Here is a 57436-nt window from a genome sequence, read left to right as displayed (position 1 = left end):
CTTCGTCGGTTTCGGCCACGCGGATTTCCGCCATGCCATTCATGTTCGGCTCCGTCACCGCCTTGAGCAGACTGACCACGCGTACGTTCTGACCGTTGTAGGTGGCGTTGTAGAAGCGCGCCAACGCGGGATAACTGTCCGTTCGCGGCGTCCCCGGTGGCGGGCCGGGGAGGTTTTCGTAGCCGGAAATCAGCTTCTGATGGATATCGTTGACCTGATAGTAAATCCGCCCGGCGCTGTCGTAAGCGAAGGTATCGAGTGCGACGTAGGGCACATCGGCGCTCAGTGTGCCGTCACGCTGCGACAGGCCCGCAGCGATGGTCCGCGCCGAGGCCAGCAACGTGCGGTCATACGCGGTGTCGGCGGCTTCGCGACCATTCCAGTACGCGCTCAAACCGCTGGCGAGCATCAGCACCACCAGCAGCAATGCGAGGTTCCACAGCAAACGCCAGCGCAGGCTGCTGGGCTTATGCATCGCGGCTTTCCAGCAGATAACCCAGACCACGGAACGTCACGATCGCCACCGGTTGGCCGTCGAGTTTCTTGCGCAAGCGGTGCACGTAGATTTCGATAGCATCGGGGCTGGCCTCTTCGTCGAGGCCGAACACCTGGGACGCCAGTTGCTCCTTGCTCATCACCCGCCCCGGCCGGGCGATCAGCGCTTCGAGCACCGCTTGTTCGCGGGACGTCAGCGTCAGCAACTCTTCGCCGAGGGTGAAGCGCCGGGTGTCGAGGTCGTAGGCCAGCACACCGCAGCGCTGCTGGCGTTCACCACCGAGGACACTGCGGCGCAGCAAAGCTTTGACGCGTGCTTCCAGTTCAGTCAGCTCGAACGGTTTGGCGAGGTAATCGTCGGCGCCCAGATTGAGGCCATGGACGCGATCCTTCACATCGCTGCGCGCCGTCAGCATCAACACTGGCAGATTCTTGCCGCGTGCGCGCAAACGCGCGAGCACCTCGAAACCGTCCATGCGCGGCAGGCCGACATCGAGGATCGCTACGGCGTATTCCTCGCTGCCCAGCGCCAGATCGGCAGCCACGCCATCGTGCAACACATCCACGGTCAGACCGGTGCTTTTGAGCGCCTGTGCAACGCTTTCGGCCAGTTGCAGATGGTCTTCGACGAGCAGAACACGCATGGATTTTTACCTCGTTCAGGAATGGCCAACGCCACGCTTTGCCGCGGAGTTTACAGCCGCAACCGCCGCTGTGAAGCCCGAAAACCTTGAAAGTCAGCTGAAAGGTTAGTGAAAGGTTAGCCGGTTAGAGTCGGCCCACGGACAGTCCGAACTGCCGTCGCTGATGCCACACAGCGTAAAGAAAAACGCCTTGAAGCGTTTTCGACCAATAAGAACAATAAACGGAGTACACCCGCATGCCGTCCATGCAGCCTCAGGCCTCCACGCCTGTTCGCCCTTCCCGTTTCAGCCACACCGCCCTCGCCAGTGCCGCCGCCCTTGCCGGTTTTTCGCCGTTGAGTTTTGCCGACTTCATTGACGACAGCAGCGCCACGTTCGAAACCCGCAACATGTATTTCAATCGCGACTTTCGCGATGGCACCAGTGCTCAACAGTCCAAGCGTGACGAATGGGCTCAGGGATTCATGCTCAATCTGCAATCGGGTTACACCGACGGCACCGTCGGGTTCGGTGTCGATGCGCTGGGCATGCTCGGGGTAAAACTTGATTCAAGCCCGGACCGCACCGGTACCGGCCTGCTGCCGACCCATGATGACGGACGCGCGGCGGATGAATACTCCAAAGTCGGCCTGACCGGCAAAGTGAAAATTTCCGCCACCGAGCTGAAAATCGGCAGCCTGATTCCTGAACTGCCGATCCTCAAACCGAACGACGGGCGCATCCTGCCGCAGACCTTTGAAGGCGGCTTGCTGACCTCCAAAGAGATCAAGAACCTGACCTTCACCGGCGGCCGCCTGGAGAAAGCCAAGGATCGCGACAGCACCGATTTCGAGGACATCGCCCTCAACAACAAGAACAGCCGTTTTGCCGGCACCGCTGCCGGCAAGCACTTCGATTTTGGCGGCGTCGACTACAAGTTCACCGACAAGATCACCGGCAGTTACCACTTCGCCCAACTCGACGAAGTCTACAACCAGCACTTCTTCGGCCTCGTTGCCTCGCGACCTATGGGTCCCGGCACGTTTGCCACTGACCTGCGTTTCGCCGTCAGTGATGATCAGGGCGCAGCCCGTGGCGGCGAGATCGACAACCGCTCGCTCAACGGTCTGGTCAGCTATGCGCTGAGCGGCCACAAGTTCAGCGCCGGTTATCAGCACATGTCTGGCGACAGCGCCTTCCCTTATGTCGATGGCAGCGACCCGTACCTGGTCAACTTCGTGCAGATCAACGACTTCGCCGGAGCTGAAGAACGCTCCTGGCAGGCTCGCTACGACTTCGACTTCGCCAAACTCGGCATTCCAGGCCTGAGCTTCATGAGCCGCTACTTGAGCGGTGACAACATCAAGCTCAAGAACGGTGAAAAAGGCAAAGAGTGGGAACGCAACACCGAGATCAAATATGTAGTACAAAGCGGCGCCTTGAAGGATGTCGCCGTGCGTTTGCGTAATGCCACTTACCGCTCCAACTACTCGGCTCGCGATGCAGACGAAGTGCGTTTGCTGGTGAGCTATAGCGTTGCACTTTGGTAAATGCCCGTAAGTGAAAAACACGTCGAATAACAACAATGCCCGTGGAGAATCGAATGAACCTGTCACTGCGTAAAGTTGCACTGGCCGCCAGTTGCATCCTGTTTGCCGGCCAACTGATGGCCGAACCGAAACGTCCGGAATGTATCGCCCCGGCCTCCCCCGGCGGTGGTTTCGACCTGACCTGCAAACTGGCGCAGAGCGCCTTGGTCAACCAGAAACTGCTGACCAAACCGATGCGCGTGACCTACATGCCCGGCGGTGTCGGCGCGGTGGCGTACAACGCCGTGGTCGCGCAACGTCCGGCGGATGCCGGCACGCTGGTGGCGTGGTCGAGCGGTTCGCTGTTGAACCTGGCTCAGGGCAAGTTCGGTCGCTTCGATGAGACCAACGTGCGCTGGCTGGCAGCGGTTGGCACCAGCTACGGCGCCATCGCGGTGAAGAGCGATTCGCCCTACAAGACCCTCGACGATCTCGTTCAGGCACTGAAGAAAGATCCAAGCTCCGTGGTGATCGGCTCCGGCGGCACCGTCGGCAGCCAGGACTGGATGCAAACTGCACTGATCGCCAAGGCTGCCGGGATCAACCCGCGTGACCTGCGTTATGTTGCGCTTGAAGGTGGCGGCGAAATCGCTACCGCCCTGCTCGGTGGTCACATTCAGGTCGGCAGTACCGACATCTCCGACTCCATGCCGCACATCCAGAGCGGTGACATGCGCCTGCTCGCGGTGTTCGCCGACAAACGTCTCGACGAGCCGGAGATGAAAGACATCCCGACCGCTCGCGAGCAAGGCTATGACATTGTCTGGCCAGTGGTACGCGGCTTCTACCTCGGGCCAAAAGTCAGCGATGAAGACTACGCCTGGTGGAAAGACGCGTTCGACAAACTGCTGGCCTCCGAGGATTTCGCCAAGCTGCGCGATCAGCGTGAACTGTTCCCGTTCGCCATGACCGGCCCGGAACTGGACACCTACGTGAAGAAGCAGGTGGCGGACTACAAAGTGCTGGCCAAAGAGTTCGGCCTGATCCAGTGATCGCCTCTGTCTAGCGGCTGCGTTCCCGATGACGGGGACGCGGCACAGGAGCTCCCATGCTTATTCAACGCATTTTCGCCTCAGTGCTGTTGCTGGTCTGTGCCGGCCTGGCACTGATGGCGTGGCCGTACCAAGCGGCTTTTTCCTACGAACCGGTGGGCCCGCGCGCCTTCCCTCTGCTGATGCTCGGCCTGATGGGCGCGGCGCTGCTGTACATGGTGTTCCGCCCGGCACCGATCAAACACAGCGATGACGAGCCGCCACTGGATCGCGAAACCCTGATCAAGATCGCCGCTTGCGTCGTCCTGCTGCTGGTATTCGCCGGCACGTTCGAACCACTGGGTTTCATCATCGCCAGCATCATCACCGGCGTTCCGATGGCTCGCCTGTACGGCGGCCGCTGGCTACCGAGTGTGGTGATCATCAGCCTGATGGCGATCGGTCTTTACCTGCTGTTCGACCGTGTGATGGACGTTCCGCTGCCTCTCGGCCTGCTCAGCGTTCTGGAGAACTGATATGGATACTCTTGGCTATTTGGGTCAGGGTTTCGGCGTCGCGCTGAGCCCGTACAACCTGGTGACCGCGCTGTGCGGCACACTGATCGGCACCGTCGTCGGCCTGTTGCCGGGCCTGGGCCCGATCAACGGCGTAGCATTGCTGATCCCGATCGCATTTGCCCTCGGCCTGCCACCGGAGTCGGCGTTGATCCTGCTGGCAGCGGTGTATCTGGGCTGCGAATACGGCGGCCGGATCAGTTCGATCCTGCTGAACATTCCAGGCGAAGCCTCCACCGTGATGACCACCCTCGACGGTTACCCGATGGCCCGCAAAGGCCTGGCCGGTGTGGCGCTGTCGCTGTCGGCGTGGAGTTCGTTCATAGGCGCGTTCATTGCCACCTGCGGCATGGTCCTCTTCGCACCGTTGCTGGCGAAATGGGCGATTGCTTTTGGCCCCGCGGAATATTTTGTGCTGATGGTGTTTGCGATCGTCTGTCTCGGCGGCATGGCCGGTGACCGTCCGCTGAAAACATTCATTGCCGCGTTGATCGGTCTGTTCCTGTCAACGGTCGGCATCGATGCCAACAGCGGTGTGTACCGCTTCACCGGCGACAACATTCACCTGACCGACGGCATTCAGTTCGTCGTGTTGGTGCTGGGTCTGTTCTCGATCAGCGAAATTCTCCTGCTGCTGGAAAAAACCCACCATGGCCAGGAAGCGGTGAAAGCCACCGGCCGGATGATGTTCAACTTCAAGGAAGCGGCCTCGGTATTCGTGGTCAACGTCCGTTGCGGCGTGCTGGGTTTCATCATGGGCGTGTTGCCGGGTGCCGGCGCGACCCTCGCCAGTGCCGTGGCCTATATGACCGAAAAACGTCTGGCCGGCGCCAGCGGCAAGTTCGGTGAAGGTGACCCCCGTGGCCTCGCCGCGCCGGAAACCGCGATCGGCGGCGCAGCCTGCGGTGCGCTGGTGCCGATGCTGACCCTCGGCGTTCCCGGCTCGGGCACCACGGCGGTGATGATCGGCGCCCTGTCGCTGTACAACATCACCCCGGGTCCGCTGCTGTTCCAGCAGCAACCGGACATCGTCTGGGGCCTGATCGCCTCGTTGTTCATCGCCAACATCATGCTGGTGATCCTCAACATCCCCATGATCCGCATCTTCACCCGCATCCTTGCCGTGCCGAACTGGGCACTGGTGCCAGTGATCGCGATCATCACCGGGATCGGCGTCTACGCGGTGCACGCCACTACGTTCGACCTGTTCCTGATGATCGGTATCGGCATCTTCGGTTACATCCTGCGCAAGCTGGACTTCCCGCTGTCGCCGCTGCTGTTGGGCTTCATCCTCGGCGAGTTGATGGAGCAGAACCTGCGTCGCGCCCTGTCGATTTCCAACGGTGCGCTGGAAATCCTCTGGTCGAGCCCGATCACTCTCGGTGTCTGGGTGCTGACGGCGATCATGCTGCTGATGCCGATCATCCGCATCTGGCGCAAACGTTCGGTCGCGCGCCGCGCCATTGCCGATGTTTGATCGTGCTTCACTGAAATCCTGGTGGGGAACCCCGCTGGTCGGTCTGCTTGGCGGTTACCTCGCCAGCCAGATCGGCTGGCCACTGCCGTGGATGGTCGGCTCGTTGCTGGCGATCATCCTCGTGCGCTGCCTGACCCCGTGGCAACTGACGGAAATCCCTGGCGGCCGCAAGTGCGGTCAGTGGATCGTCGGCATCGGGATTGGCCTGCACTTCACCCCGGTGGTGATGGAGCAGGTGCTCAGTCATTTCGGATTGATCTTCTTCGGTGCGCTGGTCACCAGTTTGTCGGCGGTGGTCGGCGTCTGGCTGATGCGCCGCACCGGCGAGGATCGCGCCACAGCATTTTTTTCCAGCATGCCCGGCGGTTCCGGGGAGATGGTCAACCTCGGCGCCCGTAACGGCGCGATGCTCAGCCACGTCGCGGCGGGGCAAAGTTTGCGGGTGCTGGTGGTGGTGCTGTGTGTGCCGGCGGCGTTCAAATATTTGCTCGGCGACGGCACACCGATTTCCCACGCTGGCAGCGTCGATTGGCGCTGGCTGGCGATTCTGTTTCCGGCGGGCGGTTTGCTTGCGTGGCTCTGGCAGCGTCTGCGCCAACCCAATCCGTGGCTGTTCGGGCCGTTGCTGGTGAGTGCGGCGGTGAGCATTGGCTGGGATTTACACATTGGTTTGCCCAATGGCGGCAGTCAGATTGGTCAGTGGTTGATTGGCAGCGGTCTGGGTTGTCACTTCAATCGGCAGTTTTTCCGCCGTGCACCTTCATTCATGGGGCGGACGTTGATCGGCACAGCGTTGACCATGTTGATTGCGACACTGGCGGCGTTGGGGTTGAGTGCTTTGACCCATCTGGATCTGCGTTCGCTGACGCTGGGCATGATGCCCGGCGGGATTGCCGAGATGAGTCTGACGGCAGAGACGCTGCAATTGTCGGTGCCGTTGGTGACGGCGATGCAGGTGATGCGGTTGCTGTTTGTGCTGTTTCTGGCGGAGCCGTTGTTCAAGTACTGGAATCGTAATCCCGAGTAAGTCTGCAAGACCGAGTTGCCTTCTTCGCGAGCAAGCTCGCTCCCACATTGGTCATGTGAACGCCGCAAAACCAATGTGGGAGCGAGCTTGCTCGCGAAGGGGCCCGCTCAGCCAACCGATCAAATCGGCGGCAAACGCCACTCGATCGGCGTCTCGCCATTCTGCTCGAGAAACTTGTTGGTCCGGCTGAAGTGTCCACAACCCAAGAACCCGCGATATGCCGACAATGGTGACGGATGCACCGACGTCAGCACCAGATGCTTGGTCGCATCGATCAGCTTCTGCTTGCTCTGCGCATGGGCGCCCCAAAGCATGAACACCAGATGCGGCTGGCGCTCGCTGACCAGTTCAATGATCCGGTCGGTGAAAAACTGCCAGCCCTTGTCTTTATGCGCATTGGCGTTGGCGCGCTCGACGGTCATGGTGGTGTTGATCATCAACACACCCTGATCGGCCCAGCTCTGCAGGTAGCCGTGATTGGGAATATCGATGTTCAGGTCGCGCTTCAACTCTTTATAGATGTTGACCAGCGACGGCGGCGCCGGCACGCCCGGTTGCACCGAGAAGCATAAGCCGTGGGCCTGGCCCGGGCCGTGATACGGGTCCTGGCCGAGGATCACCACCTTCACTTTATCCAGCGGCGTCGAGTTCAGCGCGTTGAAAATCATCGGTCCCGGCGGATAGATTTCCTTGCCGGCCGCCCGCTCCTGCTGCAGAAACTGGCGCAACTCTGCCATGTAAGGCTGGTCGAACTCAGCACGCAGTGCCTCCTTCCAGCTCGGTTCGAGTTTGATACGGTCGTCAGCAGTCATGGTCATACCCGGCAAAAACAATGGGGCGAACCCTAGGAAAGCCGACCACGCTTGTCAATTGATCTGATGCAGATCCGGCACTTTCCCACACAACGATCATACTGATCGTTCAAATTCCCGATCGAGGTCACGATGAATCTGCACGTCGAAGAACTCACCGGCACCGACGGCGCCCGCATCGGTATCGCCAGCCTGGATGCTGAAAAATCGCTGAATGCGCTGTCCCTGCCAATGATCAACGCCCTCAGCGACAAGCTAAACGCCTGGGCCAAGGATCCACAAATCGTCTGCGTCCTGCTGCGCGGTAACGGCGCCAAGGCCTTCTGCGCCGGCGGCGATGTGCGCAGCCTGGTCGAGGCCTGTCGCGCCCATCCCGGCGAAGTCCCGCCGCTGGCTGCGCAGTTTTTCAGCGCGGAATATCGCCTGGATTACAGCCTGCACACCTATCCGAAACCGTTGATCTGTTGGGGCCATGGCTATGTGCTCGGCGGCGGCATGGGCCTGTTGCAAGGCGCGAGTACGCGGATCGTCACACCGAGCAGCCGTTTGGCCATGCCGGAAATCACCATTGGTCTGTATCCGGACGTCGGCGCCAGTTGGTTTCTCGCGCGGCTGCCGGGCAAACTCGGTTTGTTTCTGGGCCTGACCGGTGCGCACATGAACAGTCGTGATGCGATCGATCTGGATCTGGCTGATCGCTTCCTGCTTGACGAACAACAACCGCAACTGATCGAAGGCCTGCTGCAACTGAATTGGCAGGAACAGACCGACATGCAGCTCAACAGTCTGCTCAAGGCCCTGCAGCAGGAAGCCGTGGCGCAGATGCCCGAGGCACAGTGGTTGCCACGTCGTCAGCAGATCGACGAACTGCTCGACGTCAGCGACGTGACCTGCGCCTGGAAAGCCATCAGCCTGCAACGCGACAGCATCGATCCGTTGATTGCCCGGGCAGCGAAAACCATGAGCGAAGGCTCACCACTGACCGCGCATCTGGTCTGGGAACAGATCATCCGCGCCCGCCATATGTCGCTGGCCGAAGTCTTTCAGATGGAATACACCCTGAGTCTCAATTGCTGCCGGCATCCGGAATTCAGCGAAGGGGTTCGCGCGCGGTTGATCGACAAGGATCAGAAGCCGCACTGGCATTGGCCGGACGTCAATCACGTGCCGGATGCAGTGGTCGAGGCGCACTTTCACAAGGTTTGGGAGGGCCGACATCCGTTGGCGGATCTGACGCAGTATTGAACTGACGCGATGCTCGCGATGACGACTGGATCCCCATCGCGAGCTGCCTCAATCGGTCGCCATAAGACTCAGACATTCAGCTCGTAAAACTGAATGATCTCCGTCATCGCCCGCTGCGCTTCTTCGTCGCCCTTTATCAAAATGTCTTCGACATCCCTCAATGGCGGAAGAGGATGCAGACGTTCAGCAATCTGCATCGCGCTGTAGTCTTGAGTCGCTGTTCCTTCGCTGACTCTTATGAAGCCGATAGCGCTTTCGCCTGCGGCAAAATGATTGGAAACCCGGATTTTCGGTGCCATGCCGTAATCCACCACGATCACCAGATCATCGCGCTCACGGTGAAACTTCAAGTTGTCGATCGTCAGCCTGCGTTCGGAAAAGTCGATCCCGTCAAGGCCGTCTCCGCGATTGATGATCACGTCCCTGCCGAGGCCATCGTATCGGTAGATATCATTTCCGGCGCCGCCGGTTAGCGTGTCATTGCCCGGTCCACCCAACAGCAGATCATCACCGGGGCTGCCCGTGAGCACGTCATCCCCTTCCATGCCTCGGATTTCCCCCGCGCCGCTTATCGTGTCGTTGCCTCGACCACCGACTAACGGCAGCGCCCGTCCGTCTCGCAGAGACGTAAAACGCGTTGAATTGTTAACGGTTACACCCGTATGAAAAGTCTCGGGCGCAGGGCCTAGCTGACTTGACTCCAAGAGTTGTTTCAAACTCACGACCGACCCATCGGCGAAATTCAAGAGCTCAATCCCGGCCCCCTCGAGTTCACCATTGAGGGGCAAGACGATGCGAACTTTCTGTATCCCACCCCAATTGATATCGAGTGTCGGATGGAGCATTTTCGCTCTTGGCGGATTGCGGTGTGCCCCGCGACCTGGGTTGGGTTCCAGTTCGACATGTGTGGTTTCTATCAGCGCAGCACCCCAGCTCAATTGCAGTGCATCGCACTGCGCATCTGCTGGAAGGACGACAGTGTCCTGATCGATCAATCCGTACTCGTCTTTCCACCCCGCTGCGCCAACTTCTGCTCGGTGGAAAACAGGGTTCGGTACATCCGCAATCGTGGTAGTTGCTCCGGCGTGCGCTTGCACGATGTAGGTATCGGCACCGTCTTCACCGTAAAGCCAATCATCCCCTGCCCCGCTGACCAGATAGTCGGCGCCCTCGGAGCCCAGCAAGGTATCGTCACCTGCACCTGCGGATAAAAACGCGCCCGGTGTTCTGTCGCCGACAGTGCCGTAGTCAAGTGGGGAGCCTGCATAGGCGACAATCAGATCGTCTCCCGCGCCGCCGTGGAAAACGTTTTCCACTTCGACGTTGACTCGCCCGCCGGCATCGTCGCCTGGGACGATTTTGCGTTTGATCGTTTCAGTTGTGACATCCCAGCGAAACGCCTTGGGCACCGTTTCCCCCGAACCGAAGCTTGCTGCCGGATAGATGTACCAGCCCTCAAGCGCGCCGGATTCCTTACGGTCTTCAACCAATACATCTCCCGTATTGAATGAAAAGCCGGTGGCCGAGCCGGATCGATAATAGCGAGGCGCTTGACGTGAAGAGGCTATCGTCCCATCGGCTTTCACCTGTTTATGTTCGACACGAGTTGTGGTTTTCGACTGCCTTTCACTGACCACGGCATGCCCTGCATCAACCTTCATCCATGACGGCGTTTCAGACAGTGTTCCCGCTTCTACGCTGTCATCGCTCAGCTCGGTGTGAGTGATGTAACCGGTGTCGCTAGTCGTGATATGACTGCGAACCCAGACGCCTTGATCACTCAAGGTGAAACCTGTGGCGTGTTTGCGGGCGGAGCGTCTGGATTTGATTTGCGCGAGGAATTTTTCAGTCCAGTCAACGGAGTGATCAGATGCCACAGGGCGTTGCGCCGCGATGGTTACATCGTCTGGCAGAACCGGGTCATCAACTTTGCTTTGCTGGATTCCTGTGGCGGTTACAACTTCCGGTACAGGTGACTCGGGCACCTTTATCGGCGGCAATGTTTTGCGCAGGACATCCTCATAACCAAGTACAACGCCATCGCTGAAACTGAATGTGGAATCCTTCCACTGCTCGTGACTCTTGATGAGTATCGCGTCGCCCGCGCCATTGAACAGCCGCAATACCCGGCCTACGGAAACATCAATGATGTCGGCTTTCAAACTTTCCGCAGAGAACCCGGCACCGAACTTGATGACATTGCTGCCACCTGAATCGGTAATAACGTCAAGACCATCACCCACCCCGAAATAGTAAACATCAGCGCCGTCATGGCCCTCCATCACGTCGTTACCGGCTCCGCCATCAAAAACGTTATTGCCGGAATCGCCACGAAGGTGGTCTACACCCTCCCCGCCCAACAACGTGTCGTTGCCACCACCGCCCAGCAAGGTATCGTTGCCTGAACCACCGTCCAGATAATCTGCGCCATGTTCGGCTTCGGCTGTCTGCGCGTAGTCGCCGGATAAAATGTCATCATCAGCGCCGCCATAAAGCGTGTCGGCGCCCAAGCCGCCCAAAAGGGTATCGTTTCCTTCATCGCCTTGAAGGTAATCATTGTTGATTCCACCTGGCTGCAGGTTGGACACATCGCCATCCAGCGCGTCAGCTCCTGCCCCACCGATCAGGGTATCGGAACCACCCATTCCATGAAGTGTGTCATCGCCCGCTCCACCATCAAGTAAATCATTGCCGTGGTACCGAATTGGATGCTCAGCATAATCCCCGGCCAGCGCGTCGTTACCCTCACCTCCGAACAGCAGATCATCCGCCCCGCCCCCCAAAAGTGTGTCGTCTCCCGCACCACCGTCCAGCAGGTCATTTCCAAAAAAATGGGCGGCGTCACCGGCAACGCCGCTCAGTACATCGTCATCCCCGTGGAGAGTGTCATTACCTGAGCCACCATAAATCGCATCGGCTCCACCGTTACCAGCGAGCCAATCATCGCCAATGCCACCGTCCAATACATCGTTGCCATGGTGTTTGCTTTGCAGTCCACCTCCCCAGTCGAGGTTATCTCCCATCATTGTGTCGTTACCGCTTCCTCCGGCCAGCGTGTCATTCCCGCCATCCCCTCCAAGAAGATCATCTTCAGTTCCGCCATCAAGCAGATCCTCGCCCCATCCGCCATTGAGAACATCGCGACCGCCCTGGCCGTAGAGAACATCGTTATCGCCCTCCGTCGAACTATTAAAGGAGGCCTTTGAAAAGACAGTTCGGTGACTGGTGACACCACCGTCTATAAGAACGTCGACGCGTTTGAATCCCCATTTCTGCTCCAGCGCGCCCGTCGTTTCATCCCCTGATAAAACGTCATCTCCCGCACCTCCAATCAGCGTATCCCGATCGTTACCACCCAGAAGCACGTCCTGGGATGCCGTACCGATGAGCAAATCGTGACCTGCCCCGCCATCAAGCCAATCGCCTCGAGCGGCTTTCCCTTTAGAGTCGCCAGCGGCCATGGCTTTTTCGAGCGTCGTCTGTTTATCCCCAAACAACTGATCGTTTCCGTCCTTGCCGAACAATCGGTCTGATCCACCAAGTCCGAGAATGACGTCGTCTTTTGCAGAGCCGTAGAGCACATCGGCCTTGTTTCTCTGTTTTACGTTGGGCAATAGCAAGGCGTTGCCCAGCTCATCGTATGAGAACTGATCACCGGGAACATTGGGGTCGATATCTTTCGCTTTCCAGTCGCCCTGGAGAACCAGATCGGGAGCAGAGACCGTATGGTTTTGGTGTTCAGGAAGTCGGATGCCAAGCATCCCGGGGCGGAAGTTCTTGATAACGACGAGGTCGTTCAGGCCATATTTGATGTTGAGGGTGGGTTCAGTGAGTTCTTCGATGAGGGTCAGGGTGATGGCCTGATCCTCGGTCGACCAGATATTGCTCAAAGGGGCTCGGCGTTTGAGTGAAGGAATCGGCGAACCGTTGATCCATAGCTGCCCATTGGCGTTGGCGTCGAAGATCTCATCGATGCCATCACCGCTGGAAAACTCATAGCGGTCGCTGCCTTCGCCACCGCTCAAAGAGTCGTTACCCTTTCCTCCGACCAGAACATCATCACCGGCCATTCCGTGCAACGCATCATTGCCGTCGCCTCCGCCAAGCAAGTCGTTGCCGCGTCCACCCTCGATGACATCGTGACCTGCCAGTCCGTTGATCGTGTCATTGCCCGCGCCGCCATACAGATGATCAGTGTTCGCATCGCCCGCGAAAGACCGCGCACCGTCATCGCCGAACATGACCAGCGGATTCAACACACCGGTGGTCATCGGCGCCTGTTTGGCTGAGGCGAGATCGGAGTAGGAAAACTTCTGCAGCGAGTGTTCTCCAAACGAGCCCTGGGTTCGGGCAATCAACCGGGCCAACATCTGCGCACGATCGACAAGCCATTGCGCGGTGATGAAACCTTCGCCGGTCAGCGGATCGTAGAGTTCCAGTCCGCGTGCGGGGTAACCGTCATCGCGTTCGATGACGATTTCACTGAGTTGCTTCAGGGAATTGCGCAACGCCAGGCCGATGGGTGTCGACTCGCCAGCCAGTTTTGCCCATGAATTGGCGTTTCCGTATTCACCTATTGATCGGGTGACGATGCTTTGGGACTGCTCCGGTGAAAATGCCGAGAAGAATGCGTAAGCGTTGGTGGCGAAGGTCTCATCGGTGGTAGCTGGCGCTGCTGAATCGCCGTCGTAGGTGCGCTTGAACATGTCGAGGAATTCGTTCTGGCCATAGCGCAGTATCAGGTCGACCACGACGGAAACCGGCGTGCCTTTAACGACATGCTGAATCAGCGGATTGAGGCTGCCACTGGCGAGCGCGATATTGATTTGCTCTGGCACGACGGAAAGCAGACTTTGCAATGGATTGACGCCGAAATTGCTGATCGCCGCTCGCAGGCCGACACTGTAGGAATCGATGGCGAACAGAATATTTTTATAGTCATCGAGCCTGTTGGCTTTTGTTTGAGTCGGCGGGCCGCCATCTTCCCCTTGCGCATCACCCGCAGAGATCAATCTCCAGGTTTCATAGGGCGGCGCTCCACCCAACAGGCTGAATCCGACTGTCCCTGACCAGCCGGCGTTATGGCTCACGGCGGTATCCTTCTCTCCGCAAGCCTCACTAAACAGTGCCTTGCCGATCGCACTGGCATCAATCTCTGCAATCTGGCTGATGGATGGAACCGTCCAGGGTGCCAGCCGACCCGCGAGGGATCCGTCGATCAAGGTATTGATGAAATTGGCGGCGACCTGATTCGATGACAGCTGCATCAGGTTTTCACTGAAGATTTTATTCAATCTCAGTTCACCTTGCCGCGAGGTGTAGCCGCGAATCAGGGCGGAGTAGGCACCGTTTCCACCGTTGGCATCAATGGCCACGGCAAGCCAGAGCCTGGCGCTTTTCAGAATTTTTCCCGCTTCATTATCGACAACGATAACCTCAGAAACTCTTCCGCCAATAATATCGAATAGTTTTTGATACAGGGGAGCGCAGCTAGCCCCTGCTATTCCCAGTGCCTCGTACTCAATTTTTTTTGAGAGAAGCCTCATACCTTTGCAAATATTGGCTGCGTTAAAGATCGCTGTTTTTTCAATATCGCTAAAAACATAAGTCATCGTTACTTCCTTGTAATAACTGAGCGTGAAAGATAATCACTGAGAAACTTGAGCATCTCAGGTGTTTCGCGTAATGACGATAGACCTAGGTCTACGCTGCCGTGCCCCCCAGCAAAGTCAAAGCTATCCAGATTGACAGTGCAGAAAAAGTTCAACTTGCCAAAATCCAGATTTTCCAATTCTGATCTGCTGAACCTTGCCAATTTCTCGTCAGTCAGTTGTTCCTCGGAAGCCGGGCGAATCAAACCGTCACAGCCTATCAACCGAGGGGTGCCATCACGCCGCGGCCAGCCAGTAATGACAAACGTTCTGACGGAATCCACATTCTTGAAATGCGGCGGCGGAGCATCCAGCCAAATCTCTAACCCCGGATAATTAGTCAACTTCACAATCAACTCATCGGGCCAGTTGACGTGTCGATAGCCCCGCTCATGGGGCTCGGTAGTCTCTTTTTTTGTATAAAGCCCGGCGGTCAATTTATAAAGACGCCAACTTTCAGGAATCGGCTTTACACTCTGATCGTGGTACGACCGTATCTCCGTCCCGGTCCACCAGAAATGCCCCTTGAGTGTATTGGCCAGACACGCTTTCTTATTTGCCAGTTCAGGCATGCCCACATAAAACTCCGGGACCAGAGTCTTATCCACATAGCTACCGCCCAGTATGGGCACCTGCTTCATGCTCGCCAGCTTCTTTTGACAGGCCTCCTGATCCGCGTAATAGATTGCCATCGCCTCGGCGACTTGTTCTTCACGGATATAAAAATCCACCACGCAATAACAGGCATAAATAAACAAGCCGTATTTCAACAACTTCTTAAACCATTTAACCCATGCCTTACGCGACATCCGGAGCATTTCAAATCTCCCTGTCAAACTGACGAGCAGGCTGTTTCTTGAGATGCCCGAACATCGCGCTTTCAAATACGTCAAAGTAGTGTTTCGTGCCGTACGCCACATCAAATCTGCTCGCCGTCAACTTCGCAGCGCTACGAAGGCAGTCGTACTCATCAACGGAATCAAGAACCTTGGCAATACGTTTGGCGATACCGTGATGATCGAAGAAATCCACCAGCATTCCATTGTGACCATCGATGATCACCTCCCTTACCGGAGCCGTATCCGACGCTACTACCACACACCCAGCCGCCATCGCCTCCAGTAACGACCACGACATAACAAACGGATACGTCAAATAAACATGAACCTTTGAACAGTCCAGAACTGCCCGATAAGTCTGGTAAGGAAGCTTCCCTGTGAAATGAACGGTGGAATGATCGAAACTTACCTCTGCCTCCATCCTGCTGCGCCAGTTTGCATAGCCAACCGGCTTACCCCCATAACTGACGTCATCACCGCCCACTATGATTATCTGCGCACCGGGACACTCAGCCTGAATATGCGGGATCGCTCGCATAAAACTGTGAAACCCGCGATAAGGCTCAAGATTCCTCGCGACATAAGTAACGATCGGCTGCCCGGTTCTCAGTTCGACGCCATTGGGCAACCTGACGGCCCCCGCTTTCGCCAAGCAAGAACTTTGAATGACGCCCTCGTGAATAACCCGAATGGCCGGCTGATAAGCTGCAGGAAACAGACTGCGCTGCCACCGCGTGGGCGCAATGGCAATGTCACATTGCTCAAGATTCAAAAGATGCAGCGAATTGAGCACTCGCAGCCTTGATGACTCTCTTGTTGCTCGCGGGAATTCAGGGTCGAACCCGGAATCTGCGCCCTGCGCCCGATAGTAATATTCGCAATAGTGAATAAGCGGCGCGTCAGGATAGACATCCTTGACGAAGAGCGTTTCCCCCCATCCGGGATGAGCGAGAATTACGTCCGGCCGATAACCCGAATGTTTCAGCCGGCTCAGAATTTCAAAAACCTTCTGTCCATCAGTCACCGCTTGTTCGTAACGGGTCAGGTAGGGGTGAATACCGCCCGGTGCTCGGCTGGCAGCGCGGTATCGATATATTTTCACCCCTGCGATACCCGGCGCCGTATCCCGACCTATCGCTAAAACCTCATAACGCCTGTCAATCGCCGCCAGCACCACATGACGGAACTGGCCCGGAAAGTTTTGGTGAATCACAAGAAGCTTCATAGCGGCATCGTCCTTTTATTCGCCGCTGTTGAACTGAGTTTTGCTCACCTCGATCGGCACGAACAGACGCTAACAAATGCAAGGAAATGAAACTGTAGGAAGCGTCTGGGAATGCCCTAGGAGATGGCTAACGGGGCGACTTTTTCGACGGGCATAAAAAGCGGCGCTGGGCTCATCTGACCTGTACGCAAAGACTCATACTTGGTTTATGGCGTTTATTCACGGAGTGTTTTTACACTCGTGAACGCTGGAAGCGCCAACCTGCGCGCTTCCAAGGATGACTCTTTGACTATGGACAGTCTCATGATGGCCAACACCCTCGTACTCACACCTTCGCAGACTCGACGGCTCTCCCCTGACGATCAATCCACGCCAGGACCTGATGACATCGACTCCCCGGCTACTCCCCTGGCTAACTTGGGTGGGGCGTTGTCCTGGCCCATTCCCCTGAGTGCGGACGAACAACGCCGCTTGCGTCTGATCACCATGAGCCATGCACACCATTTGGGCGACCAGCCGCTGGTGATGCAGATCAAGGGCGGTGTGCTGGAGTTCTTGCGTTATGACCACCCTATTCCCGAGAACGTGACAGACGACCCTGCAAAGATGCTCGACGCGCTGCTCCGCTCCCCGCAAGGGCAACTGATGGGCAAAACGCTGCAACAGAGAATGCAAGGCATCGACAGCGATAGCAGCGTTATGGATTACCTGCTGGCGGGGATCGCACTGCAGATGGATCCTGAGTCGATCACCGCCCCCCTTCGCAACAAGACAGCTGGCTTCGATCTGGCCAGCAATCGACATTGCGGCCGGCATGCATCTGCAGTCATCGATGACCTCGCCGAACACTTAAGCCGTGAAGGCAGAACCAGCGCTGCCCTGGCGAAAACCGGCGCATACCTTTTGCTAGGCAGGTCGGCACCGCAGTTTCTGATCGCAGACATTCCCCGAAATGTGAAAGTTGGCAGTCTGGCCTGGGCCAACCTGACCATGGCGGCAATGGCCATCGAGGCACAAACACCTGGCAAAGTCCCCGGCCTGACGTTTGCCCAAGTCATGAGCAAGGCTGAAAGTGCTCGCCGGGCTGACCCGGCATCGACTCAACGCATTCAGACAGCCGTATTACGCGATTGGGCTGTCACCAACGAAATCATCCTGAAAAGAAACGATGACGCCTACACCGACGGACAACTTGAAACGATAAGAGCGACATTTAACCAAGAGCTTGAAGAGCGGCTTGCTGCCGCCAGGATTCTGGACAAAGCATTACCGACACGAAAAGACATTGCCCTGGCCCTGCTGATAGAGCGGTTTAGCGATCTGGGCACGCTTTTCGAAGTCAAGGCTCTCCACACGGATACGTATCGTGGCGAGAGTGGACAGACGGGTTTCAGTGGCATCCATTCGCTTCTGGATTACGCAATGATGGACTTGCCGAATCCGCGTCCACTTGCATCAAGTGATACCCGCCTCCCACTCGAGGCATTGAATAACAACCCGACGTTCGGTGTGCAGGAAGCCTTCGACCGGCAGTTCGCCCGCTCAATTCTGGATAAAAAGGCCGCCGTCAATACAACGATCAGGCACATGATCTCCCTGCTCCCACTAGAAGACAAAAAGAATTTCGAGTTTGGAAAAGTCAGCTTTTTCCAACAAGGTTCATTTGTCTCGGATGGATTTTTCAATCATACCCCTTGCCCCAACGAACCCGGGCTGCTCATCAGGACGGAGCTGAGCGGCACGTTCCAGGCGTACGAAATCAACATCAATAAAGACACGATCGAACGGGCGGCCCTGCACAAGGCAAAGCAACAGGAATCAAGGGAGGCCAACAAATACTTCACGACCAAAGAGCTTGTCCCCCGTGAAGCGGCAAATGAACTGGGTCGTGAACTCGCTTTAAGCGAATCACTGGTGAGCAGTTTCAGCAGCGCGCGGTCCCGTGCGATTGCCGACACCTTTGTGCAACATCTGGATCTGGATGACCCCGCAATCAAAGAGCTCGCACGCGGGCAAACCCCAATGGACGAATATTACCGGCCCAAACCGCTGGGTGAGTTTTTGTTGAACCTGATCCCCTTCAGATCCGCCATTGTCAATTTTCAGAAGGGCAACTACGGCGAGGCGGTGTTTGATCTCACTGTGGATGTATTCGGTTTTCTCACGGCGGGCGTCGCCACGGCAGGAAAACTGATCAGAATCGGCAGGACTGCTCTGTCCACCGGCGCCAAGGCATTGAAGACCGCCCATGTCATCGGTGTCGCCACCATTGATGTGCTCAACCCGGTGGGTGGCTTGAGTGATCTGGCCAGACTCGTGGGCACCGGTGGCCTTTATCTGCTGTCCAGAGGCGCCAAAGCCGTCAACCGGCTCAGGGGGACCGCCGACAGTTACGATGTCTTGAAAGCGCTCAGCAAACAGTACGACGCGGCGGCAACGGGCACCGTAAAAGTAACCGGCCAGACTGTGGAAGGTGCGGCCGTGCTGAAGAGCGGTCAATGGTATTCATTTGATGCCGACACGATGCGACCTTACGGCAGCCCGCTCGAGGAATTCGCTGTCGCCACCCAGGCGGTCGCCGGAGAAGTGCTCGCTGCACACATCGATGATTGGGACGAACTGAGCCATACCTTGTTCAGCCGCTACAGTGTGCCCGATTCCAGAATCGCCGGGCTCTCTCGCAACAGCCAAGGGGTGTATGTTGCCGCCGACGGACACCTCTCCCACATACGCCATACCGATGGCAGCGGAACCACGGCGGTGTACGAGGTCAGGCAAGTCACTCGCACGGAAGACGGCGTCGTGCGTGCGCGGGTGTATCACGACAACCGGCAAACCAGTCTGCTGGTCCAGCATCTCCAGGGTGATCAGTGGCAACGACTGGGATTGTTTGGTGGGGGGCAGATCACGGCGGATCACTTGCGGGCCTGGGAGGCGTTGCCGCAAGCGGAACAGAAGAGGCTGACCATTCGGGGCTTTGCGCTACAGAACGGAGTGTCGGCCAAAACCTTTGCGTACTACGTAGAACCCGAGGGTCAGTTGAGCGCTGCCGGCTTGCTCATGCGTAACCGACCTGCCAACACCCCTTTCAACAAGGTGACTCATGTACATGTCCGTGACTGGCAAACCATGACACAGCCGGCGCGTGACGCAATGACCATGGAAGGATTTGCCGGCCACCACCACCTTAATCCGATCTCGTTCAAAACTTATGTGCGAGCCGACGGGCTCGGGCCCGCGGGTGAAACGCTGCTGAACAGGGCGGCCGGCAGCTCTTACAACGCGCTTACCGATGACCATTTACGCACGTGGAAAGGATTGTTCGAGAAACCGGACAACTCGGTCACACCGCAAGAGTTCATACGTGAACACGGGCTCAGCCCGAACTCTTGGAGACTTCACGTTAAAGTTGATGGCACCCTGAAAGATGAGACTGTGCAGCGTTTTGATCAAGCTCGGCAGACGTCCGCCGTGCCGCTCGCTGCGACGCCAGCCCGTTTACCGACGCGGGTTCCGGGGGGACCGGAGGAGAAGATCACTGCCGAGCATCTACTGAATTGGGAGGCGGTGTCGCGTAACGAACAGGGGAACACGAGTCGTGCAGACTTTGCCCGGCAACATAACCTGTCCCAGACAACTTTTGAATACTACGTGCAACCTGACGGCCAACTGAGTGCTACGGGCGCCATTGTGCGCAACCGCCCCGCCAATATGCCCTTCGACAAGGTGACCCAAACGCATATCGATCATTGGCAAAACATGACGCAACGAGCGCGTGACGCAATGACCATGGAGGGATTTGCCGGTCATCATCACCTTCATCCGGGGACGTTCAAAAGCTTTGTGCGGCGCAATGGAAGCTTGGGGCCCGCCGGTAAAGCGCTATTGAACAGAGCAACGGGCACCGCCTATAACGCGATTACCGATGATCATCTACGCGAGTGGAGCCGGCAATTCGGGCAACCGGATAATTTGGTCACGGCAGCGGAGTTCGTCAGTCAACACGGATTTAGCCCAACCTCTTGGCATGCGCAAGTAAGAGCTAATGGATCTTTACGAGATGCGACTGCGCAGCGTCTCTATCCAGCAGGGCGCGACGTCGCACTACTCCCCTCCGCGCCCCAAAAAACTGATGCAATTGCGAGCCTGCCGGCTCATGTGCCAGGCCGGCGTAGTGAGTTAATCACTGCTGAGCACTTATTGGCTTGGGAAGCATTACCGCGAGCAGAACAGCTGTCGCTTACCCGCGAGGGTTTTACCCGCCAGAAAGGGCTATCCGGCAAAACCTTTGCGTACTATGTGGAGCCTGACGGGCAGTTGAGCGCCGCGGGCATGATCGTGCGTGAACGCCCCGCCGGCACACCCGTCAATCCGGTGACCGGTGCGCATATTCGTGATTGGCAAGCCATGACACAACCGTTGCGTGATGCAATGACCATGGAGGGATTTGCCGGTCTTCATCACCTTCATCCGGGTCTGTTTAAAAGTATTGTCCGGCAAAATGGAAGCCTGGCACCTGCCGGTGAAGCGATGTTGAACAGGGCGGCAGGCGTTGCTTACAACTCGATTAGAGATGAGCATCTAAGCCAGTGGAAAATGCTCTTCGAGAAGTCGGGCAACACAGTCACAGTAGAAGAATTCGTACGCCAGCACGGATTAAGCCCCAACTCTTGGCGACGACTTGTCAGAGCTAATGGACTCTTAAAAGATACCGCTGTGCGGCGTCTCGAACAGGCAGGGAGAAACACCACATTGTCTCCCGCGCCTCAACAAATCGAGACAAGTTCGGGACAAAAGCGGCCTGCACAGGAATCTGTCGACCCGACCCAGCCGAAGAAGTCTGCCGACACACCACAAAACTCAGAACAGGCTCCCGGCCCCTCCTCGGACATCCTGCCTGTCGCAATCAAGGTTGAAACCGGAACGTCCTCGTCATTGCCTCATCAGGTCGACAACACATTGCCAATCCTGCAGGACCCAAAGAACCCCAGGCTCAGTTTGACCCATGCATTAGAGGGGCCGATAGATGACATCCGTATCGCCCACTGGAATGGCTTGCTTGACGGTCTCGATAACGCAAGCAAAAAAAACGTTTCAAGCCAGATCAAGGAATCGATCAAAGACTGGTTGCGTACCGAAGGACAGCATCAATCGCGGTTTGATCAAACTCTGGAAGTGTTCACGGCACTGGATGACGGCCCCAATCGCGGCGCGTCAGTGTGGGCACGACGCGATATTGCCAAATTTGAAGTGCTAGGACCGTACGCAGGCAAGTTTCATGAATCAGATGCGTCGTTGTTTCAGGAGATACGCAAACAAGGTTCACGGGCTGTACTGACTTACTTGTTCGGCACACGCTCGGGCAATCGCTCGGTGAGTGGGCTGCACACGGGCAATACCCTGAGCCTGATCAATACCTCACAACTGGGCAATGAGCCGGCATGGAAGTCGAACAACGTCATTTCCATTGCCGCGGGAAAAAACCTGACGTTCTACGTGGCGCTAGAGGACATCAGCAAGGGTGATGAATTACTGATGGATTACGGCCTGCTCTATCAGCCCGTGCCTGATATAGCGGTCAAACAGGACCCTGGTCGCTGACTGCCCGTTGAGGCGTCAAAGCGACGACGGCCATTGATCCTTGGGTGCGCTGTACGGTGGCGCCTTAATCCTGACGATATTCCCGGGCACAAAAAAGCGGCGCTAATTGCGCCGCTTTCATTTGCGTGAATCTACCAGCGGTTGCCACGCCCGTTATGGTCGCCGCGTCCACTGTGTCGGTCGTAGTTACCGCGACCGCGGTGATCGTTATCCCAACCGCCGCGACGATGGCCATCCCAACGCCCGCGATCGTTGTCGTGCCAGCGACGGCTTTCGTAATAACGTGGAGCCGGCTGGTAGTAACGCGGCGCCGATTGGTAATAGCGCGGTTGCTGGTAATACCGCGGGGCTGGCTGGTAGTAGCGTGGCTGCGCGTAATACCTGCTGCCACCGTTGTAATACGTGCCGCCCGTGTTGTAGTAGGCCGGTGCGGGTGATGTGTAGACCTCTGAGCTGTAATACGAGTCCGCGTAGGAGTACGGGACGCAACCGGCAACGGAAAACATCATCGCAGCAAGTAGAAGAATTCGTCTATACATGGCGGCCTCCTGGACCGCGGGTTGGCCACACCAGCGACGCTGGCAGGCGACAGTCATTTAATCGGTGACTGTCGAAAAATCAGACAGCGTTTTCGGCATCTGGTGCGTTCCTGCAACAAGTTGAAACAAGTGATTGATGAAATCCTGTTCATTTGGAAAACGCTGTCATTCAGCCGCTGATCAATGGTGGCCACCGTGATATCCGCCGCCGTGATAACCCCGTCCGTAACCGCCTCGATAGCCGTAGCCACCGTGGTAATAACGCGCGCCGCCGTAGTAGCGCGGAGCGTAATAACCACCGTAGGAATAAGGTGAGTAATAGCCGGGATAGTAGTAGGTAGACGGATAAGCATCGTAGGGTCCGGCGTAGTAGTAACAACCGGACAGACCCAAACCGAGCACCGCTCCCAGCAGCACCCTTCGCAATGTTTTTTGAATAAGCATGGCGGCCTCCTGAAAGACCCGCGACAGCAGTCGGCACAGACCGGCTGACATCTGTTTTGACTGGCAAAACCAGACCGAGTGCCAACAGCGCAAAACCATCGGATCAGCGGCAAACACGCTGCATCACGGTGCAGCCGCGCACCAACTCAAAGCGCCCCAGCAGCTTCGCCACCAACCCTAGGCAACCCGCGCGCCCGTGCCAGAGCGCCTGACGCAACTTGGCACGCGTCTCGCTTTAGCAAACCCGTGCAGGAGTCATCACAGGTTCGCGGCACCACAATTTGCAATGGCTGACTAGGGTTCCGGCTCGCAATCGCGAGTGGCTGGTCCGAGAGTTGGCGACCTCCAGTTGAGGTTACACGGCGGGACAAAAGCCCGGGAGACAAGCCACCGTTCGCGGTGCCGCGTTGCCTTCCTGTCCGCCCTTGATCAACTGGAGAATCCACCATGACCCGACTATGTTTGCCCGCCCTGCTCGCCGCCGCCTTCGCCGCGCTCATCAGCAGCCAATCCTTCGCCGCACAGAAAGACCATTTCAGCGTCTGCTGGACGATTTACGCTGGCTGGATGCCATGGGAATACGCCGGCAGCCAGGGCATCGTCGACAAATGGGCGAAGAAATACGGGATCAAGATCGACGTCGTGCAGCTCAACGACTACGTCGAATCGATCAACCAGTACACCGCCGGCCAGTTCGACGGTTGCACCATGACTAACATGGATGCGCTGACCATTCCGGCCGCCGGCGGTGTCGACAGCACCGCGCTGATCGTCAGCGATTTCTCAAACGGCAACGACGGCATCGTCCTCAAGGGCGACGGCAAAAAAGTCGCCGACCTCAAGGGCATGGACGTCAATCTGGTCGAACTGTCGGTCTCGCACTACCTGCTGGCTCGCGCGCTGGACTCGGTCGATCTGACCGAAAAAGACCTGAAAGTGGTCAACACTTCCGACGCCGATATCTCCGCCGCTTTCAACACCGAACAGGTCAACGCCGTCACTACCTGGAACCCGATGCTCTCGGACATCAAGGCCAAACCGGGGGTGACCGAAGTGTTCAACTCCAGCCAGATTCCCGGCGAGATCATGGACATGATGGTGGTCAACAGCGCCACGCTCAAAGACAACCCGGCGCTGGGCAAAGCACTGACCGGCGCGTGGTTCGAAGTGGTCGAACTGATGAACGCCAAGAACGCCGCGAGCAAGACTGCGCTGGAGCACATGGCCAAGGCCTCGGGCACCGATCTGGCCGGATTCCAGGCGCAACTCGACACCACCAAACTGTTCGCCACCCCGAGCGAAGCGCTGAACTTCGCCACCAGCAAACAACTGCCGGAAACCATGCGCAAGGTCGCCGAGTTCTCCTTCCAGCACGGCTTGCTCGGCGAAGGCGCGAAAGACACCAGCGCGGTCGGCATGGCCTTCGCCAACGGCGTGACCAGTGGCGATACCGGCAACCTCAAGCTGCGTTTCGATCCGACCTACGTGCAGATGGCCGCCGACGCCAAGCTGTAAGCCACGGAGGATTTGGCCATGCGCCTGATCAATCGCCACCCGGATCGCCCGAGTCGCCTGTTGTTGGTGATCCTGCCGTTCGCTCTGCTGCTGTTCGCCTACTTCATGGGCTCGGCCGAGCGCCTGGCGGACAACCCCAACGACAAACTGCTGCCGAGCGCCGTACAGATGACCGACGCGGTCAAACGCCTGGCCTTCAATGCCGACAGTCGCACCGGTGACTACCTGTTATGGCAGGACACGGCTTCCAGCCTGCGGCGTCTGGCTATCGGCCTTGGCATCGCCGCGCTGGCCGGGCTGTGCCTGGGCATCGCTGCCGGCACGTTGCCGCTGTTCGGTGCGCCGTTGTCGCCGCTGCTGACAGTGCTGTCGATGGTGCCACCGCTGGCGATCCTGCCCATTCTGTTCATCGTGTTCGGTCTGGGCGAGTTGTCGAAGGTCATGCTGATCGTGATCGGCATCACGCCGGCGCTCGCTCGCGACCTTGAACAGCGTGCGCGGGAAATTCCCGTCGAACTGCTGATCAAGGCGCAGACCCTCGGCGCCTCGACCTGGACGTTGATGCTGCGCGTAGTGCTGCCGCAACTGCTGCCACGCTTGCTGATCTCGCTGCGGCTGATGCTCGGTTCGGCGTGGTTGTTCCTGATTGCCGCCGAAGCGATCGCCTCCACCGACGGCCTCGGCTACCGGATTTTTCTGGTCCGGCGTTATCTGGCGATGGACGTGATCCTGCCGTATGTGGTGTGGATCACCCTCCTCGCCTGGCTGATGGATTGGGGCCTGAAATACCTGACCCGTCGCGCATTCCCTTGGTATGAGGGGGCGGCCAAATGAGCTTCATCACCGTGAAAAACGTCTGGCAGCAATACGCCGATCAGGTGGTGCTGGAAGGCTTGAACCTGAGCGTCAACGAAGGTGAATTCTGCACCTTGGTCGGCGCGTCCGGTTGCGGCAAATCGACCTTCCTGCGTCTGCTGCTCGGCCAGGAAACGGCGAGTCGCGGCGAGATTCTGCTCGACGGCCAAGCGCTCGCCAGCGAGCCGGATGCCAGCCGTGGCGTGGTGTTCCAGCGCTACTCGGTGTTCCCGCATTTGAGCGTGCTCGACAACGTCGCCCTCGGCCTCGAACTGCCGCGTGCGCCATTGCTCGGTCGGCTGTTCGGCAGCGCCAAACGTGAAGCTCGCGAACAAGCGGCAGCATTGCTGAATAAAGTTGGCCTCGGCCATGCGCTGGACAAGTACCCGGCGCAGCTGTCCGGCGGCATGCAGCAACGGCTGGCGATTGCCCAGGCACTGATCATGAAACCGCGCGTGCTGCTGCTCGACGAACCGTTCGGCGCGCTCGATCCGGGCATCCGCAAAGACATGCACGCCTTGCTGCTGGAGCTGTGGCGCGAGACCCAGTTGACGGTGTTCATGGTCACCCATGACCTGTCCGAAGGCTTCAGCCTCGGCACGCGTCTGCTGGTGTTCGACAAGGTTCGCCTCGACCCGCACGCCCCCGGCGCCTATGGCGCGCGCATCACCTACGACATCCCTTTGAACAGCGACCGCCGCGCCCAACGCGCCGCCGTCGACGCCCTGCCGTTGCCACTGGCAGGTGCCCTTCGCACCGCTTGAGAGGACTGCTCCGATGAATAAGCCGATGACTGATTCGACCCAACTGTTCCCACCTTTCGCCGAAGAAATGCTTCCCGGCGGCGGCCACCGTTCCTTCGTGTTGAAGCGCGGTCAATTGCTGCGCCTGACCGACCTGCGCGGCGGCGCCAACGTCAGCCTGACCCTGCTCAACGCCAATGAAAAAACCGAACGGCTGAACCTGCCCGACAGCCTCAAATGCCAACACACCGCCAAGCTCACCAGTGGCCATTGCCTGTACTCGGACATGGGCCGCGTCCTCGCCGCGATCACCACCGACACCTGCGGCTGGAGCGACAGCCTCGGCGGCGTGCTCTGCGCCGAAGAAGTCGCGCAGAAGTACGGTCAGGGCCGCTATCAGGAACTGCGCAACGGCTTCTTCCGCAACGGTACCGACAACCTGCTGGTGGAACTCGGCAAGTGGGGCCTGGGCCTCTCCGACCTATTGATGACGCTCAATCTGTTCAGTCGCGTCAACGTCGACGAGGCCGGGCGTTTCCACTTCGTCGAAGGCAATTCCAAGGCCGGCGATTACATCGAACTGTACGCGCCGATGGACACACTGGTGGTGCTCACTGCGCTGCAGCACCCGATGGATCCGGCGCCGGAATACGCACCGAAACCACTGAAGCTGAGCTGGATGAACGCCGACGCCAGCGTCGCCGAACACTGCCGCACCTCGCGCCCGGAAAATGAGCGCGGCTTTATCAATACCGACCGTTTGTTCGCCTGAGGATCGCTGCCATGTCAGTTGCTATCGCCACTTCGCAAAACCAACCCGACACAGCGGTGTACCGCGCCACGATCCCGGCCGGTGAACCCTGGCTGATGGAGGTCAAGGCCGGCCAGACCCTGCGCATCCTCGATCTAGAAGGTAATCAGGCCATCGATACGTTGTTCTACAGCCTTGCCAATCCCAAGGAACGCTACGACGTGCAGCGCACCTTGCGTCGGCAGAACAGCGTCTACCTGAGCACCGGCAGCGTGCTGTATTCCAACCTCGGCCACGCGATGCTGACCATCGTCGCCGACACTTGCGGACGCCACGACACCCTAGGCGGTGCCTGTGCACAAGAGAGCAACACCGTGCGCTACGCCCTGGAAAAACGCTACATGCACAGCTGCCGCGACAACTACCTGCGCGCTTGTGCCCATGATGGGCGACTGGGCAAAAGCGACATCGGGCCGAACATCAATTTCTTCATGAATGTGCCGGTGACGGCGGATGGCGGGCTGACCTTCGAGGACGGGATTTCGGCGCCGGGCAAGTACGTCGATTTACGCGCGGAGATGGACGTGATCGTGCTGATTTCCAACTGCCCGCAGTTGAACAACCCGTGCAACGCCTATAACCCGACACCTGCGGAGCTACTGGTATGGAACTGACTATCCGCCGTTTACGCCGTTGGTTGTTTGCACTGTGTCAGGCGCGTTCCGGGCAGTGCCTGAAAAAGTGAAACCACCACAGACCCAATTGTAGGAGTGAGCCTGCTCGCGATAGCGGTGTGTCAGACACATCAGTTTTGACTGATCCGACGCTATCGCGAGCAGGCTCACTCCTACAAGGGATCGGTGGTGATCTGAAGTGTTTTTTCATCCGGGACGGCCCGGATGTCTGTCGAAAAACGGCGGGACGGCCCGCTTCCCCTTCAGGGGTTATGCCATGTTCGAAAAAGTCCTCATCGCCAACCGTGGCGCCATCGCCTGCCGCATCCTGCGCACCCTCGCTTCACTGCAGGTCAAAGGCGTGGCCGTGTATTCCGAAGCCGACGCCGCCAGCCTGCACATTCTGCACGCCGATGAAGCGCACAGCCTCGGTGAAGGCGCCGCTGCCGGCACGTATCTGGCGGTCGACAAAATTCTCGCCATCGCCAAGCAAAGCGGCGCCACGGCGATCCATCCCGGTTACGGGTTTCTCTCGGAGAACGCCGCGTTCGCCGAAGCCTGCGCAGCGCACAACATCGCTTTCATCGGCCCGACGCCGGAACAACTGCGCGTATTCGGCCTCAAGCACACCGCCCGTGCGCTGGCCAAACAGCACGGCGTGCCCATGCTCGAAGGCACCGAACTGCTCGACAGCCTCGACGCCGCGCTGATTGCCGGCGAACAGGTCGGCTACCCGGTGATGCTGAAAAGCACCGCCGGCGGTGGCGGCATCGGCATGCGCGTGTGCCGCAGCGCCAGCGAATTGAGCGAATCCTTCGAAGCGGTAAAACGTCTCGGCCAGAACAACTTTAGCGACGCTGGCGTGTTCATCGAGAAGTACATTCAGCGCGCCCGGCATCTGGAAGTGCAGGTGTTCGGTGACGGTCGCGGTGAAGTCATCGCCCTCGGCGTGCGCGACTGCTCGGTGCAGCGGCGCAATCAGAAAGTCCTCGAAGAAACCCCGGCGCCGAACCTGCCGGACGGAATGGCCGAAGAGCTGTGCGCAGCGGCGATCAAGCTGGCGAAAGCGGTGAACTACCGCAGCGCCGGAACCGTGGAATTCGTCTTCGACAGCGAGGCGCAGCGTTTTTACTTTCTCGAAGTGAACACGCGTTTGCAGGTCGAGCACGGCGTCACTGAACAAGTCTGGGGCGTCGATCTGGTGCGCTGGATGGTTGAGCTGGCGGCGGGTGAGCTGCCGCCGCTGAGCGAACTCATATGTGGTTTGCAACCCGAGGGCCATGCGATTCAGGCGCGGTTGTATGCGGAAGATCCGGGGCGCGATTTCCAGCCGAGCCCGGGCCTGCTGACGGCGGTGGAGTTTCCGCCGGCCAACGGCATTCAACTGCGCATCGATACCTGGGTCGAGGCCGGTTGCGAGATCCCGCCGTACTTCGACCCGATGATCGCCAAGGTCATCACCTGGGCGCCGACTCGCGAACAGGCGCGCGCCGAGCTGCATAAAACGCTGGGCGAAAGTCTGTTGTACGGTGTGGAAACCAACCGCGATTACCTGCGGCAGATTTTGCTCGACACGCCGTTCGCCAGCGGCGAGCCGTGGACCCGTTGTCTGGAGAATCTGGTCTATCGCGCCAACACCTTCGAAGTGCTCAGCGCCGGCACGCAAACCAGTGTGCAGGACTATCCCGGCCGCCTCGGTTACTGGGCGGTCGGCGTGCCGCCATCGGGGCCGATGGACAGCCGTGCATTGCGTCTGGGCAATCGCTTGCTCGGCAATGCTGAAGGCGCGGCGGCGCTGGAAATCACCATGAGCGGACCTTTGTTGCGCTTCAATTGTGCGGCGGTGGTCGCGGTGACGGGGGCGCCGATTGGCCTGACGCTTGAGGGGGAAAGCGTGCCGATGAACACCACGTTGCTGATCCCCGCTGGCGCGACGTTGCATCTGGGCAGCATCAGCGGCGCCGGGGCACGCAGTTATCTGTGTCTGCGCGGTGGCTTGCAGGTGCCGGATTACCTGGGCAGCAAAAGTACTTTCACTCTGGGTCAGTTTGGTGGGCACGGTGGTCGGGCGTTGCGTGCCGGGGATGTGTTGCATATCGCTGCGCTGAAGGACCGCAGTGCGGGTCAGCAACTGGCCGAACAGCACATCACCGCGTTGCCGGCGGTGCGGCAGATTCGGGTGATTTACGGCCCGCACGCGGCACCGGAATACTTCACTGAAAACTACATCAGCACTTTTTTTCAAACTCAGTGGGAAGTGCATTTCAACTCCAGCCGCACCGGTGTCCGGCTGATCGGGCCGAAGCCGGAATGGGTGCGGGCCGACGGTGGCGAGGCGGGGTTGCATCCGTCGAACATTCACGACAATCCGTATGCCATTGGCGCGGTGGATTTCACCGGGGATATGCCGGTGATCCTCGGCCCGGATGGCCCGAGCCTTGGCGGATTCGTGTGCCCGGTGACGGTGATCGAAGCGGATCTTTGGCAGCTTGGGCAGCTCAAGGCGGGCGATAAAATCCAGTTCATTCCCGTCGACCTCAAGACCGCCCGCGATCTCGCCTTGAAATGGGATCTCCCCTGTGGGAGCGAGCTTGCTCGCGAAAAGGCCGTGTCAGTCAACATTGATGTGTCTGACACACCGCATTCGCGAGCAAGCTCGCTCCCACAGGGTTTGATGTCACCTGTAGTGCTGGATTTGGGTCAGGGGGATCGCCGGCTTGTTGCACGGGTCTCCGGGGATACTCATCTGTTGCTGGAAATCGGCGAGCCGGAACTCAATCTGGTTCTGCGCTTCCGCGCCCACGCCCTGATGCAGGCACTGGAAAACAAAACCCTGCACGGCGTGATCGACCTCACCCCCGGCATTCGCTCGCTGCAAATCCACTACCAGCCCGAGCAACTGCCGCTGGCCGATCTGCTCGGCATCATCGCTGGCGAGTGGGACGCGGTGTGCGCCGCCAACGACCTGCAAGTGCCGTCGCGCATCGTGCATTTGCCGCTGTCGTGGGACGACCCGGCTTGCCAGTTGGCCATCGAGAAATACATGACCACCGTGCGTAAGGACGCGCCGTGGTGCCCGAGCAATCTGGAGTTCATCCGGCGCATCAACGACCTGCCGAATCTCGACGAAGTACAGCGCACGGTGTTCGATGCCAGCTATCTGGTAATGGGTCTTGGCGATGTTTACCTCGGTGCTCCGGTAGCCACGCCGCTGGATCCGCGTCATCGTTTGGTGACGACCAAATACAACCCGGCACGCACCTGGACCGCTGAAAACTCGGTGGGCATCGGCGGCGCCTACATGTGCGTGTATGGCATGGAAGGCCCCGGCGGTTATCAGTTTGTCGGGCGCACTCTGCAGATGTGGAATCGCTACCGCGAAGTCGCTGCGTTCGATGGCAAACCGTGGCTGCTGCGCTTCTTCGATCAGATTCGTTTCTACCCGGTCAGCGCCGAAGAACTGCTGCGCATCCGCCGTGATTTTCCGCTGGGGCGCTTCGATCTCAACATCGAACACAGCCAGCTCAACCTTGCCGATTATCAGGCTTTTCTCAATCGCGAAGCCGAAGGCATCAGTGCCTTTCGCGCCCAACAACAGGGCGCGTTCAACGCCGAACGCGAACGCTGGATCGCCAGCGGTCAGGCGCATTTCGACAGCGAAGAAGCCGTGCCGGAATCGACCGAGGATGCGCCACTGGCCGACGGAGAACACAGCGTCGACAGCCACATTGCCGGCAATCTCTGGCAGGTGCAGGTCGAGGCCGGCAGCCGTGTTGAAGCGGGCGATGTGCTGGTGATTCTCGAGTCGATGAAGATGGAGATCCCGGTACTCGCGCCGCTGGCCGGGGTAGTGCGCGAGATCCGCGTGCAGCCCGGTTCGGCGGTGCGCGCCGGACAACGCGTCGTGGTGCTGGCACTCGACTGAAGCCAATTGGATAAGGATCTACTCATGAATCTGCAACTCGATGTTCTGCGCCAGGCCTATCGCAATGGCGACACCACACCGCGTCAACTGCTGCTGAAACTACGGGAAAAAGCCGCCGCGCTGAACCCGGATTATCACCTGTTCATCCACCTGCTCAGCGTCGCCGAACTGGAGCCGTATCTTGCCGCCCTCGACGGTCGTGACCTCGACAACCTGCCGCTGTACGGCGTGCCGTTTGCGATCAAAGACAACATTGATCTGGCGGGGATTCCGACCACCGCCGCGTGTCCGGACTTTGCTTATGTGCCGGAACGCTCGGCGACCATCGTCGAGCAGTTGATCGCCTTGGGCGCGATTCCACTGGGCAAGACCAATCTCGATCAATTTGCCACGGGCCTCAATGGCAGCCGCTCGCCTTATGGCGCATGCCCGAACAGTGTGCTGACGGAATATCCGTCCGGCGGTTCCAGCGCCGGTTCGTCGCTGGCGGTGGCATTGGGCGTGGCGAGTTTTGCCTTGGGCACCGACACCGCAGGCTCCGGTCGGGTGCCGGCGGCGCTGAACAATCTGGTCGGGTTGAAGGCGAGCAAAGGGCTGATCTCCACGGCCGGCGTGCTGCCGGCTTGCCGCACGCTGGATTGCGTGACCACGTTCACCGCCACAGCGCGTGAGGCCAGTCAGTTGCTGGCGCTGACCGCCAAACTAGATCCGCGCGACGAATACAGCCGCCGCAATCCATCGTGGAATGACGGCTCGGCGTTTGGTGCGCCACGGGCGTTTCGTTTCGGTGTGCCGCGCGCGCAGGACCTTGAGTTTTTCGGCTGCGTCGAAGGCCCGTTGTTGTTCGGCGATGCCATCGACCGCCTCAAAGCCTTGGGTGGCGAAGCGGTTGAACTGGATCTGTCGCCATTCCTTGAAGCCGCGCGTTTGCTTTACGAAGGGCCGTGGGTTGCCGAGCGCTATAGCGTGGCGGGTGAGTTGATGGAGCAGAATCCCGAAGCGGTGTTACCGGTGATTCGAGCCGTGCTGGCGAAAGCCCCGGCGGTGAGCGGCGTGCAGACCTTCCGTGCGCAGTATCGGCTGCAAGCCCTGAAAGCCCTGTGCGATCAGGCCCTCGAAGGCCTCGACTGCGTGCTGAGCCCGACCATCGGCCGTGCGGTGACGCTGGCCGAACTGCACGCCGAACCGGTGCTGCGCAACTCCGAACTGGGTTACTACACCAACTTCATGAACCTGCTCGACTACGCCGCCGTCGCCGTGCCGAGCGCGTTCATGGCCAACGGTTTGCCGTGGGGCGTGACGCTGTTTGGCCGGGCGTTCACCGATCAATACCTGCTGAGCGTGGCCGATGCGCTGCAGCGTCAGCTGGATTCCGACCTGCCGACACCGGCGAACGTTGCACGTCATGATCGCGCACGCATTGTGGTGTGTGGCGCGCATCTGCAAGGGTTGGCGTTGAATTGGCAACTGACTCAGCGGGGTGGGCGCTTGTTGGAAACGACATTGAGTTCGCCGGACTATCAACTGTATGCGTTGGCCGGCGGCCCGCCATTGCGGCCGGGGATGGTGCGGGTCAAGGATGGCGGTGTGGCGATTGCGGTGGAGGTGTGGGAATTGCCGAGCAGTGAGTTGGGTTCGTTCCTCACCGGGATTCCGGCGCCGCTGGGACTGGGCAAAGTGCAACTGGCGGACGGACGTTGGGAGAGCGGGTTTATCTGCGAGCCGTATGGTCTGGAGGGTGCGCTGGACATCAGCCATTTGGGGGGATGGCGGGCGTATTTTGAGACTCGGGACTGATCCAGAAACCAGCCCTCACCCTAGCCCTCTCCCGGAGGGAGAGGGGACTGACCGAGGTGTTTGTCAGGTGGTTGTCATTCGGTGATACCGAGCCGAACACACTTTTTGAAATCACCACAATCTAGCTCCCTCTCCCTCCGGGAGAGGGGACTGACCGGGGTGTTTGTCAGGTGGTTGCCATTCGGTGATACCGAGCCGAACACACTTTTTGAAATCACCACAATCTAGCTCCCTCTCCCTCCGGGAGAGGGCTGGGGTGAGGGAGCGATCCTCCTGACACACCCTCTGCGTCATATCCCCCGCCATTTCAGGCATAAATCCCGCAGGCTTTTCCCGGCCATCCCACTAGAATGCATGCCATCGGGCCACTGCCAACGGAACCGCCATGCCGCTTCGTTCTCCCCTGTACTCGCAACGCTCGCTGGTCCTGACGCTGATCGCCCTGCTCGGCGCCGGTTTCCTCGCCACGTCGTTGCTCAGCTACTACGCCTCCCGCGCGTCGATTCGCGACAACATCGTCAACACCGAGCTGCCGCTGACCTCCGACACGGTGTACTCGGAAATCCAGAAAGATCTGGTCCGGCCGATCCTGATTTCCTCGATGATGTCCCGCGACACCTTCATGCGCGACTGGGTCGTCAACGGCGAACAAAACCCCGAGCAGATGACCCGCTACCTCGACGAGGTCATGACCCATTACGGCGCCTACACGGCCTTCTTCGTCTCCAACAGCACCCACACCTACTACCACGCCAAAGGCGTGCTCAAGCAGGTCAAGGTCGATGAACCGCGCGACGCCTGGTACTTCCGCGTGCGCGACATGAAGGATCCGTACGAGATCAACGTCGACCCGGATCTGGCCAACAAGGACAACCTGACCTTCTTCATCAACTACAAGGTTTACGACTACCACAACCGCTTCATCGGCGCGGCCGGGGTCGGTCTGACCGTGGACGCGGTGATCAAGCTGATCGACAAGTATCAACAGCGCTATCAACGCAGCGTTTACTTCGTCGACACCTTTGGCCGGTTGGTCCTGACCGGCGCCGAAGGCGGGCCTGAAAGCGCGCACATCGGTCAGAGCCTGAGTGAACTGGAGAGCATGAAAAGCCTGGTCAGCCAGTTGCCGAAACCGCACAGCGGCAGCTACGAATACTCCGCCCACGGTCAAGGGCACTTCCTTAACGTACGGTTTATCCCTGAGCTGAACTGGTACCTGTTCGTGGATAAACGCGAAGACGGCGCACTGAGTGAAATCCGTCAGTCGCTGTATCTGAATCTGCTGATCTGTCTGTTGGTCACGCTGATTGTGCTGGCGCTGCTCAACCGCGTGATCAAACGTTATCAAAGCAAAATCCAGGCGCAGGCCATTCTCGACAGTCTCACCGAACTGCCCAACCGCCGAGGCTTCGACATTCTCGCCGCACAGGCCCTGCACGAAGCACAACGCGAAACCAAACCACTGACCGCGCTGCTGCTCGACCTCGATCACTTCAAAGTGTTGAACGACACCTACGGGCACATGGCCGGCGATCAGGTGTTGATCGGTTTCGCCCGCGATCTGCAAAGTTGCCTGCGCCATGCCGACATTGTCTGCCGCTGGGGTGGTGAGGAATTTATCGTTTTACTGAAGGACACCGACGGCGATACCGGTCAGAAAATTGCCGAAAAGATCCGCCAACACATCGAACAACACGAATATGCCTACGACGGCCACAGCCTCAATCTGACGGTGAGCATCGGCGCCACCACCCTGCAACGCGATGACACCTTGCACAGCCTGCTGTCGCGGGCCGATCATGCGATGTACCGAGCCAAACAAACCGGCCGCAACCGCACCTGCGTGGAAATGCCTCACTCGACTTATGCCTGATTCCGACGTTAAACCCGACCATTGCCCGGCCTGCGGCGCCCGCAACGACTGCAGTCTGGCCGACCCGCGCACCGCCGACCGCGAATGCTGGTGCTATGGCGTGAGCATCGATCCTGCCGTGCTTGAAGCGCTGCCGCCAGAGTTGCGCAACCAATCCTGCCTGTGCCCGCGTTGCGCGCAAGTCGAGGCGCAACTGCAAGCGGCCAAGCGGCCGATCCCGTAAGATGCGCGCCCCTTCATTTACTGAACTCTGAACATGCGTGTCGACCGTTTCCTCAGCAACCTGCCCCGCTACAACCGTCAGCAGGTTCGTCTGTTGCTGGTGGAAAAGCGCGTGCGGATTGACGGAAAAGTCGTCAGCGATCCGCACAGCGAAGTGCTGGAATTCAGCCGTGTCGAAGTCGATAACGAAGTCCTGCAAAGCGGCAAAGCGGCGCGCTACTTCATGCTGCACAAGCCACCGGGCTGCGTCAGCGCCACGCGTGACCCGCAGCATCCGACGGTGCTAGACCTGATCGATGAGCCGGACAAGGACGACCTGCACATCGCCGGACGCCTGGACTTCAACACCACCGGCCTGATGCTGATCACCAACGACGGCGCGTGGTCGCGCCGCTTGACCCAGCCGCAGACCAAACTGCCAAAGGTCTACTACGTCGAGACCGAGCAGGAGATTGGCGCGCACTATGCGAGTACTTTTGCCGAGGGGATCTACTTCGCCTTCGAAGACCTGACCACGCAGCCGGCGCACCTGGAGCTGCTCGGCCCACGCTCGGCGCGGCTGAGCATCGTCGAGGGCCGCTACCATCAGGTGAAGCGCATGTTTGGTTTCTTCAACAACAAAGTCCTGCGCCTGCACCGCGAATCCATGGGGCTTCTGCACCTCGATAACGCGCTAAAACCGGGCGAGTACCGCGCTTTGCGCACCGAAGAGATCCATTTGTTCTAAGCCCGCGACCGCTCAGCAGAAGTTGTCGAACAATTTACCAACGGCACTTGCGCGATCCCGACTCCCCTGCTTGAATCAGGACGTCGGCCAGATTGTGACCGATGAGTCACGACATACATCCAAGAAACTTTTTGCCGGTAGAGAGCCTTCAAGGCTCCGCCTCAGCCGGCAGACTGCCCGCCAATAACAATACCCGTCGACCGCAGTCATGGATCGACATGGGCCAAGCAAATTCCAGGCGTATGCCTACCTGTCACAAAGCTCGTGCAATCTCTATTTGCGCGCATACCCGCTTGCTTGCCAGGAGTCTTATGACATGAGGCCAGAAATCGCTGTGCTGGATATACAGGGTCAGTATCGGGTTTACACGGAGTTCTATCGCGCAGACGCCGCAGAAAAGACCATCATCCTGGTCAACGGCTCGATGGCCACGACTGCGTCGTTTGCACAGACTGTGAAAAACCTGCACCCGCAATTCAACGTGGTCTGCTACGACCAGCCCTACGCGGGCAGGTCAAAAGCCCACAATCGTCACGAGAAACATCTGACGAAGGACGTCGAAGGGCAGATTCTGCTCGAGCTGATCGACCACTTCGCCGCCGAACACGTGCTGTCGTTCTCCTGGGGCGGCGCCGCGACCCTGGTCGCCCTCGCCCACCAGCCACGGCGCATCGAACGGGCGGTGATCAGCTCGTTCTCGCCAGTGATCAACGCGCACATGCTCGATTACCTCGAACGCGGTGTCGACTACCTCGGCCAGCGCGACGGCGACCGCGTCGGCCATCTGGTCAACAACACCATCGGCAAACACCTGCCGTCGTTGTTCAAACGCTTCAACTATCGCCACGTCAGCAGCCTCGCCGAGCACGAATACGGGCAGATGCACTTCCACATCAGCGACGTGCTGCACAGCGATCGGCAGTGCTATCTGAACGCAGCGAAAAAGATCAACGTACCAGTGCTGTTTCTAAACGGCGAATGGGACGAATACACCGCAGCCGAAGACGCGCGCCTGTTTGGCAATCATGTGGCGCAGAGCACGTTCACCACGCTGCAAGCCACCGGGCACTTTCTCGACATGGAACACAAGGCGGCCTGCCGCGATAGCCAGAACGCCTTGCTTGGCTTTCTGAAACCGGCACAGCAGACCAGCCGAACGCGTTACTCGTTTGTTCAGGATCAACATGCATTGGCTATTTGAAAGGGTGTCGTCGCGAGCGAGGCTGCCGGGCTGGGATTTTGCTTTTCTCACCGCAGTGCTCGCCCGCGATTGACCGTTTGCACTGATTTAAAGCGTTCATGAGTAAAAGAAAAACTTCAAATCCGTGGCCGAGTCTGGTACAAAGTCAGCCGCTCTGAGCGGGTATAGTTTAATGGTAGAACAGTAGCTTCCCAAGCTTCCGACGAGGGTTCGATTCCCTCTACCCGCTCCACTCATTTTTTGTCTCACGTTGTGTGTTTTTGACGGGGGATGCAGGAACAGCAAAAACCGGCCTACAGGGCCGGTTTTTTTGTGTCTGAGATTTGAGGTTGGCCACTTGGGCAGCGCCGAACCATTCAGAAACACACTGCAGGTTGATGATGCACCCTCCACCTGTACGCTTTTGTTCTCTCTAACGACAACCCTTGAGAAGTATGCGAGGCACGAAATGATGCCCATGGCTGGGATCAATGGCGGAGCAATCCCATGACAATCGGATTCCAACAGGAGTACGCAAGCCCATTCGCAGACTTCATCCGTAATGCGAAATCGCACGAAAAAAAGCGCGTTTACTGTGAAGTGCTGACCGAATCTACCAAGAAGCAAAATGAGGTGATGCTGGCTGCATGTAACAAGCATTCGGTGGTTGGCGCAGTTTCAATGCGCAGGCTGAGCGAAGTGATGACTTCAGGGGATTTCTCCCGTTGTGATCAGATTCAAGAATTGCTCTGAGTTGATGATAAAAGCCCCAGCCTCAAGTGCCTTGGAAACTTTGGTTGGCCCCGCATTTTCGCCATAACAAAGAAACGTCAGCGTCTTGCCTGCCGTACTCATGACCTTCAACCCATATTCCACTGCTTTTTGCTCAAGCTCAGCCCGTTGTGCAGCTGCGAACCCAGTGAAAAGAATTTGATTGATCCTACCCGGTGACATTTTCGGATGAGGCATTTGCGAAGCGGCTTCTGAAGCAACGAGCGCCGGTGGCTTTCGATCGTGCTGAAGCCTCGGAGAAGGAGGAGCGGCCTCGTTTAAGAGCAGCTCAGCCCCAAGCAATACTTCGATGATGCGATCCTTGCGATAGGTTTTAGGAAAGGTATCGCTGGCCGATCGTCCTTGAATGTAAGCCGAATTTTCTGCCCATTGAATCAACTCTCTCTGACTTAAATCGCCCTTTGCATCTCTATAGCTGAATTTTAGAGTCGACATCCGTTTCACTCCCTTCTGACAATCACATGGCCAAATTTCATGCATTAGTACGCTGGCTTTATCGAGAGGTGATTTCCTTTCAACAGGATCGTTGAATGTCCATGACCTTCGCCCATTAGAGTCAACGTTAGCAGCCCGAGAGTGACGTCAGAAAAAGATGTGTTCCATGATTTTGCAGCGAAAGATCGCCACATGAACATGAGCAAAACCCGGTAACACACCCTACCTCACCATCGCGTCTGCCTTACCTAGACTGCGGTAAGCGACCCCGCCCGTCAGCGGAGGACGACCGACCGGTGGTTATAGTGTTGATCACTTTAACTCAATGGGTATAGTACCCACCAAGCACACCACAGGGAGGTGTTGTGAATAGCCGTTTTTTAATCGGCCAACTCGTCGCAGACGGTTGGTATCTGGTACGGATCAAAGGAAGTCACCACCACTTCAAGCATCCGACCAAACCAGGACTGGTCACCGTGCCACATCCGAAAAAGGATCTGCTGAAGAAAACGGCCATCAGTATTTTGCAGCAGGCGCTGCTTTGACTCTCTGAGTCAGTTGCGCCATGGAGGACAACAAATATGCTCTACCCGATTGCGATTTCAATTGGCGATGACCATCACGCCTGGGGTGTAGAAGTCCCGGACATTCCTGGATGCTTTTCCGCAGGAGAGGATCTGGACGATGCCGTCGCCATGGCTCGCGAAGCCATCGAAGGTCATTTCGAGATTCTCGCGGACGACGACGCCCCCATTCCAGCGGCCAGCAAATTGAGCCTGCACGTGGCCAACCCGAAATACGCCGGTTGTGCATGGGCCGTGGTGGATATCGATGTGCTCAAGTATTTGGGCAAAGCCCAGAAGCTCAACATCACCCTGCCGGGCCACCTGCTCAATCGCATTGATGAGTATGTGTTGCATCACCCGGAAGAGAAAAGCCGTTCCGGGTTTCTGGCTTCGGCAGCGTTGAAGGTGTTGCAGCAGGGTTAAATCCTGAACTTTGGAAACCGGCCTAACGGCCGGTTTTTTTATGTCTGTCAGATATCGACTCTACGCGGCAACTCAGCCGGCACAACCTTATCCAGTGCCTGATTCACCGCCAATTCGCCCAACATGACAACCTGTGCAATGCCGAACGCTGTCTTGCGGTGTGAGGTATCCAGCAGCGCGGCGAAGTTGTTGAGCATGGTGGTGGCCGAGCCGAGGGTTTCGCTGGCGTTGGCCAGCAAGGATTCGGTGTCGTAGGCAGGGTTGGCGAGGTACATCGGTTCGGGTTCGTGGGTGGAACCCATGATTCTGGCCGTGGGGCTTAGATAGTGGTCGAGGGCGCGTTCGGCGGCTTCGTGGAATTTCTTTGAGTTGGGTGATTCGTAGGGGGATGCCGGATCGGTTTCTGGCGGATTGGGCGTTACTTTGAACATTTGGTGTATTCCGAATAGGGCTACGACCATTCCGCTGCTACACGAAAGGGTGGCGGCTGTACGCAAGTTAGCAGACCGGGCGAATCCACCAAAATCCCGGCGCACCCGAGGGTGCCATGCGCACAGCCACCATGAAACACAGGAAAACCTGGCTAAATGACGCTCGTACGATTTGGTGGAAACGCGTGGCTGCTAAACCCGATCACTGGAAATCAGTGACGCGAACCAAGTTACCGACCGCCCCTAAAGCGCACAAGCCGGCGGATTCTGGCGTAGCGGTAGGCAACGGCGCAAGGATTTGTAGGCTTCAGGACGTAACACTGCACGCCTTTAAACACCTCGCTCGGAAGATGTTTACGCAGCGATAAAACATAGCGATTTCCCCGGCATTACAGACCCACAACACTCCACCGGTTTTCACCTCCCGCCCAACCGACTAGCATTTCCCCATCACCCATCACCCTCCCCCTGCGCGGCCATCGACGAATACGCGCCATCACTTTCGAGGGATTCCAATCGCGGCCAATTTGCCGCTGACGATCGAACTCAAAAGAGCACTTCACCATGACGCAAAACATTTACGACGATCCCGAATTCTTTCAAGGCTACAGCCAGATGAACCGTTCCATCGGCGGCCTCGACGCGGCGCCGGAGTGGCCAGCGCTCAAGGCGCTGTTGCCCTCCATGCACGGCCTGAACGTGGTGGATCTGGGCTGCGGTTATGGCTGGTTCAGTCGCTGGGCGCTTGAGAATGGCGCCGCCAGTGTCTTGGGACTTGATGTCTCGGAGAAGATGCTGGAGCGGGCGCGGGAGACCACGACGGCGGCGAACATTCGTTATGAGCGCGCCGACCTGGAACAGCTCGACCTGCCCGCTTGCAGTTTCGATCTGGCTTACAGCTCGCTGGCGCTGCATTACATCAAGGATCTGCCGGGGCTGTTTGCGCACCTGTACACAGCGCTGAAACCGGGTTCGCACTTTGTGTTTTCCATTGAGCATCCAATCTTTATGGCACCGCGTAATCCGGGTTGGCTGGTGGATAGTGAAGGCAACAAGCGTTGGCCGCTGGACAGCTATCAGTTGGAGGGTGAGCGGGTTACGAACTGGTTGGCTGAGGGAGTGATCAAGCAGCATCGTACGGTCGGGACATTGCTCAATTCGTTGATCGACGCAGGGTTTTCGATTCGTCATGTCAATGAATGGGGGCCGAGCGAAGCTGAAGTGGCGGCGCAACCGGCGCTGGCGGAAGAGCGGGAGCGGCCGATGATGATGTTGGTGGCGGTGCAGAAGCCCTCACCCTAACCCTCTCCCAAAGGGAGAGGGGACTGACCGCAGTGCCAGTACGAGCTACGCCGACGTGCGAAATCCAGCCGAACTCAGGTTATGAAAAAAACACCAATCGGCTCCCTCTCCCTTGGGAGAGGGCTGGGGTGAGGGGGCCGTCCGAGAGCGCACCAAAAATCTCAAGCCGAACAACAGACTCAATTGATTTCAGCGCGTCGCGACGATAAACAATCGTGGAAATGGCAACAACACCGAGCCATCCGCCAATGCCGGATAAGCCTTCTCAACCTCCGCCAGATACTGCTCCAGGTACTGCGCCTTTTCCGCCTCGGTCAGCGGACTCAAAAACGGAATCAACCCGCTGCCCTTGAACCACTCCACCACCCCCGCCGCCCCGCCAGACAGCTGATGGTGATAGGTGGTGCGCCACACATCGACCCGCGCACAGTGTGGCCGCAGCATCGAGAAATAATCGCTGGCACTCGCCATGTCGGTACGCTGCCCCGCAGCGCCTGAAAGCTTGCTCGCCCATGGACCATTCGCGGCGACTTCACGCATCAAGCGATGGGATGGTTCATTAAGATTGTCCGGCATCTGGATCGCCAGGCTGCCACCTGCGGACAACTTGCTGGCCAACGCCGGCAGCAACGTCGCGTGATCCGGCACCCACTGCAACACGGCGTTGGCGAAGATCACATCGAACGGCCCGGCATCGGCCCACTGATCAATCTCGGCGACATCAAAGCGCAAATCCGGCAAGCGCTTGCGTGCGGCATCGATCATGTCCGCCGAGCTGTCCAGCCCGCTGACCTTCGCCCCGGGAAAACGCGGCACAAGCAGCTCCGTCGAGTTGCCGGGACCGCAACCGATATCGACCACTGCTCGCGCTTCAGGCGTGGGAATCGCCGCCAGCAGATCGCGGGCCGGACGGGTGCGTTCATCTTCGAAAGCGACGTATTGCTTGGCGGACCAACTCATTGCGTTCTCCTGTCGGGGGCATTCCAGCGGTTCGACACGATACCGCGATCCAGCGCGCCTGCCTCTCCTACCAACGTCCGGTGACGTGGGTGGATTTGTAATTAGAATTTTCCACCAGCCACAGATGTCTGAATTTCAAGCACTCCCCCAATAAGGAACACCGCTATGAAATTCGCAAAAATCTCCCAGAAGCTCGCGATGGTGGCCGGTAGTCCCAAGACCTTCATGGGCGCATTGATCCTGATCGGGCTGTGGGGACTGAGCGGGCCGATCTTTGACTACAACGACACCTGGCAACTGATCATCAACACCTCAACCACCATCATCACCTTCCTGATGGTGTTCCTGATCCAGAACACGCAGAACCGCGATACCGACATTCTGCATTTGAAGATCGATGAGTTGTTGTTGGTAACCAAAGAGGCGCAGAACGCGATGCTTGGGCTGGAGGCGCTGGATCTGAAACAGTTGGAGGCGTTGCGCAGGCACTACCGCTCGTTGGGCGAGGGTGAAGTGTTTAACCTTGAGGGGCTGGGTGAGAAGAGTAAGTCGAAGCAGGATTTGAATGAGTGCTGAGGGTTTAAAATCAAAAGATCGCAGCCTTCGGCAGCTCCTACAGAAACGGCTGCAGGAACTGCCGAAGGCTGCGATCTTTTGCAGTTAGCGGCTGGCCTGTAACTGGCGGGCCATCTCCAGATGGCTTTGCAGCTTCGGCAAGGTCTCGTCGGCAAACGCCTTGATCTCCGGCACGTCGGTGGTCTGCGCTTCCTGTTGAATCTGCTCGATGGCTTCTTCAGTGGCTTTGACCTGACTGGCGGCGTAGGCCTGATCGAAGGAGGCGCCGTCGGTCACTTGCGGCATCAGTTCTTTGGCCTTGTCGGCCAGTTCTTCACGAGGCGCGACAGGCAGATCGAGCTTCTTGGCGATTTTCGCCAGGTGCTGGTTGGCCGTGGTGCGGTCGTTGATGACGACGATGGTGTAGTCCTTGACCTCTTTCGATTCGGCCTTGCTATGGGCCAGGCGACTGGCCTCGATATCGGCCATGCCTTTGGCCGAGGCATCGTTGATGAAATCGGCGGGCGACTGGGCAAAAGCGCTGCTGGCACACAGGCCCAACAGCGATACAAAACTCATGTTGCGTATACGGGTGGCCATCCGGCTCATGGTCGCGCCCTCCTTCCTAGCGAAATTCAAGCGGGAGCTTACGCCCCCGCCTCTCAATCAAAACTACCTTCACCGACTACTTCGATTTCTGAGCGGGCTTGCGGCCCATGCCTGGTTTTGGCTCTTTGTCGACAGTCGTTGTGGTGGTTTTCCCACCTTTGCGACCTGCTTCAGAGGCCTTCGTTCGATCGTTGGCGAAGTTTCCCGAGTTCGAGTTTCTTGAATTAGGCATGATTCTCTACCTCTTGGTAATGATCGTGGCGAGCAGGTGCCCGCCTAGATTGAGAATTTTCTGACCGGCAAAGGTTTAGAAAAATTGCAGTCGCTGCGACGAACGGCGCCGCTTTTTCAGCCATTGAGCGCGTGATGATTCAAGCGTTTGGCGGCGTACATCGCCTGATCGGCATGGCGAAACAACTGCTGTTCCTCCCTGCCGTGCTCTGGATAGCGGGCGACCCCGATGCTGGGTTCGATGTGCAGGTTGTGGCCATCGAGGCGCATTGGTTGCACCAGGACCTGGCGGATTTTTTCCGCCACGCCGTCAGCATCTTCCGAAACCTGCACGCTGTGCAGCAGCACGACAAATTCATCGCCGCCAATTCTGGCCACGGTGTCGGTTTCCCGCACGCAGCCTTTTAGGCGGTTGGCCACGGTTTGCAGGAGCATGTCGCCGACCGCGTGACCGAAGGTGTCGTTGACCTGTTTGAAGCGATCCAGGTCGACATATAACAAGGCCATATGCCCGGATTGCTCGCGAGCGCCGGCCAACGCGGCTTTCAGGCGATCACGCAGCAATTCACGGTTGGGCAGTTGCGTCAGTTGATCGTATTGCGCCATGCGCCGCAGGCGGGCGTGCAATTGCTGACGCTCGATGGCCGTGGCGACCTGAGCGCAAACGTATTGCAGCAATTCCTTGTCTTGCTCGGTGTAGCGCTCGCCGCCGGGCAGGCTTTTGACGATCAAGGCGCCGATGGTGCCGTTTTTCGAGTTCAACGGCACGCCGAGCCAGCACGGCGCGTTCTGCCCCGCCACCAACTCGGCGAAATCGGCTGGGGAATCCGCACTGTCCGGTGTCAGAAGAATCGGCTGGCCGCTACGGATAACTTCCGTGCACAGCCGCCCGGTGACGGTGCCCGGTTGCTCGGGCTGCAATTCGTGATCGTCGACGTGATAAGGGAAATTCAGTTGTGCGCAGTGCTCGTCGTACAGCGCCACGGAGAAATTCATCGCCGGCAGCCATTCGCCGATGATCAGATGAATACGCTTGAACAGCGCCAGCAGATCCTCAGCCGCATGGGCCGCTTCGGATATCGCATAGAGCGCAGCCTGGCGCGACTCGGCCTGCTTGCGCTCGGTGATGTCGCGCGCCACGGCGATGCGCAACTGATCGACTTCCGACCAGCGCGCCGACCAGAGGATATGCACGACGCTGCCGTCCTTGCGCAGGTAACGGTTTTCAAAGTTGAGTTTGGGTTCGCCACCCATGATTTCGTTGGCGGCAGCCAGAGTGCGCTGACGATCCGCCGGGTGCACCAGCTCGATCATTTGCCGGCCGATCAACTCTTCAGGCGAATAACCGAAAACACGCTCACAAGCGGCACTGACAAAAACGAAGCGACCCTGCTTGTCGACCGCGCAAACGGCGTCCAGCAACAGATCAATAAAACTCGCCAACGGCGCGGAATTTCGGCTTTCCATGGTTCAGCGTGGGTGTCCGGACAATGCAGCACTGATCAACCATCCCTGACCTTTTTATTGCGCCTCCCTGCACACATTTTCAAGCCTTGTTCGGCATCAGCCCCGGCAGTGCATGCACCAGCGCGTTGATGGCAAAACCGATAAACATCACGCCGCACAATCGGGTGATAAGCAACTCATGACGCTGATACAGCGTGCGTACCCGTTGCGCGCCGACCACGCCAATCAGAATAGCGTAGGCCAGCAAGCCACCGAGGAAACTCAGGGCAATCAACGCCGGCAGCATCGACCAGTTGAGCAGTTCGGCGCGGCTCGACAACAGCGCGGTGAAGGTCGCGACCGCCACCGGATAAGCCTTGGGATTGGTCAAGCCGAACAGAATGCCGTGCCAGAACGGATTGCGCGCCGCGCCCTGGGGCTCGTCACCGTTGCGACGCTGGGCGCGCACCGCGCGCCAGCCGAGCCAGAACAGGTACACACCGCTGAGCACACCGAGCACATCAAACGCGGTGCTGCCGATTTCCCGGGCGCCGACAATCGCGATCAGCGCGGTGCTGCACCAGACCACATCGCCGAGCAGATGCCCGCAAAGAAACCCCGCCCCGGCCCGCCGCCCGTGGGCTGCACCGATGCCGAACACCGCCAGCACACCCGGCCCGGGCGTAATGCCGTAAATGAAACCCGAGGCCAGCACGGCCATTAGCAACGATGGAGTCATGGAAAACCTGCAAGCGCCAGAACACGTGGCCGCCAGTCTATAACAGACAAATGAGTCTGATCATGACTCGTCGTAAAAACGCATGCCGGCGTACGGTTTTTGCCGACACGCCGACAGCCGTGAAGCGAGATCGCCGACATGCGCTTCGAGCTTGTGGCCGTCGGGATCGAGAAAGTAGAACGACGCACCTTCGCTGCGGTTATCGCGCCATTCCCGCACGTTCGCCGCTTTTAGCTTTGCTACGAACGTTGAGAAATCGGCTGCATTGAGGCTGAAAGCGTAATGGGTGTAATCGGCGCACGGTTGACTCGAACGCAGCGGATCAAGTGACAGGCACAACCATAGTCCCGGCAGCGACAAGTAGGCACCGGCATCCCACGTGGCTTCGACGCGCAACTGCAGCAGATCACGGTAGAAGGCGAGGCTGCGATTCAAATCGCTGACCGCGAGGGTCAGGTGGTTGAGGCCGGTGAGCATCGGGTCAGTAGCCTCTGAGGTCTTCGGGGACGATGTATTGTTGGCCGTCGTAGGTCAGGGTGATCTGTTTTTGCTTCAGGCGAGTGGTATTGGAAACGCACTCTTTACCCGATTGAGTATTCTTCATTTTGCTGCCGCTGGTGGTAACGATCAAATCGGCCAGACCATGATGGCTGGAAGGACCGATCTCGACGGTTCGGCGAATCGTCTTTGTGTAGCCTTCGCAATCATTCATGAACTCACCGTTGCTCTTGGCAACCACCAAGCCCTCCAGCACCGGACGCAACTCATTGCCTTCGCGAACATACAGCGCCAAATCGGTTTTTTCGTAGGGAATGGCGTGGGAAGTGTGCGCGAACTTTGAACGCAAGCCGAAAGCCCGAACCTCCGGCGCCAGTCGATAACGGGCAGTGTCGATGCGCAGATCCTCAAAGCGCACGGCATCGGAGTTGTAAGCCCCCGGTTTACGGTAAGTGGCGATGGGGTTGTAAGTGCTGGCGTTGACGATCGACAGATCCAGATCGAACACCCCGGCATCATCGTCGCCGGCGTCGGCAAGGTAGGTGGATTTGACTGCGATCGCCTGATTCTGCACGGCGGGCCAGACTTTGCAGCGCGACAGGGATTTGCCGTCGAAGTCTTTGGTCTGGCACGCGGCCTGGGCTTGAGGAGCGAGGACCAGAATACTGAGGGCGATAAGGAGTCGGATGGGCGTGAGCATTGTTCTTCCTTGATAAGAGTCGTGTTAAGCAGGCCGGTTAAAGGCCTTTGAAGCCTTGCGGCAAGACGTAAGACTTTCCGTCATAACGCAATGTTGTGAGAACGGGTGGGTAATGGGTGATTTTATCTTCACAAGCCTCTGCGTCGCCCACGCTGCTTGTGCCGGTTTGCTGAGTCTTGACGATCAGATCCGCGTAACCATGGGAGCTTGTTTTGGCGACTTCCACCGTTCTGATAGTTTCGCTGCGTTCACCTTCGCAAACATCATTCCATTCGCCGCTGTATTGCGAGACTAGCAACCGGCTCAGGACTGGACGCAACGTTGCGCCCTCTCTCACGTAAAGCGAGAGTTGAACCTCTTCCAAAGGATTAAGACGGGATCCATTGGTGACACGGGCACGCATACCGAAGGCACGGAAATCGGCAGCAACTTTGTAGCGTGCAGTATCGAGTGCCAGTTCCACCAAGGCTACGCCGTCAGTTTCGAAAGCAGCGGCTTGATGATAAGTGGCGAGAGGAACTGATCGTCCATCCTGTAATACAGACAAATCAACATCGTAAAAGCCGTGCGAGTTTCCCTCGACATAATCGGAAGCTCGCTCGAACCTGGCGGTGGCGCTGAGGGTCTGCCCTGGATAGGCCGGCCAATCCTTACAAACCGAAAAATCCAGATCCCCCGACACTACCGCCGGCGTGCAATCGGCCAATGCCTGCCCCGCCAGCAACCACCCGCACAATGCCGCACATCCGATCCAGCCAGACTTCATTGTCACTTCCCGCTCCTTGATTACTTTTTCAGCCGCGCACTATCCCCTGCTGTATCGGCCCTTTCAACCGAATTATCAGTAGACCAAAGCGCATGTCCCGTTTGGTAGCGAGAAGCAGTTGACGGCGGCGCGGGTGGCGGGGCGATGTTGGTGATCGCGGGGGTGGTGTTGATTCGGATGCTTGAGAGGAACGGACTGGCTGTTAACTGATGTCATGAATCCATGATTTTTCTGCGTCTGGAAGTCAGTCTTCGCGAGCAGGCTCGCTCCCACAGGGGAATGCATTTCAACTGGGAAATGCGATCAACTGTGGGAGCGAGCTTGCTCGCGAAGAGGCCAGCCCCTTCAGCGAAGGCTTGTCAGCCCTCCCCGTCAGTCCGCTACCGTCAACAATCGCACCAGATGAGCGGCTTCATTTCTCTGCCCCAGTACCAACACTGACGACTCCTGCAGACAGGCGTCCTGCGCAATCCACTCGATACCGGCGGCGCCTTCGACATCAAATGCAGGATCCACGGCGCCATCGACCAAAAAGCCTCCGGTGAGTAAGCGTCGTTCGCCGTCCGAGGTCTGTCCGACCGTGACGATTCTCGGGCCGGGGGAGGCATTCAGCGCGAACCCTGCGCTCCAGCTTTTAAGATCCAGTAGCCGCGTTGCGGCAGTAATGACTGGCGCACCGCCGTTGAATGCTGGATCAAACTCACCGTCGCGGGTGATCCCGCTGATGAAGCCATGCTGACGCTTTTCCCCGGCGGATGACTCGACGGCCGATCCGATCAACAACAAGCGCTGCGCCGATTGCCCAACGATGCGATTCACCGAGCTTTCGAGCGGTGCGCCGGCATTGTGCAGATTCAGCAGCAGCGTGCCGTCCTTGCCGAACGACGTGGCAACCTGCCCGGAACGCTCGTAAGCCATGACTAAACCTTGGTTGGTCACTTCAGTCTTGCCATGGACCAGAATCTGCCCATCGTCCAACTGCGTAACCCCGTGCAACGTGATCGCCACACCGGAAAGCGTCAGGTGAATCCAGCCTTTGCCTGCAAACTCCGGGTCATCCTTGCCATCCAGAAAAAAACGCGTCAACAACCCGCTGCCCCCTTGAGAGGTGACGAAAAGCAATCTGTCCGGCAGCGCTTTCGCTGGAGTGGAGTGCGCCAGTATCAAGCGGCCGCCCGTGGCATTGTTCAGCACGGGAATACGCGTCGGCACGACTCGGTAGCCAGTCTGTCCATCACCAAATTCGGGATCGAGCGTACCGTCCGGTTTGAATCGAGCGATGATTTGCTCAAGCTTGCCTGCTGCATCTGCAAGCACTGCGCACAACCAGAATACGCCGCTCTCGACGACGGCCAGGTTCCCGCCTTGTGACAATCGCCCCCTGACAAACTGACCGTGAAGGTACCCGCCCTCGCCGAAGCTGGTATCGAGATGACCGTCCGCGAGCAGTCGCGTCAGGCCGTAATGCGAGGCTCCCGATGCATCGATGACGGTCGTACTGACCATGATGTGTCCCGAAGGCAGCACTGCGACACTTTTCCCGATGGTTTTGCGCGCGGCTGGAAACTGCAGTGTTTGCAGGCCCGAATGGGCAAAGGTGTGATCCAGCTCACCGGCTGATCGTGCTTTATGTGCATTGGCTTTCGGCATGTTCGTGTGCTCCTCAAGGCGATCGGAGTCGACCCCGCTGTCAGAGCATTCGATCCGAAGCAGCCACACCAGACAACTGACAGAAATGACAGTTTTTTAGAAGAAAACGAAATTACTGATCAAGTAAAAAAAGCTAAAAAACTGGTAGTTCTTACAGGTTCAAAACGCAGCCGGTCATGCCAGCCTCTCGATTCAAGTTCAGCCTGAAACGAGAAGAACAATGAACACTCCCGACAAGCCCAATACGCAACCTGTCCCGCCCCCAACCATCACGTACCCCGAAGAGGGCCAGAAAACGGGAGTTGCAACACTGTTTCTCGGCAGCGGTATACCGGGTGCGCTGGTGCAGGTCTGGAACATTGAAAATACGCATTCACTCGGTGCAGGACAGGTCAGTGCAAATGGACGATGGGCGTTTAGCATCAGCGGTGCCCAGTCGACGGGTCAGCACGGGGTTCGCGCCCACCAGACATGGGAAGCCATCAAGTCAGACTGGAGTGACGAACGCAGGTATACCGTGCTACTGCAGCCAGCAATCGACGTCCCGGTAATTGTCGAACCAAAAGAGGGAGCACAGGTAAGCGCTGTTCCGGTCTTTTCCGGAAATGTCACAAAAGCTGAAGGCGTCGTTAGCATTATCGATCTGGACACCGGCGAGATGATTGCCAAAGCCGACGTCGACTCCCTCAAGCAATGGAGTAAACAGATTACAAAACCCTTACCTCCCGGACCGCACCGGATATCTGCCATTCACAACATCAACGGGAATTTGTCCGACTGGGTCCGTGTTCGTACGTTTATGGTGATCGCTAAAGGCAAGGGCAAGGGCAAAACCTGACCTTCAAGAATTAACCCTGCCGCGCCCATCAAAACGCGTTGCGAAAAATCTCCTCGATCTGGCGCTGATCCGCCGCCCGAGGATTGGTCAAACCGCAGGCGTCTTTCAGGGCATTGGTGGCGAGCACCGGAATATCACTGAGCTTGGCGCCGAGTTCACGCAAGCCTCCGGGAATCTCGACATCTTTGGCCAGGCAGCGGATCGCGTTGATCGCCGCCTGCGCGCCCTCTTCGGCACTGAAACCGCGAATATCCGCACCCATGGCGTGGGCCACATCGGTCAGCCGCTCGGCACACACCAGCGCATTGAAGGTCTGCACGTGGGGCAGCAGCACGGCGTTGCACACGCCATGGGGCAAGTCGTAGAAACCGCCCAACTGATGCGCCATCGCATGCACGTAACCGAGCGAGGCATTGTTGAAGGCCATGCCGGCGAGGAACTGCGCGTACGCCATGTTTTCCCGTGCGGCGAGGTCACTGCCGTCGCGCACGGCCAGGCGCAGGTTGTTGCTGATCAGGGTCATGGCTTTCAGCGCGCAGGCGTCGGTGATCGGGTTGGCGGCGGTCGAGACATAAGCCTCGATGGCGTGAGTCAGCGCGTCCATGCCAGTGGCGGCGGTCAGGCCTTTGGGCATGGCGAGCATCAACGCCGGGTCGTTGACCGACAGCAGCGGCGTGACATTACGGTCGACGATGGCCATTTTCACGTGGCGCGATTCGTCGGTGATGATGCAAAACCTGGTCATCTCGCTGGCGGTGCCGGCGGTGGTATTGATCGCGATCAGCGGCAGTTGCGGCTTGCTCGATTGGTCGACGCCTTCGTAATCGCGGATCTGCCCGCCATTGGTCGCGCACAGGGCAATGCCTTTGGCGCAGTCGTGCGGCGAACCGCCGCCCAGCGACACGACGAAATCGCAGCGACTTTCCTTGAGCAAGCCCAGACCCGACTCGACATTGGCGATGCTCGGGTTCGGTTTGGCGCCGTCGAAAATCACCGAGTCGATGTCCTGCATCGCCAGCTTTTCAGCGATCATGGTCGCCACGCCGGCCTTGGCCAGACCTGTGTCAGTGACGATCAGCGCCTTGCGAAAACCGTAGTTGCGGATCGCGACCATGGCCTCGTCGAGGCAGCCGCTGCCCATGATGTTGACCGCCGGAATGAAAAAGGTGCTGCTCATCGTGCATCTCCTGACTGAGGCCGAATCGACTGCGCCGATCCGGCGGATGCACACAGGATCGACCGATCGGTCACGACCGATGTTGATCTGGCTCAATGCCCGCTCGTGATAAAGTCGCCGCCCATCAGCCCTTTGTTTTGAGACGCCTGCGCAATGACCGATTTTCTGGATGTCGACGCCACCCTCGAAGACTGGAACGCCTTGCGCGCCACCAGCGACTTCAACGGCCTGCTGGTGGGCAATGGCGCCAGTCGTGCGGTGTGGGACGATTTCGGCTATGACTCGCTGTTCGAAAACGCCCGGACCGTCGAGGAGAAACCACTCAGCCCGTCGGAACTGGCGGTGTTCGACGCCATGCAAACGCGCAGTTTCGAGCAGGTACTCGGCGCACTGAAAACCACCAGCCGGGTCAACAAGGCCTTGGCCGTCAGCTCGGCGGCACCGCGCAATCGCTACTACGCGATCAAGGAAGCGCTGATCAACACCGTGCACGCCGTACACATTCCGTGGCGACTGGTGAAAGCCTCGACGCTGGCGACGCTGAATGAAGAACTGGCACGCTATCGCACGGTGTTCACTACCAATTACGACCTGCTCAACTACTGGGCGCTGCAACACCAAAGCGACGCCATCGACGATCTGTTCAACGGCGCCAATGCGAGTTTTGATCTGAGCGAAACGGCTACCGACAAACCGCGTCTGTTGTACCTGCACGGTGGTCTGCATCTGGTGCGCAATCAGGATGGCACCGCGCGCAAGCTGACCTCAACCGAGGGCACGCTGCTCGGCAGCTTCGCAATCAACAACACGATCAAGACGCTGGATGACGTGCCGCTGTTCGTCACCGAAGGGCCGAGTGCGGACAAACTCAAGACCATTCGCAGCTCGGATTATCTGTCGTTCTGTTATCAGCAGTTGTTGGGGTATGGCGGCAGTTTGTGCATCTTTGGCCATGCGTTGGGTGAGCAGGATGCGCACATCGTGCGGGCGTTGCGCCTGGCGAAACCGAAGGTGGTGGCGATCTCGATTTATCCGCGCAGTGCGGCGTTTGTTCAGCATCAGAAGCGGCATTACGCGCAGGTGTTTGAGGGCACGGGTGTGGAGTTGCGGTTTTTTGATGCCAAGAGCCATGCGCTCGGCAATCCGAAGTTGTCGGTGCCGGTCGAGATTTAGTGGCGAGGCTACCGACGCCATCGCGAGCAGGCTCACTCCTACAGGGGATCGCATTTCAACTGTAGGAGTGAGCCTGCTCGCGATAGCTTTAGCCCAATCAACTCATTCCTCGGTGCTGTGCACCACCACCAGCAACTGCGCCTGCACCTCCCCCACCGAGCGGATCCGGTGCGGTTTCTGTGCATTGAAGTGCAGCGCATCACCGCGCTCCAGCAGCACCTTTTCGTTCATGAAATCCACTTCGACCTGCCCTTCATGGACGAACAGAAACTCTTCGCCCAAATGCTCCTTGAACGTTTTGTCAGTGAACTCGCTCGGCGGGTAGATGATGAACGGCAGCAGACTGCGCTCGCTGACCTGATGGGCCAACACGGCGTACCCGGGACTCTGGTCATTCGCCGCCAGTGACTGGCGCTCATGGCTGCGCACCAGGCTGTAGCTGTCGAGGCTGACGTTGTCTTCGGAGAACAATTCCTCGACTTTCACATTCAGCGCTTTCGCCAGTTTCAACGCAGCAGCAATCGACGGCGTGTTGAGCCCACGTTCGACTTTGGACAGATAACTCTTGGTCATGCCGGATTTCTCGGCCAGTGCCTCAAGGGTTACACCAAGTTTTTTTCTCAATAATTTCAAACGGATAGACATGCGAAACAGTTATTCCATGGAGGAAGCGACGATTCGTGCTTGCCAATGACACTTTGTGTCATATAGCCTCTTTCGTGTCATTTGCAATCACCCAAAGGACACAGACATGGCCAAGACATTAGCACTACCCAAAGACCAACTGGTCAAGCAAGCGCTGACCCAGATGCAAAAAAGCCTGGCGGATAATACGTGGACGGACCGGCAAAAGCTGGCCCTGACCTGCCGGATCCTCTTCGAGAACGGTCACGACTCCGGTCTGGCCGGACAAATTACCGCCCGTGGGCCGCAGCCCGGCACCTATTACACGCAGCAACTGGGGCTGGGTTTCGACGAAATCACCGCGAGTAATCTGCTGCTGGTCAACGAGGATCTGGAAGTCCTCGAAGGCCACGGCATGGCCAACCCGGCCAACCGTTTCCACAGCTGGGTGTACCGCGCCCGGCCGGATGTGAACTGCATCATCCACACCCACCCGACCCACGTTGCCGCGTTGTCGATGCTCGAAGTGCCGTTGCAGATTTCCCACATGGACCTGTGCCCGCTGTACGACGACTGCGCGTTTCTTGAAGGCTGGCCGGGTGTGCCGGTGGGCAATGAAGAAGGTGAGCTGATTGCCGGTGCACTGGGCGACAAACGCGCGATTGTGCTTTCGCACCACGGTCAACTGTCGACCGGCACAACGATTGAAGAGGCCTGTGTCATCGCCCAACTGATCGAGCGCGCGGCAAAACTGCAACTGCTGGCGATGGCGGCCGGTACGATCAAGCCGATCATTCCCGAACTGGGTCGCGAAGCCCATGACTGGATCGCCAAGCCGAAACGCCACGCCGCCGCCTTCAACTATTACGCCCGGCAGAACCTGCGCCAACACGCCGATTGCCTGAACTGAAACCTGTTACGGAGAGATTCCCATGTCCACTATTCACGGCATCATCGGCTACACCATCACCCCGTTCGGCGCCAACGGCGAAGGGCTGGACCTGCCAGCGCTCGGTCAATCGATCGATCGCCTGATCGACAGCGGCGTCCACGCCATCGCGCCGTTGGGCAGCACTGGCGAAGGCGCTTACCTGAGCGATGCGGAGTGGGATCAGGTTGCCGAGTTCAGCATCAAGCACGTCGCCAAACGGGTGCCAACCATCGTCAGCGTCTCTGACCTGACCACCGCCAAAGCCGTGCGCCGCGCACGTTTCGCCGAAGGCCACGGTGCCGATGTGGTGATGGTGCTGCCGGCTTCGTACTGGAAGCTCACCGAGGCGGAAATCTTCGCTCACTACCGCGCTATTGGCGAGCGCATCGGCGTGCCGATCATGCTCTACAACAACCCGGCCACCAGCGGCACTGACATGTCGGTGGAGCTGATTTTGCGCATCGTCAAAGGCGTGGAAAACGTGACCATGGTCAAGGAGAGCACCGGCGATATTCAGCGCATGCACAAACTGCAATTGCTCGGCGAAGGTCAGGTGCCGTTCTACAACGGCTGCAATCCGCTGGCACTGGAAGCGTTTGCGGCCGGGGCGAAAGGCTGGTGCACGGCGGCGCCGAACTTGATCCCGCAGTTGAATCTGGACTTGTACGAGGCCGCCATGGCCGGTGAACTGGATCGCGCGCGGGATTTGTTTTACCGCCAGTTGCCGCTGCTGGATTTCATCCTCAAGGGTGGCTTGCCGGCGACGATCAAGGCAGGGTTGCGGCAGACCGGGCTGGAGGTGGGCGATCCACGTTTGCCGGTATTTCCGCTGAGTGAAGCGGGCCAGACTCAGCTGCAAGCAATCCTGAAAACCCTGCGCTGATCTCGCTGCAATATACAAAAACCTGTGGGAGCGAGCTTGCTCGCGAAGGCGTCAGTTCAGTCAACATTGATGTTGAGTAAACGACCGCTTTCGCGAGCAAGCTCGCTCCCACAGGGGATTTTGGTGGATTTGAAAGTGAGGTCAGAGCACCGGCAAGGTCTTGTCCTTGATCACTTTGCTCGGTCCGTTCGCCTTCACACTGGCAATGCCTTTATCGCACGCCGCCTCCGACGAATACGATTCACTGCTGCCGATAATCTGATGATTGGCCGCTTTCAGGTTGAAGTACGGACGGCCGTCCTTCGTCGACTTCTTCTCATAGCGCTCCTCCAACGGGCTGTTGGTTTGCACCGAAGCGATGCCGCCGTCGGCCGCAGCGCGAGTGGTGTACAGCTCGCTGGTCAGAATCGTTTCGGCATTCGCCGCTTTCAGCACGAACCTGAACTGGCCGTTGCTGCTTTTACTGATTTCGTACCATCCGGACATGCGCGTTTCTCCTTGGCGATTGAGAGGTTTGGCGCTTCAGAGTAAAGACCAGTCCTGAATATCTGTCGCTTGGACCGGCCCTTTCGCGAGCAAGCTCGCTCCCACATTGGAGCGCATTCCAGTTGCAGAACGCGCTCGAAAGTGGGAGCGAGCCTGCTCGCGAATGAGGCAACTCGGTGCCGGCTATTTCACCACCGCCCGCACCACCGACAACTCCGGCGCATTCACCCGCCGCTGACTCAGATAGCGCGTACAACTCACCCGCAGGAACGAGGCAAAATTCACCACTTCGCCGCGATAATCCATCACCTCTTCATACAGCTTGGCGATCAGCTGGTTGGTGGTCATGCCGTCGACCTCGGCGATTTCGCTAAGGATGTCCCAGAACTGATTCTCCAGGCGCAACGTCGTCACCACACCGCAGATGCGCAGCGAACGCGAGCGTGATTCGTAGAGAATCGGGTCAGCCTTGACGTAGAGCTCGCACATCGGCGAATCCTCGTTACAGGGTGATTTTGGTGCCGAGCAAACCGAGGAAACCGGCCAGCCAGTTCGGATGCGCCGGCCATGCCGGGGCTGTGGCCAGATTGCCTTGAACGTGGCCGTCCGTCACCGGGATATCGATGTACGTACCGCCCGCCAGTCGCACTTCCGGCGCGCAGGCCGGATAGGCGCTGCATTCGCGGCCTTCAAGTACACCCGCCGCCGCAAGCAATTGCGCGCCGTGACAGACGGCGGCAATCGGTTTGCCGGCCTTGTCGAAGGCGCGCACCAGGTCGAGGACTCTTTCATTGAGACGCAGGTATTCCGGGGCACGACCGCCGGGGATCAACAGCGCGTCGTAATCGGCCTCGCTGACCTTGGCGAAATCGAAGTTGAGCGCGAACAGGTGACCGGGCTTTTCGCTGTAGGTCTGATCGCCTTCGAAGTCATGGATGGCGGTGCGCACGGTTTTGCCGGCAGCCTTGTCCGGGCACACGGCGTGAACGGTGTGACCGACCATTTGCAGGGCCTGGAACGGCACCATCACTTCGTAGTCTTCGACGTAATCGCCGACCAGCATCAGAATCTTTTTCGCGGCCATGGGGAGGACTCCTCTGGAGGACATGCTTGGGAGTATTCAAGGTAGACCTTATCCGCGAGGTCGGGTAACAACCGGCTACTACCTGAGACCGTGTCATCGTTCTTCGCGAGCAAGCTCGCTCCCACATTTGGAATGCATTCTCCTGTGGGAGCGAGCTTGCTCGCGAAGGGGCCCTTAAACTGTACGCCTAAGTCCGTGCCTAGCTGTAACACCCCGAAATTCGCAGATTATGGCTAGATGAGGACACCTTCCAATGCCCTACGATTCTGGTCCCCCATCATGTCCTCGCGCGAAAACACCGGCATGGCCCTCGGCCTGCTCGGCGTGGTGATCTTCAGCCTTACCCTGCCCTTCACCCGCATCGTGGTGCAGGAACTGCATCCGCTGCTCAACGGTTTGGGGCGTGCGCTGTTCGCGGCGATTCCGGCGGCGCTGCTGCTTTTGTGGCGGCGCGAGAAATGGCCGACGTGGCAGCAAGTCAAAGGCCTGAGCCTGGTGATCGCCGGGGTGATTCTGGGTTTTCCGGTGTTGTCGGCGTGGGCCATGCAGACATTGCCGGCGTCCCACGGTGCGCTGGTCAATGGGCTGCAACCTTTGTGCGTGGCGCTGTACGCCGCGTGGCTGTCCCACGAACGTCCGTCAAAAGCCTTCTGGGCCTGCGCGGCGCTGGGCAGTGCATTGGTGCTCGGATATGCGCTGTACACCGGTGCCGGCAGTATTCAGGCGGGTGATCTGTTGATGCTCGGCGCGATTGCGGTCGGT

General features: G+C 58.4%; 52 protein-coding genes, 1 tRNA gene and 1 riboswitch (2 of these 54 running past the window's edge). Of the genes, 29 read left to right on the top strand and 24 right to left on the bottom strand.

Annotated elements, in window-relative coordinates:
* Positions 1-475 carry the beginning of a two-component system sensor histidine kinase TctE gene (tctE, locus tag CLU80_RS20695; protein WP_093438385.1) on the bottom strand. Its footprint begins 911 nt before the window's first position, so only the first 475 of its 1386 coding nucleotides appear in the window; the start codon lies at positions 473-475; its stop codon lies beyond the left edge, outside the window.
* Positions 468-1139 (bottom strand): two-component system response regulator TctD, encoded by a 672-nt coding sequence (gene tctD / locus CLU80_RS20690; protein WP_007911422.1) that lies wholly within the window; start codon positions 1137-1139, stop codon positions 468-470. Before tctD ends, tctE begins: the two co-directional genes overlap by 8 nt.
* A gap of 236 nt (positions 1140-1375) precedes the next feature.
* Between tctD and CLU80_RS20685 the strand changes: the two genes are divergently transcribed.
* From CLU80_RS20685 to CLU80_RS20665, 5 genes are read left to right on the top strand one after another with little or no spacing between them, the layout of a single operon-like run.
* The gene (locus CLU80_RS20685; RefSeq protein WP_099758255.1) at positions 1376-2668 is read left to right on the top strand and encodes an OprD family porin; all 1293 of its coding nucleotides are present in this window, start codon (positions 1376-1378) and stop codon (positions 2666-2668) included.
* A gap of 53 nt (positions 2669-2721) precedes the next feature.
* A complete protein-coding gene (locus CLU80_RS20680) occupies positions 2722-3699 on the top strand; it encodes a Bug family tripartite tricarboxylate transporter substrate binding protein (protein WP_016984707.1) in 978 nt (325 codons plus the stop codon).
* Positions 3700-3755: 56 nt separating this feature from the next.
* The gene (locus CLU80_RS20675; RefSeq protein WP_016984708.1) at positions 3756-4214 is read left to right on the top strand and encodes a tripartite tricarboxylate transporter TctB family protein; all 459 of its coding nucleotides are present in this window, start codon (positions 3756-3758) and stop codon (positions 4212-4214) included.
* A gap of 1 nt (position 4215) precedes the next feature.
* Positions 4216-5730 carry a tripartite tricarboxylate transporter permease gene (locus tag CLU80_RS20670; protein WP_016984709.1) on the top strand — a complete coding sequence of 505 codons (1515 nt, stop codon included), beginning with the start codon at positions 4216-4218 and terminating at the stop codon, positions 5728-5730.
* On the top strand, positions 5723-6757 hold the full coding sequence (locus CLU80_RS20665) for an AbrB family transcriptional regulator (RefSeq protein ID WP_099758254.1): 1035 nt from the start codon (positions 5723-5725) through the stop codon (positions 6755-6757). Before CLU80_RS20670 ends, CLU80_RS20665 begins: the two co-directional genes overlap by 8 nt.
* 119 nt (positions 6758-6876) lie before the next feature.
* Here the strand turns inward: CLU80_RS20665 and ung are convergent, their stop codons facing one another.
* Positions 6877-7569 carry a uracil-DNA glycosylase gene (gene ung / locus CLU80_RS20660; protein WP_007911441.1) on the bottom strand — a complete coding sequence of 231 codons (693 nt, stop codon included), beginning with the start codon at positions 7567-7569 and terminating at the stop codon, positions 6877-6879.
* 132 nt (positions 7570-7701) lie between these two features.
* On the opposite strand from ung, the gene dspII reads away from it, so the two are divergent.
* The gene (gene dspII / locus CLU80_RS20655) at positions 7702-8814 is read left to right on the top strand and encodes an enoyl-CoA hydratase/isomerase DspII (protein ID WP_099758253.1); all 1113 of its coding nucleotides are present in this window, start codon (positions 7702-7704) and stop codon (positions 8812-8814) included.
* A 68-nt stretch (positions 8815-8882) separates the two neighbouring features.
* Here the strand turns inward: dspII and CLU80_RS20650 are convergent, their stop codons facing one another.
* Genes CLU80_RS20650 through CLU80_RS20640 form a run of 3 tightly spaced genes read right to left on the bottom strand, consistent with a single transcriptional unit; the run spans position 8883 to position 16529 of the window.
* Complete coding sequence (locus CLU80_RS20650) at positions 8883-14426, bottom strand: calcium-binding protein (RefSeq protein ID WP_099758252.1); 5544 nt, start codon at positions 14424-14426, stop codon at positions 8883-8885.
* 2 nt (positions 14427-14428) lie between these two features.
* Positions 14429-15283: a hypothetical protein gene (locus CLU80_RS20645; RefSeq protein WP_099758251.1), complete on the bottom strand. Its 855-nt coding sequence runs from the start codon at positions 15281-15283 to the stop codon at positions 14429-14431.
* Between the two features lies 1 nt (position 15284).
* A complete protein-coding gene (locus tag CLU80_RS20640) occupies positions 15285-16529 on the bottom strand; it encodes a glycosyltransferase family 4 protein (RefSeq protein ID WP_099758250.1) in 1245 nt (414 codons plus the stop codon).
* Between the two features lie 303 nt (positions 16530-16832).
* On the opposite strand from CLU80_RS20640, the gene CLU80_RS20635 reads away from it, so the two are divergent.
* A complete protein-coding gene (locus CLU80_RS20635; protein WP_099759394.1) occupies positions 16833-22130 on the top strand; it encodes an SET domain-containing protein-lysine N-methyltransferase in 5298 nt (1765 codons plus the stop codon).
* A gap of 131 nt (positions 22131-22261) precedes the next feature.
* Here the strand turns inward: CLU80_RS20635 and CLU80_RS20630 are convergent, their stop codons facing one another.
* Together CLU80_RS20630 and CLU80_RS20625 are read right to left on the bottom strand one after the other, a co-directional pair.
* Complete coding sequence (locus CLU80_RS20630; protein ID WP_099758249.1) at positions 22262-22669, bottom strand: hypothetical protein; 408 nt, start codon at positions 22667-22669, stop codon at positions 22262-22264.
* A gap of 180 nt (positions 22670-22849) precedes the next feature.
* On the bottom strand, positions 22850-23113 hold the full coding sequence (locus tag CLU80_RS20625) for a hypothetical protein (RefSeq protein ID WP_093438415.1): 264 nt from the start codon (positions 23111-23113) through the stop codon (positions 22850-22852).
* Between the two features lie 283 nt (positions 23114-23396).
* Positions 23397-23497: riboswitch (guanidine-I (ykkC/yxkD leader) on the top strand.
* Positions 23498-23560: 63 nt separating this feature from the next.
* Here CLU80_RS20625 and CLU80_RS20620 point away from each other — a divergent pair.
* From CLU80_RS20620 to CLU80_RS20555, 13 genes are all read left to right on the top strand, one after another.
* On the top strand, positions 23561-24628 hold the full coding sequence (locus tag CLU80_RS20620; RefSeq protein ID WP_099758248.1) for a putative urea ABC transporter substrate-binding protein: 1068 nt from the start codon (positions 23561-23563) through the stop codon (positions 24626-24628).
* 18 nt (positions 24629-24646) lie between these two features.
* A complete protein-coding gene (locus CLU80_RS20615) occupies positions 24647-25462 on the top strand; it encodes an ABC transporter permease (protein ID WP_077571513.1) in 816 nt (271 codons plus the stop codon).
* Positions 25459-26247, top strand: coding sequence for an ABC transporter ATP-binding protein (locus CLU80_RS20610; RefSeq protein ID WP_099758247.1), 789 nt, complete (start codon positions 25459-25461; stop codon positions 26245-26247). The genes CLU80_RS20615 and CLU80_RS20610 overlap by 4 nt, the downstream gene beginning before the upstream one ends.
* Positions 26248-26272: 25 nt before the next feature.
* Positions 26273-26998, top strand: coding sequence for an urea amidolyase associated protein UAAP1 (locus CLU80_RS20605; protein WP_077571665.1), 726 nt, complete (start codon positions 26273-26275; stop codon positions 26996-26998).
* An 11-nt stretch (positions 26999-27009) separates the two neighbouring features.
* On the top strand, positions 27010-27651 hold the full coding sequence (locus CLU80_RS20600; protein WP_099758246.1) for an urea amidolyase associated protein UAAP2: 642 nt from the start codon (positions 27010-27012) through the stop codon (positions 27649-27651).
* Between the two features lie 277 nt (positions 27652-27928).
* Positions 27929-31576, top strand: coding sequence for an urea carboxylase (uca, locus tag CLU80_RS20590; RefSeq protein ID WP_099758244.1), 3648 nt, complete (start codon positions 27929-27931; stop codon positions 31574-31576).
* A 24-nt stretch (positions 31577-31600) separates the two neighbouring features.
* A complete protein-coding gene (gene atzF / locus CLU80_RS20585) occupies positions 31601-33373 on the top strand; it encodes an allophanate hydrolase (RefSeq protein WP_099758243.1) in 1773 nt (590 codons plus the stop codon).
* A gap of 385 nt (positions 33374-33758) precedes the next feature.
* The gene (locus CLU80_RS20580; RefSeq protein ID WP_099758242.1) at positions 33759-35246 is read left to right on the top strand and encodes a sensor domain-containing diguanylate cyclase; all 1488 of its coding nucleotides are present in this window, start codon (positions 33759-33761) and stop codon (positions 35244-35246) included.
* On the top strand, positions 35239-35469 hold the full coding sequence (locus CLU80_RS20575) for a cysteine-rich CWC family protein (RefSeq protein WP_064119704.1): 231 nt from the start codon (positions 35239-35241) through the stop codon (positions 35467-35469). The genes CLU80_RS20580 and CLU80_RS20575 overlap by 8 nt, the downstream gene beginning before the upstream one ends.
* 33 nt (positions 35470-35502) lie before the next feature.
* Positions 35503-36195 (top strand): pseudouridine synthase, encoded by a 693-nt coding sequence (locus CLU80_RS20570; protein ID WP_093438447.1) that lies wholly within the window; start codon positions 35503-35505, stop codon positions 36193-36195.
* 316 nt (positions 36196-36511) lie between these two features.
* Positions 36512-37396, top strand: a complete 885-nt coding sequence (locus CLU80_RS20565) for an alpha/beta fold hydrolase (RefSeq protein ID WP_064119706.1) — start codon at positions 36512-36514, stop codon at positions 37394-37396.
* Between the two features lie 158 nt (positions 37397-37554).
* Positions 37555-37628 (top strand) — tRNA-Gly (locus CLU80_RS20560).
* Positions 37629-37882: 254 nt separating this feature from the next.
* Positions 37883-38128, top strand: coding sequence for a hypothetical protein (locus CLU80_RS20555; RefSeq protein ID WP_099758240.1), 246 nt, complete (start codon positions 37883-37885; stop codon positions 38126-38128).
* On the opposite strand, the gene CLU80_RS20550 is transcribed toward CLU80_RS20555, so the two are convergent.
* Entirely contained in the window at positions 38084-38602 is a 519-nt protein-coding gene (locus CLU80_RS20550) for a BRCT domain-containing protein (protein ID WP_099758239.1), read from the bottom strand. The genes CLU80_RS20555 and CLU80_RS20550 overlap by 45 nt on opposite strands.
* 365 nt (positions 38603-38967) lie before the next feature.
* Here CLU80_RS20550 and CLU80_RS20545 point away from each other — a divergent pair, with 365 nt between their 5' ends.
* The gene (locus tag CLU80_RS20545; protein WP_095049193.1) at positions 38968-39147 is read left to right on the top strand and encodes a type II toxin-antitoxin system HicA family toxin; all 180 of its coding nucleotides are present in this window, start codon (positions 38968-38970) and stop codon (positions 39145-39147) included.
* Between the two features lie 36 nt (positions 39148-39183).
* Positions 39184-39591, top strand: coding sequence for a type II toxin-antitoxin system HicB family antitoxin (locus CLU80_RS20540; RefSeq protein ID WP_007911473.1), 408 nt, complete (start codon positions 39184-39186; stop codon positions 39589-39591).
* A gap of 47 nt (positions 39592-39638) precedes the next feature.
* Here the strand turns inward: CLU80_RS20540 and CLU80_RS20535 are convergent, their stop codons facing one another.
* Complete coding sequence (locus CLU80_RS20535) at positions 39639-40022, bottom strand: DUF6124 family protein (protein WP_099758238.1); 384 nt, start codon at positions 40020-40022, stop codon at positions 39639-39641.
* Between the two features lie 564 nt (positions 40023-40586).
* Between CLU80_RS20535 and CLU80_RS20530 the strand changes: the two genes are divergently transcribed.
* Positions 40587-41324 (top strand): class I SAM-dependent methyltransferase, encoded by a 738-nt coding sequence (locus CLU80_RS20530; protein WP_099758237.1) that lies wholly within the window; start codon positions 40587-40589, stop codon positions 41322-41324.
* 189 nt (positions 41325-41513) lie between these two features.
* On the opposite strand, the gene tam is transcribed toward CLU80_RS20530, so the two are convergent.
* On the bottom strand, positions 41514-42284 hold the full coding sequence (gene tam, locus CLU80_RS20525; protein ID WP_099758235.1) for a trans-aconitate 2-methyltransferase: 771 nt from the start codon (positions 42282-42284) through the stop codon (positions 41514-41516).
* A 165-nt stretch (positions 42285-42449) separates the two neighbouring features.
* Between tam and CLU80_RS20520 the strand changes: the two genes are divergently transcribed.
* Positions 42450-42860: a low affinity iron permease family protein gene (locus CLU80_RS20520; protein WP_007911483.1), complete on the top strand. Its 411-nt coding sequence runs from the start codon at positions 42450-42452 to the stop codon at positions 42858-42860.
* A gap of 84 nt (positions 42861-42944) precedes the next feature.
* Here CLU80_RS20520 and CLU80_RS20515 read toward each other — a convergent pair whose 3' ends face one another.
* From CLU80_RS20515 to CLU80_RS20480, 8 genes are all read right to left on the bottom strand, one after another.
* Positions 42945-43448, bottom strand: a complete 504-nt coding sequence (locus CLU80_RS20515) for a DUF4142 domain-containing protein (RefSeq protein WP_099758234.1) — start codon at positions 43446-43448, stop codon at positions 42945-42947.
* Positions 43449-43524: 76 nt separating this feature from the next.
* A complete protein-coding gene (locus CLU80_RS20510) occupies positions 43525-43680 on the bottom strand; it encodes a KGG domain-containing protein (protein WP_099758233.1) in 156 nt (51 codons plus the stop codon).
* A gap of 116 nt (positions 43681-43796) precedes the next feature.
* Entirely contained in the window at positions 43797-45146 is a 1350-nt protein-coding gene (locus tag CLU80_RS20505) for a sensor domain-containing protein (RefSeq protein ID WP_099758232.1), read from the bottom strand.
* 79 nt (positions 45147-45225) lie between these two features.
* Positions 45226-45864 carry a LysE family translocator gene (locus tag CLU80_RS20500; RefSeq protein ID WP_095049187.1) on the bottom strand — a complete coding sequence of 213 codons (639 nt, stop codon included), beginning with the start codon at positions 45862-45864 and terminating at the stop codon, positions 45226-45228.
* 60 nt (positions 45865-45924) lie between these two features.
* Positions 45925-46341, bottom strand: coding sequence for a fosfomycin resistance glutathione transferase (gene fos, locus CLU80_RS20495; RefSeq protein WP_099758231.1), 417 nt, complete (start codon positions 46339-46341; stop codon positions 45925-45927).
* Between the two features lie 4 nt (positions 46342-46345).
* The gene (locus tag CLU80_RS20490; RefSeq protein ID WP_099758230.1) at positions 46346-47062 is read right to left on the bottom strand and encodes a PA3715 family protein; all 717 of its coding nucleotides are present in this window, start codon (positions 47060-47062) and stop codon (positions 46346-46348) included.
* Positions 47063-47099: 37 nt separating this feature from the next.
* The gene (locus CLU80_RS20485; protein ID WP_353616996.1) at positions 47100-47828 is read right to left on the bottom strand and encodes a PA3715 family protein; all 729 of its coding nucleotides are present in this window, start codon (positions 47826-47828) and stop codon (positions 47100-47102) included.
* Positions 47829-48200: 372 nt separating this feature from the next.
* Complete coding sequence (locus CLU80_RS20480) at positions 48201-49478, bottom strand: NHL repeat-containing protein (RefSeq protein ID WP_099758228.1); 1278 nt, start codon at positions 49476-49478, stop codon at positions 48201-48203.
* Between the two features lie 220 nt (positions 49479-49698).
* Between CLU80_RS20480 and CLU80_RS20475 the strand changes: the two genes are divergently transcribed.
* Positions 49699-50316, top strand: a complete 618-nt coding sequence (locus CLU80_RS20475) for a hypothetical protein (protein ID WP_099758227.1) — start codon at positions 49699-49701, stop codon at positions 50314-50316.
* Positions 50317-50344: 28 nt separating this feature from the next.
* On the opposite strand, the gene yiaY is transcribed toward CLU80_RS20475, so the two are convergent.
* Positions 50345-51493: an L-threonine dehydrogenase gene (yiaY, locus tag CLU80_RS20470; protein ID WP_099758226.1), complete on the bottom strand. Its 1149-nt coding sequence runs from the start codon at positions 51491-51493 to the stop codon at positions 50345-50347.
* A 153-nt stretch (positions 51494-51646) separates the two neighbouring features.
* Here yiaY and CLU80_RS20465 point away from each other — a divergent pair, with 153 nt between their 5' ends.
* The gene (locus tag CLU80_RS20465) at positions 51647-52666 is read left to right on the top strand and encodes a DUF4917 family protein (RefSeq protein WP_099758224.1); all 1020 of its coding nucleotides are present in this window, start codon (positions 51647-51649) and stop codon (positions 52664-52666) included.
* 102 nt (positions 52667-52768) lie between these two features.
* Here CLU80_RS20465 and CLU80_RS20460 read toward each other — a convergent pair whose 3' ends face one another.
* Positions 52769-53311 (bottom strand): helix-turn-helix domain-containing protein, encoded by a 543-nt coding sequence (locus CLU80_RS20460; protein ID WP_093438526.1) that lies wholly within the window; start codon positions 53309-53311, stop codon positions 52769-52771.
* A 106-nt stretch (positions 53312-53417) separates the two neighbouring features.
* Here CLU80_RS20460 and CLU80_RS20455 point away from each other — a divergent pair, with 106 nt between their 5' ends.
* Together CLU80_RS20455 and CLU80_RS20450 are read left to right on the top strand one after the other, a co-directional pair.
* Positions 53418-54200, top strand: a complete 783-nt coding sequence (locus CLU80_RS20455; protein WP_077571483.1) for an aldolase — start codon at positions 53418-53420, stop codon at positions 54198-54200.
* 22 nt (positions 54201-54222) lie between these two features.
* On the top strand, positions 54223-55104 hold the full coding sequence (locus CLU80_RS20450; protein WP_099758223.1) for a dihydrodipicolinate synthase family protein: 882 nt from the start codon (positions 54223-54225) through the stop codon (positions 55102-55104).
* A gap of 141 nt (positions 55105-55245) precedes the next feature.
* Here the strand turns inward: CLU80_RS20450 and CLU80_RS20445 are convergent, their stop codons facing one another.
* From CLU80_RS20445 to CLU80_RS20435, 3 genes are all read right to left on the bottom strand, one after another.
* Positions 55246-55590, bottom strand: coding sequence for a YegP family protein (locus CLU80_RS20445; protein ID WP_099758221.1), 345 nt, complete (start codon positions 55588-55590; stop codon positions 55246-55248).
* 183 nt (positions 55591-55773) lie between these two features.
* A complete protein-coding gene (locus tag CLU80_RS20440) occupies positions 55774-56079 on the bottom strand; it encodes a ribbon-helix-helix domain-containing protein (protein WP_099758220.1) in 306 nt (101 codons plus the stop codon).
* Positions 56080-56092: 13 nt separating this feature from the next.
* Entirely contained in the window at positions 56093-56674 is a 582-nt protein-coding gene (locus CLU80_RS20435; RefSeq protein WP_099758219.1) for a DJ-1/PfpI family protein, read from the bottom strand.
* A gap of 279 nt (positions 56675-56953) precedes the next feature.
* On the opposite strand from CLU80_RS20435, the gene CLU80_RS20430 reads away from it, so the two are divergent.
* Positions 56954-57436, top strand: the 5' portion of a protein-coding gene (locus tag CLU80_RS20430) for a DMT family transporter (protein ID WP_077571479.1). It continues 423 nt past the right edge of the window; 483 of the gene's 906 nt are visible here — the first part of the coding sequence; it begins with the start codon at positions 56954-56956; the stop codon falls past the right edge of the window.

It is taken from the genome of Pseudomonas sp. 29 (assembly GCF_002754355.1).
GTDB lineage: Bacteria > Pseudomonadota > Gammaproteobacteria > Pseudomonadales > Pseudomonadaceae > Aquipseudomonas > Aquipseudomonas neuropathica.
This window is presented reverse-complemented; position numbering and strand designations above follow the sequence as displayed.

Bases quoted from the DNA above. Each gene is read 5' to 3' on its own strand.
- tctD (WP_007911422.1), bottom strand. From the start codon at position 1,139: ATGCGTGTTCTGCTCGTCGAAGACCATCTGCAACTGGCCGAAAGCGTT.
- CLU80_RS20685 (WP_099758255.1), top strand. From the start codon at position 1,376: ATGCCGTCCATGCAGCCTCAGGCCTCCACGCCTGTTCGCCCTTCCCGT.
- CLU80_RS20680 (WP_016984707.1), top strand. From the start codon at position 2,722: ATGAACCTGTCACTGCGTAAAGTTGCACTGGCCGCCAGTTGCATCCTG.
- CLU80_RS20675 (WP_016984708.1), top strand. From the start codon at position 3,756: ATGCTTATTCAACGCATTTTCGCCTCAGTGCTGTTGCTGGTCTGTGCC.
- CLU80_RS20670 (WP_016984709.1), top strand. From the start codon at position 4,216: ATGGATACTCTTGGCTATTTGGGTCAGGGTTTCGGCGTCGCGCTGAGC.
- CLU80_RS20665 (WP_099758254.1), top strand. From the start codon at position 5,723: ATGTTTGATCGTGCTTCACTGAAATCCTGGTGGGGAACCCCGCTGGTC.
- ung (WP_007911441.1), bottom strand. From the start codon at position 7,569: ATGACTGCTGACGACCGTATCAAACTCGAACCGAGCTGGAAGGAGGCA.
- dspII (WP_099758253.1), top strand. From the start codon at position 7,702: ATGAATCTGCACGTCGAAGAACTCACCGGCACCGACGGCGCCCGCATC.
- CLU80_RS20650 (WP_099758252.1), bottom strand. From the start codon at position 14,426: ATGACTTATGTTTTTAGCGATATTGAAAAAACAGCGATCTTTAACGCA.
- CLU80_RS20645 (WP_099758251.1), bottom strand. From the start codon at position 15,283: ATGCTCCGGATGTCGCGTAAGGCATGGGTTAAATGGTTTAAGAAGTTG.
- CLU80_RS20640 (WP_099758250.1), bottom strand. From the start codon at position 16,529: ATGAAGCTTCTTGTGATTCACCAAAACTTTCCGGGCCAGTTCCGTCAT.
- CLU80_RS20635 (WP_099759394.1), top strand. From the start codon at position 16,833: ATGATGGCCAACACCCTCGTACTCACACCTTCGCAGACTCGACGGCTC.
- CLU80_RS20630 (WP_099758249.1), bottom strand. From the start codon at position 22,669: ATGTATAGACGAATTCTTCTACTTGCTGCGATGATGTTTTCCGTTGCC.
- CLU80_RS20625 (WP_093438415.1), bottom strand. From the start codon at position 23,113: ATGCTTATTCAAAAAACATTGCGAAGGGTGCTGCTGGGAGCGGTGCTC.
- CLU80_RS20620 (WP_099758248.1), top strand. From the start codon at position 23,561: ATGACCCGACTATGTTTGCCCGCCCTGCTCGCCGCCGCCTTCGCCGCG.
- CLU80_RS20615 (WP_077571513.1), top strand. From the start codon at position 24,647: ATGCGCCTGATCAATCGCCACCCGGATCGCCCGAGTCGCCTGTTGTTG.
- CLU80_RS20610 (WP_099758247.1), top strand. From the start codon at position 25,459: ATGAGCTTCATCACCGTGAAAAACGTCTGGCAGCAATACGCCGATCAG.
- CLU80_RS20605 (WP_077571665.1), top strand. From the start codon at position 26,273: ATGACTGATTCGACCCAACTGTTCCCACCTTTCGCCGAAGAAATGCTT.
- CLU80_RS20600 (WP_099758246.1), top strand. From the start codon at position 27,010: ATGTCAGTTGCTATCGCCACTTCGCAAAACCAACCCGACACAGCGGTG.
- uca (WP_099758244.1), top strand. From the start codon at position 27,929: ATGTTCGAAAAAGTCCTCATCGCCAACCGTGGCGCCATCGCCTGCCGC.
- atzF (WP_099758243.1), top strand. From the start codon at position 31,601: ATGAATCTGCAACTCGATGTTCTGCGCCAGGCCTATCGCAATGGCGAC.
- CLU80_RS20580 (WP_099758242.1), top strand. From the start codon at position 33,759: ATGCCGCTTCGTTCTCCCCTGTACTCGCAACGCTCGCTGGTCCTGACG.
- CLU80_RS20575 (WP_064119704.1), top strand. From the start codon at position 35,239: ATGCCTGATTCCGACGTTAAACCCGACCATTGCCCGGCCTGCGGCGCC.
- CLU80_RS20570 (WP_093438447.1), top strand. From the start codon at position 35,503: ATGCGTGTCGACCGTTTCCTCAGCAACCTGCCCCGCTACAACCGTCAG.
- CLU80_RS20565 (WP_064119706.1), top strand. From the start codon at position 36,512: ATGAGGCCAGAAATCGCTGTGCTGGATATACAGGGTCAGTATCGGGTT.
- CLU80_RS20555 (WP_099758240.1), top strand. From the start codon at position 37,883: ATGACAATCGGATTCCAACAGGAGTACGCAAGCCCATTCGCAGACTTC.
- CLU80_RS20550 (WP_099758239.1), bottom strand. From the start codon at position 38,602: ATGTCGACTCTAAAATTCAGCTATAGAGATGCAAAGGGCGATTTAAGT.
- CLU80_RS20540 (WP_007911473.1), top strand. From the start codon at position 39,184: ATGCTCTACCCGATTGCGATTTCAATTGGCGATGACCATCACGCCTGG.
- CLU80_RS20535 (WP_099758238.1), bottom strand. From the start codon at position 40,022: ATGTTCAAAGTAACGCCCAATCCGCCAGAAACCGATCCGGCATCCCCC.
- CLU80_RS20530 (WP_099758237.1), top strand. From the start codon at position 40,587: ATGACGCAAAACATTTACGACGATCCCGAATTCTTTCAAGGCTACAGC.
- tam (WP_099758235.1), bottom strand. From the start codon at position 42,284: ATGAGTTGGTCCGCCAAGCAATACGTCGCTTTCGAAGATGAACGCACC.
- CLU80_RS20520 (WP_007911483.1), top strand. From the start codon at position 42,450: ATGAAATTCGCAAAAATCTCCCAGAAGCTCGCGATGGTGGCCGGTAGT.
- CLU80_RS20515 (WP_099758234.1), bottom strand. From the start codon at position 43,448: ATGAGCCGGATGGCCACCCGTATACGCAACATGAGTTTTGTATCGCTG.
- CLU80_RS20510 (WP_099758233.1), bottom strand. From the start codon at position 43,680: ATGCCTAATTCAAGAAACTCGAACTCGGGAAACTTCGCCAACGATCGA.
- CLU80_RS20505 (WP_099758232.1), bottom strand. From the start codon at position 45,146: ATGGAAAGCCGAAATTCCGCGCCGTTGGCGAGTTTTATTGATCTGTTG.
- CLU80_RS20500 (WP_095049187.1), bottom strand. From the start codon at position 45,864: ATGACTCCATCGTTGCTAATGGCCGTGCTGGCCTCGGGTTTCATTTAC.
- fos (WP_099758231.1), bottom strand. From the start codon at position 46,341: ATGCTCACCGGCCTCAACCACCTGACCCTCGCGGTCAGCGATTTGAAT.
- CLU80_RS20490 (WP_099758230.1), bottom strand. From the start codon at position 47,062: ATGCTCACGCCCATCCGACTCCTTATCGCCCTCAGTATTCTGGTCCTC.
- CLU80_RS20485 (WP_353616996.1), bottom strand. From the start codon at position 47,828: ATGAAGTCTGGCTGGATCGGATGTGCGGCATTGTGCGGGTGGTTGCTG.
- CLU80_RS20480 (WP_099758228.1), bottom strand. From the start codon at position 49,478: ATGCCGAAAGCCAATGCACATAAAGCACGATCAGCCGGTGAGCTGGAT.
- CLU80_RS20475 (WP_099758227.1), top strand. From the start codon at position 49,699: ATGAACACTCCCGACAAGCCCAATACGCAACCTGTCCCGCCCCCAACC.
- yiaY (WP_099758226.1), bottom strand. From the start codon at position 51,493: ATGAGCAGCACCTTTTTCATTCCGGCGGTCAACATCATGGGCAGCGGC.
- CLU80_RS20465 (WP_099758224.1), top strand. From the start codon at position 51,647: ATGACCGATTTTCTGGATGTCGACGCCACCCTCGAAGACTGGAACGCC.
- CLU80_RS20460 (WP_093438526.1), bottom strand. From the start codon at position 53,311: ATGTCTATCCGTTTGAAATTATTGAGAAAAAAACTTGGTGTAACCCTT.
- CLU80_RS20455 (WP_077571483.1), top strand. From the start codon at position 53,418: ATGGCCAAGACATTAGCACTACCCAAAGACCAACTGGTCAAGCAAGCG.
- CLU80_RS20450 (WP_099758223.1), top strand. From the start codon at position 54,223: ATGTCCACTATTCACGGCATCATCGGCTACACCATCACCCCGTTCGGC.
- CLU80_RS20445 (WP_099758221.1), bottom strand. From the start codon at position 55,590: ATGTCCGGATGGTACGAAATCAGTAAAAGCAGCAACGGCCAGTTCAGG.
- CLU80_RS20440 (WP_099758220.1), bottom strand. From the start codon at position 56,079: ATGTGCGAGCTCTACGTCAAGGCTGACCCGATTCTCTACGAATCACGC.
- CLU80_RS20435 (WP_099758219.1), bottom strand. From the start codon at position 56,674: ATGGCCGCGAAAAAGATTCTGATGCTGGTCGGCGATTACGTCGAAGAC.